Source organism: Micromonospora sp. NPDC047527 (genome assembly GCF_040643015.1).
GTDB lineage: Bacteria > Actinomycetota > Actinomycetes > Mycobacteriales > Micromonosporaceae > Micromonospora.
Window position 1 is genome coordinate 172052 of record NZ_JBEYTK010000008.1, and the last position, 57671, is coordinate 229722.

Here is a 57671-nt window from a genome sequence, read left to right on the forward strand (position 1 = left end):
CCTTGTGGGCGAGCACCGCGCCGAGCGCGGAGACGCCGATCGCGCCGCCGAGGCTGCGGAAGAACGCCACCACCGAGCTGGCCACGCCGAGCTCTCGCGGGTCGACGGTGTTCTGCACGGCGAGGACCAGGTTCTGCATGGACATGCCCAGGCCGATGCCGATCAGCGCCATGTAGATGCTGAGCAGGGTGAAGCTGGTGTCGGCCCGCAGGGTGCCCATCAGCGCGAAGCCGATGGTGAGCAGCGCCGTACCGATCACCAGGAACCGCTTCCAGCGGCCGGTACGGGTGATGATCCGGCCGCTGAGGGTCGAGGAGACCAGCAGGCCGAGGATCATGGGCAGGGTCATCAGGCCGGACATGGTCGGGCTCTGGCCGCGGCTGATCTGGAAGTACTGGCCCAGGAAGACCGAGGCGCCGAACATGCCCACGCCGACCGCGATGCTGGCGACGACGGCGAGGACGATGGTGCGGTTGCGGAACAGCCGTGGCGGGATCATCGGCTCGGCGGCCCGGGTCTCCACCCGGATCGCCAGCGCGGCGAGCACCAGCGCGCCGATCACCATGACGATGCTCTGCCAGGAGCCCCACGCGAACTGGTTGCCGGCGAGCGAGACCCAGATCAGCAGTACCGAGACGGCCGCCGTGATCAGCGTGGCGCCCCACCAGTCGATCTCGGCCTTGCGCTTGACCACTGGCAGGCGCAGGGTCTTCTGGAGCACGACCAGCGCGGCGATGGCGAAGGGCACGCCGACGTAGAAGCACCAGCGCCAGCCGAGCCACGAGGTGTCGACGATCACGCCACCGATGAGCGGGCCGCCGATGGTGCCGACCGCCATCACCGCGCCGAGGTATCCGCTGTAGCGGCCACGCTCACGCGGCGCGATCATCGTTGCCATGATCACCTGGGCCAGCGCGGTGAGGCCGCCGGCGCCGATGCCCTGCAACACCCGGGTGGCGATCAACTCGCCGGTGCCCTGCGCCGCTCCGGCCAGTACCGAGCCGAGCACGTAGATCACCAGCGACAACTGGACCAATGTCTTCTTGCTGACCAGATCGGCAAGTTTGCCCCAGATTGGGGTGGTTGCGGTGGTCGCGAGCAAAGCCGAGGTGACCACCCAGGTGTACGCGGACTGGCCGCCGTGCAGTTCGGTGATGATCCGCGGTAGCGCGTTCGAGACGACCGTGGAGGAGAGAATCGCGACGAACATGCCCAGCAGCAGGCCGGAGAGGGCTCTCAGGATCTGCCGGTGGGTCATGTCGACGGCGGGCGCCGGGGCCGACGCTGTCGCCTGGCTCATCGTTGCTGCCTCCGTGCGGAGAGTAGAGGGGGTGTCTTGGTTGCCTGAAGCAACAACTTGTCGGATGGCCGCGACATTCCCCCACCACCGGAGTCACTTCCAGGAGTCGTTGAACCGGCCGAGCAGCCGTGCGAACTCCTCGACGTCCCGGGCCGGCCAGTCGTCCAGCGTGCGCAGGAACTCTCCCACCCGGGCGGCCCGAGCGGCGTCGAACCGGCGCTGGCCCTCCTCGGTGAACCTGATCTGCGCGGCCCGCCGGTCACTCGGGTCGGGGTCGCGGTGGACCAGGCCCAGCGCCTCCAGCCCGTTGATCTGCCGGCTCAACGTGCCCTTGCCCACACCGAGCCGCGCCGCCAGTTCGGTCAACCGGATCGACCCGCTGCGCCGAAGCCAGAGCAGCAGTCCGTACGTGTTCGGTTCGAGATTCGGGTGTACCTCCCGGGCGATCTCCCAGGAAACTGCCCGACCCCGACGCAGCAGTGCGGTCAACTCGTGCTCGACTGCCCGGATCGGCTCCGGAAGGTGCTCGCTCACGCGCTAGAGACTACGGCGGGGCCGCATCAGCCGTCGCTGGAGAGGCGGCGGTTCATCACCGGGCGTAGGTGCCCCTCGCCCGTGGTGCCCTCGATGGTCACCTCGGCCCGGCGACCCTGATGCGTCAGGGTGCCGACGGCGTTGCCGAAGTACGGCCCGGCCAGCTTGCGCCAGCGCACCCCCGGTCGTCGGACGCCGGCCGAGCGGGCCAGCGCCCGGGTGGCCCCCGCCGGACCGGACGACCAGCCCAGACGCATCAGCGGACGGATTCCGGCCGGCACCTGGTTGTGGATCGGCGAGCAGGTGAGCTGGTGCACCGGAGTGACCACCGAGGGGTCGGCGAACCGGGCCCCGGCCACGTACGAGTGGTGCACGTCCCCGGAGAGCACGCTGATCGACGCCGGTGGGGCGTACGCCGGCCCGGCGCCGACCCGCGCGCCGGACTGCTTCGGCGTGCCGGTGCCGATCCGCGCGAAGGTCTCCGCGAGCGCCTCGAAGGAGCGCCGGAAGGCCGCCCAGTGCTCCAGATCCAGTGCCCGGCGCAGCTTCTCGGCACCGCGCGCCACCCACGGCCGGCGCGAGTCGGTCAGCTTCTCGTTCCACGACTCGATGTGGTGGATGCCCTGCGGCAGCAGCCAGGGCAGCGAACTGCCGACCACCAGGTGGTCGTAGACCCCGTGCGCCTGGTCGAGGAACCAGGACCACTCACCCGGCGGCAGCATCGCCCGGTTGCCCGGTTCGAGCACCCGGCTGCACCGGTTGTCCAGCATGACCAGCCGGGTCCGGCCCAGGTCGAGGGCGTAGCTCCACTGGTACTGCACCGCGCGCCAGCGCTCGGTGTCGTGCGCCAGGTCGGACTCCTTGTCGACCCGGTGCCCGAACTCGCGGAGCACGCCGGTGGCGTCCTCGGCGGTCGAGACCTTGGCGAAGACCGGGTCGGCGGCGATCTCGTCGGGGGAGAGGTTGCCCAGGTGCTGGTAGACCCAGTAGGAGGCGAGCCCACTGCCGATCCGCTCGGCCCACCACGGCTGCTCGCGCACCTCGGCCCGCCACGACGCGGAGGTGTTCCAGTCGTCGATGATCTCGTGGTCGTCGAAGATCATCACGCTCGGCACGGTGGAGAGCAGCCAGCGGATCTCCGGATCGCGCCAGGACTCCAGGTAGAGCTTGGTGTACTCGTCGAAGCTCACCACCTGGTCGGCCGGGGCGCCCTTCGGCCGCCGCCGGCGCCGACGCAGCAGCCGGCGCACCGTCGGCGAGGTCACATCGGCGTAGACCTGGTCACCGAGCAGCACCAACAGGTCGGGCGGCGGGTTCGACTCCGGATCGGCCATCAACCGCCGGGCGTACGCGTCCAGCGCGTCCGGGGGCAGCTTGCGGGTGGTGGCGTGCTGGGTGGTCTCCCGGCACGAACCGAAGATCAGGTTGACCGGCTGGTCCAGGTCGTCGGCGGCCCGGGTGCGGATCACGCTCGGCGGGAAGCCACTGCTCGGCACCGGCCAGACCACCTCGTCGTCGACCAGCACCTCGTAGGTGGTCGTGCTGTCCGGGGTGAGCCCCTCCACGACCACGAGCGCGTAGTGGTGGTCGTACGCCGAGAAGGTGGGTGCGGTGCCGGTGGCGCCGTCGGCGGTGCGGACGGTGACCACGGCGGGCGCCGCCGTCTCCACCCAGACCGTCGCCCGGGTGTCCACCACGCGCCGCAGCAGAGGGCCGATCAGGAGGTGTGCGGCGGGCATGCGGCCGAGCCTACCGCCGGTTCGTGAGACCGGGCGGGTGCGGTGGCTGGGACGCCGCCGCCGGCATCTGACAGGATTCCGGCATGGCCGAATATCTCGTCCTCGCTCTGGTCCTGCTCGGTGTGCTGATCGCCGGCACAGTCGGGCTGGTCGTGCCCCGGTTGCGGCGGCGGCCCGAGCCCCCGCTGCCGCGCACCGAGGTCGACACCCGCGCCGAGGAGGATCTCGCCGGCCCGCCGGTCGAGGCACCGGAGTCCGATCTGTCCACCGGCGTCCTGGTCGAGCCGCCGCCGGTGATCGAGGCGCCCGCGCCCACCGTGGAGGTGCCCGAGCCGACCGCCGGACGGCTGGTCCGGCTCCGCTCGCGGCTGTCCCGGTCGCAGAACGTCTTCGGCAAGGGCCTGCTCGGCCTGCTCGCCCGCGACCACCTCGACGAGGACGTCTGGGAGGAGATCGAGGACAGCCTGATCACCGCCGACGTCGGCGTCGACGCGACCCGCGACATCGTCGACCGGCTGCGTGAGCGGACCCGGGTGCTGGGCACCCGTTCGGCCTCCGAGCTGCGCGCACTGCTCGCCGCCGAGCTGGTCAACGCCCTCGACCCGGAGATGGACAGGTCGCTGCGGACCGCCCCGAAGGACGGCGTGCCGGCGGTCGTGCTGGTCGTCGGCGTCAACGGCGCCGGCAAGACCACCACCTGCGGCAAGATCGCCCGGGTGCTGGTCGCCGACGGCCGAACCGTGCTGCTCGGCGCGGCCGACACCTTCCGAGCCGCCGCGGCCGACCAGTTGCAGACCTGGGGCGAGCGGGTCGGCGCGGAGACCGTCCGCGGCCCGGAGGCCGCCGACCCGGCCAGCGTCGCCTTCGACGCGGTCCGCCGGGGCGCCGACACCGGCGTGGACACCGTGCTCATCGACACCGCCGGCCGGCTACAGAACAAGGTCGGCCTCATGGACGAGCTGGGCAAGGTCAAGCGGGTGGTCGAGAAGCAGGGCCCGATCGACGAGACACTGCTCATCCTCGACGCCACAACCGGCCAGAACGGCCTGGAACAGGCCCGGGTCTTCACCGAGGTGGTCAACGTGACAGGCGTGGTGCTGACCAAGCTCGACGGCACCGCGAAGGGCGGCATCGTGATCGCCGTGCAACGCAAACTCGGCATCCCGGTGAAGCTCGTCGGGCTCGGCGAAGGCAAGGACGATCTCGCGCCGTTCGACCCGGCGCAGTTCGTCGACGCGTTGCTGGGGACCGAGCCGGCCGGACGGGACGCGTAGTCTCGGGTGACCACTGACGATCGCGCGTACGCGGGCTGGCGTGATCCCGGCCACCCCTCGCAGCGCCTCGGGAGACCGTACGTGACTTCGCAGGAGATCCCGCTGCACGGCGGGAACGTGAGCACCGTGGTCCGGGTCGGGGACACGGTCCGCCGCAATGCCGGGCCGTGGACCCCGTCCGTGCACGCCCTGCTGCGGCACCTGGAGTACGTCGGGTTCACCGGCGCGCCCCGGGCGCTCGGCATGGACGAACGCAACCGCGAGGTGCTGTCGTACCTGGAGGGGGAGTGCGGAGAGTATCCGCTGGCCCCGCACTGGGTCACCGACGAGGCGCTGGTCACGGTCGCCACCATGCTGCGGATGTTCCACGACGCGCAGTACGGCTTCACCCCGCCACCGACGGCGGTCTGGCGCTCGTTCGGCCCCCCACCGCCGGACACCGAGGTGATCTGTCACCACGACGCCGCGCCGCACAACGTGATCTGGCGACCGGACGGCACGCTCGGGCTGATCGACTTCGACCTCGCCTCACCCGGCGCCCGGATCTACGACGTGGCGTACGCGGCGTGGACCTGGGTTCCGATCTTCGCGGACCGGGACTCGATCACGCTGGGCTGGAAGCGTCCGGACCGGCCGCGCCGGCTGCGGCTCTTCGCCGACGCGTACGGGCTGATCCCCCGCGACCGGCACCGGCTGATCCGGACCATCCGCAAGCGGATCGTGGACCACGTCGAGGGCATCCGCCGGATGGCCGCCGCCGGTGAGCCGGCGTTCGTGCGGATCGTGCACAAGGGGCACCTGCGCCGGCCGATGCGCGACCTGCGGCTGCTCGACTACGAGCGGCACGCCCTGGAGAACGCGCTCCGCTGAACGCCTGCCGGTCGATGCCCGGACGGCCCCGGTGGGTGTGCCGGTCGATGTGTATGGGCCGGTCAGTCATCGACGTGCGTCGTCCGGATGATCCACCACCGTCCATCCAGCCGACTGTGCGGACTTCGTGACACGTACGAAACAACCCGTCACGAAACGGAAACCCGCACGGGACCTTGGGCGAAACAGCCGGCCGCGAAGCTTCCGCGCAACCGGCCTACGGGCGACGCTGCCCCGGAAAGCCGCGAAGGAGGACTTCACCCTTTAGGAGGCCAGCGTGCCTGAAGCACCGACGATCGACGGCGCCAATACTGTTTGGCTGCTGGTTTCGACCGCGCTCGTGCTGCTCATGACCCCCGGACTGGCGCTGTTCTATGGCGGCCTCAACCGGGCCAAGGGCGTACTCAACATGATGATGATGAGCTTCTCCGCCATCGGGCTCATCTCTATTCTGTGGTGGTTCTACGGTTTCAGCGTCGCCTTCGGGGCCGACGTGAACGGTTTCTGGGGCGACCCGAGCGCGTACCTCGGCACCAAGACCTTCCTCGCCGAGACCGACCTGTGGGGTGCCACGGCCGACAACCCCAGCGGCATCGGGGTTCCGCTCTACGTGTTCATGGCCTTCCAGATGGTCTTCGCGGTGATCACCGTCGCGCTGATCAGCGGTGCCATCGCCGACCGGGCCAAGTTCGCCGGCTGGCTGCTGTTCGCCTTCGGCTGGGCCACCCTGGTCTACTTCCCGGTCGCCCACTGGGTGTGGGGCGGCGGGATCATCGGCGGTGACATCCACGCGCTGGACTTCGCGGGTGGCACCGCGGTGCACATCAACGCCGGTGCGGCAGCCCTGGCCGTGGCGCTGGTGCTCGGCAAGCGGCTCGGCTGGCCGCGTGAGGGCATGAAGCCGCACAACATCCCGCTGGTCGCGCTCGGCGCGGGTCTGCTGTGGTTCGGGTGGTTCGGGTTCAACGCCGGCTCCGAGCTGACCGTCGACTCGGTCGCCGCGCTCGCCTTCATCAACACCCAGCTCGCCACGGCGGCGGCGGTGCTCGGCTGGATCGTGGTCGAGTGGATCAAGGACCGGAAGCCGACCATGGTCGGTGCCTCCTCGGGTGCGGTGGCCGGCCTGGTCGCCATCACCCCGGCCTGTGGTTTCATCGCCCCCTGGGCGGCCGTCCTGCTCGGCATCGTCGCCGGAGCGGTGTGCGCGGTCGCCGTCAGCCTCAAGTACAAGCTCGGCTACGACGACTCCCTCGACGTGGTCGGCGTGCACTTCGTCGGCGGCTGGATCGGCTCGCTCTGGCTGGGCCTGTTCGCCACCAACTCGGTCAACTCCGCGATCACCGACGTGGTGGGTGCCTCCGACGGCCTGTTCTACGGCGGCGGCGTGACCCAGCTCGGACGGCAGGCCCTCGCCGGTCTGATCGTCACCGTCTGGTCGTTCGCCGTCGCCTGGGTGCTGGCCTTCGCCATCGAGAAGACGATCGGCTTCCGCGTCACGGGTGAGGCCGAGGTCGACGGCATCGACATCGCCGAGCACGCCGAGAGCGGTTACGACCTGTCTCCGAGCGGTGGCGGCACGGGCAGCGCGTTCGCGATGGCCGGCATCGGTACCCCTGGTGGCGGCGCGACGAGCGGTGCCACGCCGGAGGCGGACTCCGCCGAGCCGGTCAGCGCGAAGGTCGCCGGTTAACGTTCCTGGGATGGAGGGGTTGGACATGAAGCTGGTGACCGCGGTCATCAAGCCGTACCAACTGGACGCGGTGAAGGAAGCTCTGCACGCCCTCGGGGTGGCCGGGCTGACCGTCAGCGAGGTGCAGGGGTACGGACGGCAGAAGGGGCACACCGAGGTCTACCGGGGTGCCGAGTACACGGTCGAGTTCCTGCCCAAGATCCGGGTCGAGGTGCTCACCGACGAGATCGACGTGGAAAAGATCGTGGACGCGATCGTCGGGGCGGCCCGTACGGGCAAGATCGGCGATGGCAAGGTCTGGGTCACCGGTGTCGAGGAGGTCGTCCGGGTGCGTACCGGCGAGCGCGGCCTCGACGCCCTCTGATCCGGAAGCGACCGACATGACCTCGTTGATCAAGGGGAACGCGTCAGCAGGGCACACCGGCGACGCGAACCTCTTGATCAACGAGGTCGTCGGCGTGCCGGGGGGAATCGGCGAGCCGGCGCGGCAGGCGCGGGCAGCGGCCTACGACGACTTCCTGCGCGGGTTGCTGCCCGCGCGGGAGGGGGTCGCGTTGATCGCCGTGGGTGGGCTGGGCCGGCGGCAGTGCGCCCCGTTCGGCGACCTCGACCTGGTTCTGCTGCACGCCGGTGTGCCCGGCACGGACGAGTTGGCCGCCTCGGTCTGGTACCCGATCTGGGACGCCGGCCTGCGGCTGGACCACTCGGTGCGTACCGTCTCCGAAGCTCTCTCGGTGGCCCAGGACGACGTCAAGGTCGCCCTCGGGCTGCTCGACGCCCGGCTGGTGGCCGGCGACCCGACGCTGGCCGACGCGCTGATCCGCACCGCCGCCGACCACTGGCGGCGCACCGCCGTCCGCCAACTGGCGGGCCTGCGGGAGGTCACCGCCGCCCGCTGGCAGGCCCACGGCGAGTTGGCCTTCCTCCTTGAGGGTGACCTCAAGGAGGCCGCCGGGGGTCTGCGCGACGTGGGGCTGCTGCGGGCCATCTCGGCCGCCGGCATCACCGACGCGCTGCGCCCGGCCGTACGCGCCGCCCACCTGCGCCTGCTGGACACCCGGGACGCCCTGCACCAGCAGGTCGGCCGCCGGGTCGACCGGCTGGTCGCCCAGGAACGCGACGGCGTTGCCGCACTTCTCGCACTCGACGACGGCGACGCCCTCCTGCGGCGCGTCGCCGGGGACGCCCGCACGGTCAGTCACGCCCTGGACGACGCGTTCCGTGCCGCCGACCGGCTGCGCTCCGGCCGGTCCCGAAGCGGGAACGGTCGGCCCGTCCGCCGCCCGGTGGCCCGCGACGTGGTCGAGCACGACGGCGAGTTGGTGCTGGCCCGCACGGCGATCGGCGCACGCCCCGACCCGAGCCTGTCACTGCGGGTGGCCGCCGCGGCGGCCGCGACCCGGCTGCCGATCGCCCGGGCGACCTGCGAGTGGCTGGCCGCGTACTGCCCGCCGTTGCCCGCGCCGTGGCCGGCCGAGGCCCGGGCCGCGCTGACCACCCTGCTCGGCGCCGGCCCCGGCCTGGTGCCGGCCTGGGAGACCTGCGACCGGTACGGGTTGGTCGACGGCTGGCTGCCCGAGTGGACCCGCTTGCGCAGCCTGCCCCAGCACAACCCGGTGCACCGCTACACCCTCGACCGGCACCTCGTGCAGACCGCCCACGAGGCCAGCCGCCACGCCCGCGAGGTGGAGCGCCCCGACCTGCTGCTGCTGGGCGCCCTGCTGCACGACATCGGCAAGGGCCTACCCGGCGATCACAGCACCGTCGGCGTGCCGCTCGCCGAGGCGGTGGCGACCAGGATCGGTCTGCCCGCCCCGGAGGTCGAGCTGATCGGCAGGATGGTCCGGCTGCATCTGCTGCTGCCCGACGTGGCCACCCGCCGGGACCTCGCCGACCCGGTCACCATCGCGTCGGTGGTCGCGGCGGTGGGCGACACCGGCACACTCGACCTGCTGCACGCGCTGGTCCGCGCGGACGCGGCGGCCACCGGCCCGGCCGCCTGGTCGGACTGGAAGGGCAGGCTGGTCGCCGAACTGGTCGCCCGGGTCCGCACCGCACTGGACACCGGTGTGCTGCCCGAACCGCCCGCCCCGGACCCGGCGCTGCTGGCCGGGCCGCTGCCGGTCGTACACCTGACCGGTGACCGCGTGGCGGTGGCCGCGGCCGACCGGCGTGGCCTGCTCGCCACGGTGGCCGGTTGCCTGGCCCTGCACCGGCTGGAAGTGATCTCCGCGGACGCCTCCGTGGTCGACGGCCGGGCCCTTGTCGAGTGCCGGGTGCAACCCCGGTACGGACTGCCGGCCGATCCGGTCCCGCTGCGCGCCGACCTTCGCCGAGCGGTCGCCGGCGACGTGTCGGTCACCCAGCGGCTGCGCAGCCGTGCGCTCACCGCCCGGGGCGGCGGCGCGGCGCCCCGGGTCGTCTGGCACCGCGAGGCGGCCACCGACGCCGTGCTGCTCGAACTCCGCGCGGCCGACGCCGCCGGGCTGCTCTACCGGGTCACCTGCGCGCTCGACGAGGCGGGCGCCCTGGTCCGCGCCGCCCGCATCTCCACCCTCGGCGCCGACGTCGTGGACGCCTTCTACCTGGTCGGCGGCTGGCCGGACGACGCCACTCGCGCCCGCCTGGAGGCCGCGGTCCTGGCCGCCGTCTAGCTCCCGCACGCCCGTTGGGCAACTGGGAGCCCGGTAGTGGGCCAGGTCGTCATCCTCGCGTACCCGTTGGGTCTGATCTCTGGGTTGCGGCCCGAAACGCGGGCCGGGCCGGGCGACAGCGGCCCTGCGGTGGGCCGGTTACCCTAGCGGTGGCCGGACTCCGCAGTGCCGGCCGGGTTGTGCCCGCCGAAACACTGACAAACGGGATGTTCGCGTGTTTGACACCTTGAGTGACCGCCTGTCCGGGATCTTCACCAAGCTCCGCGGCAAGGGGCGGCTCACCGACGCCGACATCGACGCCACCGCCCGCGAGATCCGCCTCGCGCTGCTGGAGGCGGACGTCGCGCTGCCGGTGGTCAAGGGTTTCATCGCGGCCGTCAAGGAGCGTGCCCGCAGCTCCGAGGTCTCCCAGGCGCTGAACCCGGCCCAGCAGATCATCAAGATCGTCAACGAAGAGCTGATCAACGTGCTCGGCGGCGAGGGGCGACGGCTCCAGTTCGCCAAGCAGCCACCGACGGTGATCATGCTGGCCGGCCTCCAGGGTTCCGGTAAGACCACCCTGGCCGGCAAGCTGGCCCGCTGGCTCAAGAGCCAGGGGCACCAGCCGCTGCTCGTCGCCGCCGACCTCCAGCGTCCCAACGCCGTCGGGCAGCTCCAGGTGCTCGGTGGCCGGGCCGGCGTCGAGGTGTACGCCCCGGAGCCCGGCAACGGCACCGGTGACCCCGTGCAGGTGGCCCGCGCCTCGATCGAGCACGCGAAGCGGGCGGCCCGCGACATCGTCATCGTCGACACCGCCGGCCGACTCGGCATCGACGCCGAGATGATGCAGCAGGCCGCCGACATCCGTGACGCGGTCCAGCCGGACGAGGTCATCTTCGTCATCGACGCGATGGTCGGTCAGGATGCCGTCCGCACCGCCGAGGCCTTCCGCGACGGCGTCGGCATCACCGGCGTGGTGCTGTCCAAGCTCGACGGTGACGCCCGTGGTGGTGCCGCGCTGTCCGTGCGCGAGGTCACCGGGCAGCCGATCCTCTTCGCCTCCACCGGCGAGAAGTTGGAGGACTTCGACGTCTTCCACCCCGACCGGATGGCCAGCCGGATCCTTGGCATGGGCGACGTCCTCACTCTGATCGAGCAGGCCGAGCAGGCCTTCGACTCCGATCAGAAGGAGAAGATGACCGCCAAGCTGATGGGCGGTGAGCAGTTCACCCTGGACGACTTCCTCGACCAGCTCATCGCGGTGCGGCGGATGGGGCCGATCGCCAACGTGCTGGCCATGATGCCGGGCATGGGGCAGATGAAGGACCAGCTCGCCGAGCTGGACGACAGCCACTTCGACCGGGTCACCGCGATCATCCGGTCGATGACCCCGGGCGAGCGGACCAACCCGAAGATCATCAACGGCTCCCGCCGGGCGCGCATCGCCAACGGCTCCGGGGTCACCGTGATGGACGTCAACCAGCTGCTCAACCGCTTCGCCGACGCGCAGAAGATGATGAAGCAGATGGGCGGCATGATGGGCCTGCCCGGCGGCGGCCGGCGCAAGGCGACCAAGTCGCCGAAGAACAAGCGCAAGGGCACGAAGGGCGGCGGTCGTCCGCGCACCGGGGCCGGCGCCGGGATGCCGGGCGGCTTCCCGGGTGGCATGCCGCAGCTCCCGCCGGGGATGGACCCGAACGATCTCGCTGGTGGCCAGGGCCTGCCGCCCGGTTTCAAGCTGCCGAAGATCGACTTCAACAAGCTCGGCAAGGGTGGCGACAAGGGCCCACGCTGACGCGTGTCGGTGACGGCGCGACGTTGCTGGTCTCCGTGGATCTGCCGGCCCTGACCTTGCGCAAGAACGACCTGCTCGCCCCCGACGGCGAGTGATCGGGTAGGACTGTGCACATGGCTCTCCATGTGCGCGGTGTCCTGCTCCCCGACGACGAGGTTCGCGATCTCTGGCTGGTCGACGACCGGGTGACCTTCACCCCGGTGCCGGGGGCAGAGACGGTCGTCGACGGCGGCTTCGTCCTGCCGGGCCTGGTCGACGCGCACTGTCACCTCGGCATCGCCCGTGGCGGCACCCCGATCACCTCCCTCGACCAGGCCCGCACACTGGCCCGTACCGACCGGGACGCCGGCGTGCTGGCGATCCGCGACGCCGGTTCGCCGTACCCGTACGCCGAGTTGGACGACGAGCCGGACCTGCCGCGACTGGCCCGCGCGGGCCGGCACGTCGCGCCCCCCAAGCGCTACCTGCGCGACATCGGCGTGGAGGTCGGCGCGGCCGAGGTGGCCGCGACGGTGGCCGCGCAGGCGCGGGCCGGCAACGGCTGGGTCAAGCTGGTCGGCGACTGGATCGACCGTGGCGTGGGTGACCTGGCGCCGGCCTGGGACGCCGACGCCCTCACCGCCGCCGTGCGGGCCGCGCACGACGCCGGGGTACGCGCCGCGGTGCACACCTTCTCCGAGTCCGCTGTGGAGATCATGGTGCGGGCCGGGGTGGACTCGGTCGAGCACGGCACCGGGCTGAGCCTCGACCTGATCGACGAGATGGCCCGCCAGGGCACCGCCCTGGTCCCGACGATGATCAACATTGCCACCTTCGGGGGCATCGCCGAACAGGCGCAGGCCAAGTTCCCCCGGTACGCCGAGCACATGCTCGCGTTGCGCGACCGCTTTCCCGAGGTGGTGCGGGCGGCACACGAGGCGGGCGTGCCGATCTACGTGGGCACCGACGCCGGCGGCGGCATCGACCACGGGCTCGCCGCAGAGGAGATGCTGCTGCTGCACGAGCAGGCCGGAATGTCGGCGACCGATGTGCTCGCCGCCGCCTCCTGGGGCGCCCGGGAGTGGCTCGGCTTCCCCGGCCTGGTCGAGGGCGGCCTCGCCGACCTGACCGTCTACCCCGAGGACCCCCGCCGCGACCTGCGCGTCGTCCGGGCACCGTCCCGCACGATCCTGCGCGGACGCGTCATCCGCTGACGCCACGCGGACGCGCGCCCACCACCGCAAGATCGTGCTCGATCCTGGATGTAGTGGCTTCGCTGTTGTTGGGATGCCACTACATCCACGAAGAAGCGCGATCTTGGGGCGCGCGGACGCGGGCGGGGCGTCGGTCAGCGGGTCGGGCGGATCGCGGCGCTGAAGAGGCGTACGGCCAGGTCGGTCAGGGCCGAGGCGGTCTGGTCGATCGGGGAGCGGGGAAGCACGATGTGGCTCACCACGAGCCGGACGATCGTGTCGGCGGCGAAGGTCAGCGCCGCCCGGTCCGCGCCGGGCAGTTGGACGTCGGCCCACTCGATCAGCGCGCCGGACGCCTCGCTGAGCACCACCTCGGCCCGGGTGGTCAGGTAGGGCAGCAGCTCGTCCGAGCCGCCCCGGGCACTGGTCAGGATCGCCTTGACCAGCGGGTTGTCCGCCGCCGTGGCGAGGGTGTGCGCGATCGCCGCGTACGCGCCGGCCTGGACGTCGGAGCCGTGCGCCACCAGCGCGGCCCGCACATCGCCGACGAACCGGTCCACCTCACGCCGGGCGAGCGCCTCGGCCAGCCCGGCCTTGCTGCCGAACTCGTTGTAGACGGTCTGCCGGCTCACCCCGGCCGCGGTGGCCACGCCGCCCATCCGTACCGCGTCCCAGCCGGAGGCGATGGTCCGCGAGCGGGCCGCGTCCACGATCGTGTCCCGCAGTCGCTGCCGCGGCGGGTGCGTCGATTCAGTCATGGTGATCGAAGTCTACGATCGCGCCCTCCCATCAGCCCAGGGCCGCCGTCGCGGCGGTGGCGGGCGGGCGCGCGGCGCTGATCGGCGCGGCGGAGTGCCTCCCGGGCGCGGTGGTGCCCCGCACGGCGCATAGGATCTGTGGTCATGGCACGCGTGCTCACTCCCCGTGCGGAGGACTTCCCCCGCTGGTACCAGGACCTGATCGCCAAGGCGAAGCTGGCCGACAACGGCCCGGTTCGGGGCACCATGGTCATCCGACCGGCCGGCTACGCCATCTGGGAGCGTATGCAGGCCGAGATGGACGCCCGGATCAAGGCGGCCGGCGCGGAGAACGCGTACTTCCCGCTCTTCATCCCCGAGAGCTACCTCAAGCGTGAGGCCGAGCACGTCGAGGGCTTCTCGCCGGAGCTGGCCGTGGTCACCCACGGTGGCGGCAAGCAGCTCGCCGAGCCGGTGGTGGTGCGCCCCACCAGCGAGACGGTGATCGGCGAGTTCATGGCCAAGTGGATCGACTCGTACCGGGACCTGCCGCTGCTGCTCAACCAGTGGGCGAACGTGGTCCGGTGGGAGCTGCGCCCGCGGATCTTCCTGCGTACCAGCGAGTTCCTGTGGCAGGAGGGGCACACCGCGCACGCCACCCGCGAGGACGCTCGGGCGTACGCGCGGCGGATCCTGCACGAGGCGTACGAGGACCTGATGGTCAACGTGCTCGCCATCCCGGTGGTGGTGGGTCTGAAGACCACCCGGGAGCGGTTTGCCGGCGCGACGGCGACGTACACCTGCGAAGGCATGATGGGCGACGGCAAGGCGCTTCAGTTGGGCACCAGCCACGAGCTGGGCCAGAACTTCGCCAAGGCGTTCGACATCAGCTACTCCGCCAAGGAGGGTGGCCGCGAGCACGTCTGGACGACCTCGTGGGGCACGTCGACGCGGATGCTCGGCGGCCTGATCATGGCCCACGGCGACGACAACGGTCTGCGGGTGCCTCCGAGGCTGGCCCCGATCCAGGCGTACGTCATGATCGTCAAGGATGGCGAGGGTGTCGGCGAGGCGGCGGCCAAGCTGCGCGACGCCCTGCGCGACGCCGGTGTCCGGGTCGCGCTCGACGACCGGACCGACACCGCGTTCGGCCGCCGGGCCGTCGACGCCGAGCTGCGGGGCTATCCGGTACGCGTCGAGGTCGGCCCTCGTGACCTGGCGGTGGGCAACGCGACGGTGGTGCGCCGTACCGACGGGTCGAAGTCGCCGACGCCGGTGGCCGATGTGGTCGGCGCGGTGCTGGCCGCGCTGGAGGCCGACCAGCAGGTGCTGCACGACCAGGCGCTGGCCAACCGCGAGTCGCGCACCGTCGAGGTGGCCACTCTGGCCGAGGCGATCGAGGCCGCCGCGAACGGCTGGGCCCGGGTGCCGTGGTCGGCGGTCGGTGTGGCCGGCGAGGCCGAGGCCAACGGGCAGGGCGTCACGGTGCGCTGTCTGGTGCGCGCCGACGGCTCGGTACCGGACTCGGAGGACGAGCCCGACCTGGTCGCGATCCTCGCCCGCGCCTACTGAGGTGCGCCCGGGCGGCCCAGCCGACCGGTTCGCGCCGGGCCGGCTGATCATGCATCGCAACGTGCGGCACGGCCGGATCGGATGGGTCCGGCCGGGCCGGGTGGTCAGCGACGACGAGCGGGGCCTGCTGGTCTGGATCGCCCGGGACTCCCCGGTGGCCCACGAGGTCACCGAGGCGGGGCTCAACATGCGGGCGGTGCCGTTCGCCCAGTGGATCTCGTCGACGTACCGGTTGGCGCACGGCCGCTGGAACGGCCCGCCGCTGCTGAAGTTCCTGCCCACCGGGGCGGCGCACTCCGTCTGGTGGTTCCGGGACACCCACGGCCGGTTCGTCAACTGGTACGTCAACCTGGAGGAGCCCGGCGTGCGCTGGGACGACGGCTCGGTGGCCGGCGTCGACGTGGTGGACCAGGACCTCGACGTGGTGGTGCGCCCGGACCTCAGCTGGGAGTGGAAGGACGAGGACGAGTTCGTCGAGCGGCTCGCCTTCGGCGACGACTACTGGGTACGCGACGAGAAGGCGGTCCGCGCCGAGGGGGAACGGGTGATCGCGCTCGCCGAGGCTGGCGCGTTCCCGTTCGACGGCACCTGGTGCGACTTCGAACCCCCGCCAGACTGGGGCGTACCGGACGAACTTCCGCCGGGGTGGGATCGCCCGCCGGTGCGCTGAGTGGTGTTCCTGGTCACCGGTCGGGCGACCCGGGGCGGTGTGTCCGGGTCCGGTGTGAGAGATCGGCGACGGATCTGGCAGAATAGGTCGCTGGTATCCGGCGCGCGTCCGGCGCCCTCTAACCCGGGCACGTCGCTAGTCCACCGAGTAGTCTCCGGCCCAACCCCACGGGTCCGGTCGGCGCTCACCCATGCACACCGCCCGTACGGGCTGGTGAGATCGCAACAGGAGCGAAACAACTGTGGCCGTAAAGATCCGGCTCCTGCGGATGGGCAAGATCCGCAACCCGCAGTACCGCATCGTCGTCGCCGACTCGCGCACCAAGCGTGACGGTCGGGCGATCGAGTTCGTCGGGGTTTACCAGCCCAAGGAAGACCCTTCGATCATCGAGGTCAAGTCGGAGCGGGTCCAGTACTGGCTGTCCGTCGGCGCCCAGCCGAGCGAGGCGGTGCAGCGGCTGCTGGAGCTGACCGGTGACTGGCAGAAGTACAAGGGTCTGCCGGCCCCGCCGCCGCTCCTGGTCGCCCCCGAGAAGGCCGACCGCAAGGCGGCGTACGAGGCTGAGGCCAAGGCCGCCGCCGGGCTGGCCCCGGAGACCCCGGCCAAGCCGGCCAAGAAGGCCGCCAAGGCTGCTGAGGCCCCGAAGGCCGAGGCTCCGGCTGCTGCCGAGGCTCCGGCAACCGAGGCTCCGGCAACCGAGGCTCCGGCGACCGAGGCTCCGGCCGAGGCCCCGGCTGCCACTGCCGACGCCGGTGAGCAGGCCTGACATGCCTCTGCGTCCGGCGTTGGAGCACCTGGTCAAGGGCATCGTCGAGCACCCGGACGACGTCCGGGTGCGGATGGTCGATTCCCGTCGGGGCAAGCGGCTCGAAGTCCGCGTCCACCCCGAGGACCTCGGCACGGTGATCGGGCGGTCCGGCCGGACCGCCAAGGCGCTGCGCCAGGTGATCGGCTCCATCGGCGGGCGCGGGGTACGCGTCGACATCGTCGACTCGTACTGATGCAGCTCGTCGTCGGAAGGATCGGCAAGCCGCACGGCGTCCGCGGTGAGGTCACCGTGGAAGTGCGGACCGACGAGCCCGAAGCACGGTTCGCCCCCGGCACAGTTATGAACACTGAGCCGGGGGCGACACCCCCGACCGAGTCGGCGGACGGGCTCGGGGTGCCGTTCCGGGTTCCCGCCAAGTTGACCATCGAGGCCGCGCGCTTCCACCAGGGTCGGATGCTTGTCGCGTTCGACGGCGTCCTGGACCGCGACGGCGCCGAGGCGCTGCGTGGCACCCTGCTCGTGGTGGACAGCGCCGACGTGGCCCCGCCGGAGGATCCGGAGGAGTTCCACGACCACCAGCTCGTCGGGCTGGCGGCGGTCACTCCGGCCGGTGAACGGCTGGGCGAGGTGGTCCGCATCGACCACGCGCCGTCCTCCGACCTTCTGGTGCTGCGGCGCCCCGACGGGCGTACCGCGCTGATCCCGTTCGTCCTGGCGATCGTGCCGGAGGTCGACCTGACCGGTGGACGCGTCATCGTCGACCCGCCAGCCGGCCTGCTCGACCTCTAGAGGCCACCCCGCATGCGCGTCGACGTCGTGTCGATCTTCCCCGAGTATTTCGCCCCGCTGGACCTGTCCCTGATCGGGCGGGCCCGCGCCAACGGCGTACTCCAGCTCGCCGTGCACGACCTGCGGACCTGGACCCACGACGTGCACCGCACGGTGGACGACACCCCCTACGGCGGCGGGCCGGGAATGGTGATGCGTCCCGAGCCGTGGGGTGAGGCGCTGGACACCCTCGCGCCGGCCGAGGCCCCGCAGCCCCGGCTGCTGGTGCCGTCGCCGGCCGGTGTCCCGTTCACCCAGGCCATGGCGTACGAGTTGGCCGCCGAGTCGCACCTGCTCTTCGCCTGCGGCCGGTACGAGGGGATCGACCAGCGGGTGTTGGCGCACGCCGCGACCCGCATGCCGGTCACCGAGGTCTCGCTCGGCGACTACGTGCTCTTCGGTGGCGAGGTCGCGGTCCTGGTGATGCTGGAGGCGGTCACCCGGCTGCTGCCCGGGGTGCTGGGCAACGCCGGCTCGCTGGATGAGGAGTCGCACGCCCACGGGCTGCTGGAAGCGCCGATCTACACCAAGCCGCCGAGCTGGCGGGGGCACGACGTGCCCGAGGTCCTCCGCTCCGGTGACCACGGCAAGATCGCGCGCTGGCGGCGCGAGGAGGGGCTGCTGCGGACCGCCGCCCAGCGCCCGGACCTGCTCGCCGCGCTGCCCGCCGATCGTCTCGACAAACGGGACATCGCGGCCCTGGACCGGGCCGGATTTCAGCCCCCGCCAGGAGATGTGGCAAAGTAGGGGGGTTGCCGTAGCCGTCCGCGCCCGCGGGTGGCTACGAGGATCACCGACCGGGGTCGGCCCGCCGACCACCATCCGGGGATCAGAATCACCCACCCGCGCACCGAGTGACGGTGCGCCGTGAGCCTTACGAGGACGCAGCGATGAACATCCTGGACGCCCTTGACGCCCAGTCGAAGCGGACCGACCTTCCCGACTTCCGGGCCGGTGACACCGTCAAGGTGCACGCCCGCGTCGTCGAGGGCAACCGGTCCCGTGTCCAGATCTTCCAGGGCGTCGTGATCCGCCGCCAGGGTGACGGTCTGCGCGAGACCTTCTCGGTCCGCAAGATCAGCTTCGGTGTCGGCGTGGAGCGGACCTACCCGATCAACGGCCCGGGCATCGACCGGATCGAGATCGTGACCCGCGGTGCCGTGCGTCGCGCCAAGCTCTACTACCTGCGCGAGCTGCGCGGCAAGAAGGCCAAGATCAAGGAGAAGCGGGAGAAGCAGCCCAGCTGACTTCCCGCTCACCACGCCGCCTGAACTGCGCGTATGCCGTACCGACCGGACAGCACTACCCTGGTCATACGGGCGCAGTCAGGCGGCGGCCCCGCCCACGTGGCGGGCAGCCGTCCACAACCGCCCGTGGAGCCTCGACGAGGCTCCCGGGCGGTGGTGTTTCTGCGGACCGGGGAGTGGCGTGGTGCAGACGCTTGACGAGGACGGCGCCGTCGATCCGTGGCGTCGGCGAGCCCGCCGCAGCCGCCGGCAGATGCCCCTCTGGCAGGAGCTTCCGCTGCTGCTGGTCGTCGCGTTCTGCCTCGCGGTGCTGATCCGTACCTTCCTGCTCCAGGCGTTCTTCATCCCGTCCGGCTCGATGGAGGACACCCTCCTGATCGGCGACCGGGTGTTGGTCAACAAGGTCGTCTACGACACGCGTGACCCGGTGCGCGGCGAGGTGGTCGTGTTCCGGGGCACCGACCGCTGGGCGCCGCAGGTCGACGAGCAGCCGGCGCCGGGCGTCGTCGGAAAGATCAGCCGGACGGTCGGCGACCTGGTCGGGGTGAGCCGCCCCGGCGAGAAGGACTTCATCAAGCGCGTCATCGGCCTGCCCGGCGACCGGGTCGCGTGCTGCGACAGCCAGGGCCGGGTCACCGTCAACGGCACCCCGCTGAACGAGCCGTACGTGCTGCGGGACTCCCCACTGGATCTGCCACCCAACCCGGGGGAGTGCCGCTCGCGGCGCTTCGACGAGGTGGTCGTACCACCCGGCCAGATCTTCGTGCTGGGTGACCACCGGCTGGTCTCCCAGGACGCGCGCTGCCAGGGCCCGGTGCCGATCGACAACGTCGTCGGCCGTGCCTTCATGGTGGTCTGGCCGTCCTCCCGTTGGAGTGCGCTGTCGGTGCCGTCGACCTTCGACGACGTGTCCGTGCCCTCCGCCGCCTCCACCGGGGCGCCTCCGGTCCGGCCTACGCCGCAGGGCGGTGTGCTGCTGATCCTCCCGCTGGCGGCCGCGCTGGGGCGATCCCGCGCGTTCCGGACGATGACGTCCAGTCGGGCAACGTAGGCTTCCTGGCGTGATTGACGAGCAGACCGACAAGCCCCGCAGCTCCTTCTGGAAGGAGCTGCCGATCCTGCTGGGTGTGGCGATCCTGGTCGCGGTGCTGGTCCGCGCCTTCGTGCTGCAGACCTTCTTCATCCCCTCCCCGTCCATGGAGAACACTCTCAAGATCGATGACCGGGTGCTGGTCAACAAGCTGGTCTACGACTTCCGGTCACCGCACCGCGGCGAGGTTGTCGTGTTCAAGGCCCCCACCGCGTGGAGCGGCAACCCCGACGGTGAGGACTTCATCAAGCGGGTGATCGGCGTCGGCGGCGACCACGTGGTCTGCTGCGACCCGCAGGAACGGCTGATCATCAACGGCAAGGCGCTCGACGAGCCGTACATTTTCTCGATCGACGGGGTCCGCGACAAGCCGGCCGACCAGGAGTTCGACATCACCGTGCCGGAGGGGCGGCTGTGGGTGATGGGCGACCACCGCTCGGCCTCGGGCGACTCGCTGGAGCACTGGCAGCAGTCCGGGCAGGACATCACCGAGGCCACCATCCCCGAGGACGACGTGGTCGGGCGGGCGTTCACCGTGTTCTGGCCGGTCAACCGGGCCACCTGGTTGACGGTGCCGGACCAGTACGACGGCATCCCCAAGCCGTAGACCGCACCGGGCGTGGGCGATCGGCCGCCCGTCTGGCAGGCTGAGGCGGTGACCGTCTACACCCCTCGACGCGCGGCCCGCGTGCTGCTCGTCGACGCGGCCGGCCGGGTGCTGCTCTTTCACGGCTTCGACCCGGCCCGCCCCGGGCACCGCTACTGGTTCACCCCGGGCGGCGGGTTGGCCCCACAGGAGTCCCCGGCGGCCGGCGCGGCCCGGGAGTTGGCCGAGGAGACCGGGTTGCGGCTCGCCCCGGCAGACCTGGGCGAGCCGGTCTGGTCCGACACGACCGAGTTCCCGTTCGACGGCACCTGGTACCGCCAGCAGCAGGACTTCTTCCTGCACCGGGTGCCGTCCTGGCAGGTGGACACCGCGGGCTTCGACGACATCGAGCAGCGCAGCATCTCCGATCACCGCTGGTGGCTTCCCGACGAACTCGCGGCCAGCGGCGAGCGCTTCTACCCCTCCGAGCTGCCCGCGTTGCTGACCCGGGTCCTGCCCTCCACCTCCGGGGCGGAGACGCCGTGCTGACCCCGCCGCGTACCGTCGTGCGCCGCGAGGCCGGCCTCTACGCCCTGGAGCGGGCGCTGCAACGGCGCGGCTTCCGGCAGGTGGCCGGCGCCGACGAGGCCGGGCGGGGGGCCTGCGCCGGCCCGCTGGTGGCCGCCGCGGCGGTGCTGCCCGAGGGGCGACGCGGCGAGATCGACGGACTGGCCGATTCCAAGCTGCTCACCCCGGCCAGCCGGGAGCGGGTGTACGCCGAGGTCGTGGACCGAGCCCTGGCGTACGCCGTGGTGATCATTCCGGCCGAGGAGGTCGACGCCCGAGGGCTGCACGTGTGCAACCTGGCGGCGATGCGCCGGGCGCTGGCCTTGCTCACGACCCGCCCCGACTACGTGCTGACCGACGGCTTCGGCGTGGACGGTCTGGGCGTGCCGGGGCTGGCCGTGTGGAAGGGCGACCGGGTGGCGGCGTGTGTGGCGGCGGCCAGCGTGCTCGCCAAGGTCACCCGGGACCGGATCATGGTGGAGATGGACGAGGTGTTCCCGGCGTACGGCTTCGCCGAGCACAAGGGCTACATCACCCCGGAGCACAGCGCGGCGCTGCGGGAGCACGGACCATGCCGTGAGCACCGGTTCTCGTACGTCAATGTCGCCGCCGTCTCCGGCCGCGACGGCCGGCCGCCGCGCGCCCGGCGGCCCGTCGGCCCGGCCTCGGACGAGCCGATGGGGCGCTCCTGGGCGTCAGGGGGTACCGTCGGCGTGGCGTTGGGCGAGCAGCCTCGGCCTCCGGCGCCGGTGGGGGAAGATGTGGCCATGGAAGGCGGAGTGCGATGAGCGCGGAAGATCTCGAAAAGTACGAGACCGAGATGGAGCTGCAGCTCTACCGGGAGTACCGCGACATTGTCCGCCAATTCTCCTACGTGGTGGAGACGGAACGCCGGTTCTACCTGGCCAACCAGGTCGACCTGCACGTGCGTAACTCCGACGGCGAGGTCTACTTCGAGGTCGAGATGCACGACGCCTGGGTGTGGGACATGTACCGTCCTGCCCGCTTCGTGAAGAACGTCCGAGTGATGACTTTCAAGGACGTCAACGTCGAAGAGCTGGAGAAGCCCGACATCTCGCTGCCGGCCGACTCCGGCTTCGGGGGCTGACCCGCCCGGGGTTCCGGCCGCGCCACAGGCCCCCACCCGTGGCGCAGCCGTAGCCGGTCACTCGGCCGGCACCACGACCTCGACGCGCTGCACCAGGTTGTTGGCGAAACCGCCACGGTTCCACGGCTGCTCGACCGGCTGGGTACGCCCCGACGCGTCGGTCGCCCGCGCGCTGAGCACGTACCGGCCGGGCGTCGCCGTCCACTCGTGCCGCCACCGCCGCCAGGCGAAGTCCCCGCCCGCCGCCGGGTCCAGCTCGGCCGGCACCCAGCTCGCCCCGCCGTCGACGGTCACCTCCACCGACACCACCGGCGCGTGCCCCGACCAGGCCCGACCGTCCACGGTGCACAGTCCCGGCCGCACCACCCGACGGCGCGACATGAAGTCGGGGAAACCGGGCGGGCGGACCAGCGCGCGAGGCTCGATCCGGGTGACCGGCACGCCCGGGTCGTCGGCGTCGCGGCGGACCCGGTAGGCCACCGCGTTCTGGTAGCCCTCGAACGGCTCGGTCCGGACCTCGATCGAGCGGAGCCACTTCACGTGCGCCATGCCGTACCAACCCGGCACGATCAGCCGTAGCGGCGCGCCGTGCTGCGGCAGCAGGGGAGAGCCGTTCATCTCGTACGCCAGCAGCACCTCCTCGCGCAGCGCGTCGGCGACCGGCAGCGCCCGCTGGAAGTCCTGCTCCACCCCGCGCTCGACCCCGTGATCGGCGCCGGTGAAGACCACGTCGACCGCATCCGGCCCGAGGCCCGCCTCGCGCAGCAGGGGCGCCAGCGGCGTCCCGGTCCACTCGGCGTTGCCGACCGCCTCGACCAGCCAGGGCTGGCTCACCGGCCGGGGATGCAGCAGGGCCCGACCGTTGCCGGCGCACTCCATGGCGACCTGGTGGGTGACCCGGGGCCGCTCGCGCAGCTCCGCCAGGCTGACGGTCAGCGGCCGGTCGACCGCGCCACCGACGGTCAACGCGTGTGTCGCCGGGTCCACGTCCGGGATGTCGTAGTGGATCAGCAGGTAGTGCAACCCGGCCGGCGTGACGTCGTAACGCAGCGCCTCCAGCGGGATGCCGTGGTTGCGCGTGGCGAGCTGCAACTCCTCGGCGCTGATCGCCTCATCCGGCTCGGCGAGCCGGGACGGCCCGCTCACGTCGGCCACCGCCGGCGTCCGGTCATCGACAGTGGTCATGCGGCCTCCCCGGTCCGTACGGCGACGCCCCGCCGTACCCGGCCCAGCCTAGGCCCTTCGGGACGCTCGCCCGGTTGGGGCTGGTGTAGCAGATCATTCGTCGCTTCGGGTGGTCGTCCACAGGACCGTCGGTTGTCCACAGCTTCGTCTCGCGGGGTGGCGGACGAACCCGGCCCGGCCCGAGGCTGCCGCCATGCGACTGCCACCGCCTACCCGCGCGATCCACCACACCGTGCTGCTCTGCGCCGCGTTTCCGCTCGCCCTGGCCGTCCAGCTCAGCGGCTTGGCGGTGCTGCTCGCGGCGGTGCCCGGCAGCCCGCCGACACTGACCGTCCCGGTCGCGGTGCTGGCGTCCGCCGACGCCGGGCCGGGGCGGTCGATGCCGGCCGTTCCGGTCGGGGTGCTGGCGTCCGCCGACGCTGGGCCGGGGCGGTCGATGCCGGCCGTTCCGGTCGGGGTGCTGGCGTCCGCCGACCCCGGGTCGGGGCGGTTCCGGTGGCCGGTCGACGGGCCGCCCCACCCGGTCCGTCCCTTCGACCCGCCACCCCGACCCTGGCTGGCCGGGCACCGGGGCGTCGACCTCGCGGCCCTGCCCGGCGCGGTGATCCGCAGTGCCGGGGCGGGCACCGTGCTCTTCGCCGGCGTGGTGGCCGGCCGACCGGTGGTCACCGTGGGCCACGCCGGCGGGCTGCGGACCACCCACGAGCCGGTCCAACCGGCGGTACGCCCCGGCCAGCCGGTCACCGCTGGCACGCCGCTGGGCGAGTTGCTGCCCGGCCATCCGGGCTGCCCGGCCGACGCCTGCCTGCACTGGGGGCTGCGGCGAGGCGACGAGTACCTCGACCCCCTGGCACTGCTCGGCCTGGGTCCGGTGCGCCTGCTCCCGGTCGACGGGTGAGCGGGGTCAGCGCTGGGCGAGCAGGGCCGGCAGCCGCACGGCCAACCGCTCGTACTCGTCGGCGGTGTTGTAGACCTGACCGGTCAGCCGCAGCCAACCCCGTCCGCTCCAGTTCATCACCGCCACCTCGGTGGCGAGGCGTTCGCCGATCCGCGTCTGTAGCGCCCGCGCCGCGTCGATGGTGGTGGCCGTGCCGGCCGGCAGCGGAATGAGACGCAGGGCCACCCCCGGCCCGCCCGGGTCGGGCAGTTGGGCGGGGGGCACCCCGAGCGCGTCCCCCACCACCCGCTGCCCGTACGCGGCGAGCGCGGCATTGTGCTCACGGACCCGGTCGACGCCGAGGCTTCGCAGTGTGAACAACCCCGCCGGGGCGGCCAGCCAGGCCGTGTAGTCGAGGGTGGCCTGCCACTCCACGCGGGCCGGGAAGCCGGCCTCCTGCTCCCAGGAGACCACCAGCGGTTCGATCCGGTCCCGCCACTGCGGCGCCACCGCCAGCACGGCGGTGCCCCTCGGGGCGTACCCCCACTTGTGCAGGTTGCCCGCCCAGAAGTCGGCGCCGACGCTCGCCACCGGGGTCGACAGCATGCCCGGCGCGTGCGCGGCGTCCACCAGGACCGGCACGCCGTGTTCCCGGGCCACCCCGACGATGGCGGCGGTCGGGAAGAGCTTGGCGGTGGCCGAGGTGAGCTGGTCGACGACGAGCAGCCGGGTCCGCCCCGGCCGCAGACCGGCGCGGATGGTCTGCACGATTTGCTCGTCGGTGGCGGCCAGCGGGATCGGCAGGACCCGGCTGACCGCTCCGGTCCGCCGGCACTCCCGCTGGATGGCCAGGCTCACCGCGCCGTACCCGTGATCGGTGCTCAGCACCTCGTCGCCGGCTTGCAGGCCGAGCGACTGGAGCACCACGGCGACTCCGGTGGTGGTGTTGCCGACCAGGGCGCTGCCGTCCGGGTCGGCACCCAGGAACCCGGCGAGGTGCCGGCGGGTGTGCGCGATCCGGTCGACGAGACCCTGCGTGAAGAAGCGCAGCGGGTTGGACTCCATCTCGTCGCGCAGCCGCTGCTGGACCCGCTGTACGCCGATCGGCACCGCGCCGAACGAGCCGTGGTTGAGGTGACTGACCGCCGCGTCGAGGGAGAAGAGCAGGCGGGCGCCCGGGATCGGCTCGGGAGGCTGCGGGACGCTCACCCGATGATCGTAACCGCCGAGGTCCCTCGCCCTCCGCTCCTTGATCAGGCGCGGGGATGTGCCTGCCGGTACGCGGCCCGCAGCCGCTCCACCGAGACGTGCGTGTAGATCTGGGTGCTGGCCAGCGACGAGTGACCGAGCAACTCCTGCACGGCCCGGAGGTCCGCCCCGCCCTCCAACAGGTGGGTGGCGGCGGAGTGACGCAGCCCGTGCGGGCTGGTCCGGGGGAGGCCGGCGGCTTCGGCGTACGCGCCGACGATCTGCCGCGCGGTGGTGGGGTTGAGCCGCCCACCCCGGGCGCCGAGCAGCAGCGCGTCGCCCGAGTGGTCGCCGACCAGTGCCGGGCGACCCCGGCGCAGCCAGTCGTCCAGGGCCCGCTGCGCGGGAACCCCGTACGGCACCGAGCGCTCCCGCCCGCCCTTGCCGAACACCCGGATCACCCGACGTCCGTGGTCGACATCCCCGACATCCAGGCCGCAGGCCTCGCTGATCCGCACGCCGGTGGCGTAGAGCAGTTCCAGCAGCACCCGGTCGCGCAGCGGCACCGCCTCGGCCGCCGTTGTCGCGGCGGGGTCGGGTGGCATCCGTCGGGCCGGTGCCTCGACCAGGGCCGCGGCCTGGTCGGCGCGCAGGACGGCGGGTAGCTCCCGGTGCGCGCGAGGGCTGGCCAACCCGGCGCCGACGTCGGAGTTCAGCAACCCGGCCCGGTGCGCCCAGGAGCTGAACGCCCGCGCCGACGCCGCCCGACGGGCCAGCGAGGTGCGGGCGGCGCCGGTGGTGCGCTGGCGGGCCAACCAGCTGCGCAACACCGACAGGTCCAGCTCGGCCAGGTCGACGCACCCCATCCGTACGGCGTGGTCGAGCAGTGAGACCAGGTCGGTGACGTACGCGCGGACGGTGTGCGTCGATCGGTTGCGGACCCGGGACAGGTGGTCGGCGAAGTCGTCGACCGCGTCGCGCAGCGCCGGCGGCAGCTCCTGGTGGGTTACCCGGGTGCCCCGGGCGGACCGGCTCATCGCCGCCACGCCAACGGCGTCGCAGAGCGGGCCGGTTGGTCGTCTCGTGCACCGGGGTTGGCAGCTGGCACGCCATCAGCCTACGGGCGAGGGTCTCCTGCCGCCGGTGTCGCAACGGCGTCCGCTCACTCTGCTCCGGATGCTTCTGCCGTGTTCGCCGCAGCTTGACGCCCGGGCTGGGCGGACGGTACGAGGGCATAGCCGCCGTCGCGACGGACCACCATGGACAACTCCTCCAACAGGGACAGTTTGCGCAGCGCGGTCCGCAGGTCGACACCGGCGCGTGCGGCGAGCGCGTCCACATCCCGTACGCCCCGGCGGGGCAGCGCCTCCAGTAGCGCTCGGGCGTCGTCGTCGAGGGTGTCGGCGGGTCGCTGCGGGCCTCGGGCGAGCGGGGCGAGATCCGCGCCGATCCGGCCCACCTCCTCGAGTACGTGTGCCACACCGGTGACCAGCCGTGCCTTCGACTGCTCGCGGAGCAACTCGTGCGCGCCGACGGACATCGCCGAGGTCACCGGCCCGGGGACCACCATCGCGACCCGGCCGGTGTAGATGGCCCGTCGGGCGGTCTGCGTCGCGCCGCTGCGCGCCGACGCCTCCACCACCACGGTGCCGACGGTGCCCCCGGCGATGACCCGATTGCGGATCAGGAACCGGGGCCGTAGCGGCTCGGCGCCGGGCGGCCACTCGCTGACCAGCAGCCCGGTGTCGGCGATCCGGTCGAAGAGCGCGGTGTTGCCGACCGGGTACGGCCGATCCAATCCGCAGGCCAGCACCGCGACGGTCAGCCCGCCGGCGTTGAGAGCGCCCCGGTGGGCGGCCGCGTCGATGCCGAACGCGCCGCCGGAGACGACCGTCCAGTCCCGCTCCGCCAGCCCGTACCCCAGTTCGGTGGCGACGTGCTGGCCGTAACCGGTGGCGGCGCGTGCTCCGACCACGGCCACCGAGCGGTCCAGGGCCTCGCCCAACGGCCAGCTTCCGCGTACCCAGAAGGAGAGTGGTGGGGCGGTCTCGGCATCCACCCGGCGGCTGGCCTCCGGCAGGCGCAGGTTGGCCAGGTCGGCCACCCTGGCCGGCCACTCCTCGTCGTCCGGGGTGACCAGCCGGGCGCCGAGGCGGTCCGCCCGGTCCAGGGCCTCGGCCGCCACCGCCCGCGCGTCGCCTGCCGCCGACCGGGCCGCCACCGTGCTGTGCAACCAGCCGTCGGGGCTGCCGCCGTCGAGCAGCAGATCCAGGGTCGCCACCGGGCCGAGCCGTTCGACCAGCTGGTACACCACGCGGGTGCCCGGTTCGGCCAACCAGGTCAGTGCGACCCGGGCCAGCCTGCCCTCATCGTCGGCGCTCACGCCGCCTCCCCCGTCCGTAGTTGGATCGCCTCCCGCACGTCATCGCGGTCCGGCCGGTCCCTGCCATCCAGATCGGCGATGGTCCAGGCCATCCGGATCACCCGATCGAAGCCGCGCGCCGACAGCGAGCCGGAGTCGAGTCGGCCACGCAGTTCGGCGGTGACCCGGGCGGGTAGCCGCCACGGCGGTCGGCGCAGATGCGGACCGTCCACCTCGGCGTTGAGGCGCCGCCCGATATCTGCCCAGCGTTTGGCCGCCGCCTGCCGGGCCGCCGCCACCCGGGCGGCGACCGTCGCCGAGGACTCGGCGTCACTCTCGGACGCCATCAGCTGCGCGGCCCGCAGCGGCATGAGCCGGACCTGCACGTCGATGCGGTCGAGCAGCGGCCCGGACAGCCGGCCCAGGTAGCGGCGGCGGACCAGCGGGCTGCACTCGCAGTGCGCGTCGCCGGCCGGCTGGGCACACGGGCACGGGTTGGCGGCCAGCACCAACTGCGTCCGGGCCGGGTAGACCGTGCCGCCCCCGCTGCGGCTCAGTTGGATGCGGCCCTGCTCCAAGGGCTGACGCAACGCCTCCAGCGCGCCCTTGCTGAACTCGGGAGCCTCATCCAGAAAGAGCACGCCCCGGTGTGCCAGTGACACCGCGCCGGGTCGGGCCAGCCCCGAGCCGCCACCGACCAGCGCCGGGATGGTCGCGGTGTGGTGCGGTGCCTGGAACGGCGGGCGGCGCAGCAGCCGGCCGCCCGGTGGCAGCAGCCCGGCGACCGAGTGCAGCGCCGTGACCTCCAGCGCCGCGTCGTCGTCCAACTCGGGCAGGATCGACGGCAGCCGTTCGGCGAGCATGGTCTTGCCGGCGCCCGGAGGGCCGAGCAGTGCCACGTGGTGCCCGCCCGCGGCGGCGACCTCCAACGCGCGCCGGCCCATCTGCTGCCCGGCGACGTCGGCGAGGTCCGGCCCGTCGACCGCCGGTGCCGGGGTGGCCGCTGGCGGTTCGATCAGCGGACTGCCGTCGCGAACGAAGGCGACCAGCCGGTGCAGGGTGTCCACCGCCCGCACCCGTACGCCGGGGATGACCGAAGCCTCGGCGGCGTTGCCGGCCGGCACGATCACCCGCCCGACACCGGCCTGGGCTGCGGCGGCGACCATCGGCAGGACCCCGCGCACCGGCCGGACCGTCCCGTCCAGCCCCAACTCCCCGAGGACCACCACCCCCTCGAGGGGCAGCAGTGGCAGCTCACCCGAGCCGCCCAGCAGAGCGGCGGCGATGGCCAGGTCGAACGCCGAGCCGAACTTCGGCAGCGTGGCCGGCAGTAGGTTCAGCGTGATCCGCCGGTTCGGCCAGCGCTGGCCGGAGTTGACCACAGCGGCGCGAACCCGGTCGCGGGCTTCGTGCAGGGCGGTGTCCGGCAGCCCGGAGATCACCACAGCCGGCAGGCCGGCGGCCAGGTCGACCTCGACCTCGACGAGGTGGCCGGTGACCCCGACCAGCCCCACGCAGAGCACCTTCGCGTAGCTCACGGCACGTCACCGCCGGCCTGGTCCCGCGCGGCGCGCATCTCAGAACGCACCCTTCAGGTGGTCGACCCGGGCCGGGCCGGCGTCGGGCAACCGCACCGAGAGCACGTCGAACCGCACCTCGTCTGCGGTCGTCCCGGTCTCGGCCAGCCAGCGCGCGGCGAGCCCGCGCAGCCGGCGGGCCTTGGCCGGTACGACGGCCTCCGCCGGGGTGCCGAAGGCGTCGCCCCGACGGGTCTTCACCTCGCAGAAGGCGAGCACCGGCCCGTCCCAGGCGATGATGTCGATCTCCCCCTCCGGGCAGCGCCAGTTCCGGGCGATGGGGCGCAGCCCCGCCTCGGTCAGGTGCTGGGCGGCGCAACGCTCGCCGTACGCGCCGACTGCCTGGTTCCGCTTCGTCATGGCCGGCACGGTGCCCGCCGAGACACGAACGCCGCGACCCCGAAGACTGTCGCCTGTGGACGACGGGTGTCCTGTGGACAACCGGACGATCATGCCGTCGCGTGCTACGGGAGCATCGTCGAGGACGTGTCCGGGCTGGTGGGCGACCACTCAACGGGTGGGCCTGAAATGGCGTCGGCGCAGCCTGTCGCATACGGTGCCGGACGTGGACGGACGACGGAGTTTCCCCGAAGACCAGGAGCCGCGCTGGTATTCCGACGAGCGGGGGCGCGGCTACGGCGAGTCGGAGTGGCGTGGCGCGGGCGAACCGCGATACCGCGACAACGAGGTTCCCGAGCAGCGGGGCAGCGAGACGGATCGCTCCGGCGAGAGCGAGTCCGGCCGGTTCGCGGCGGTGCCCGACCGGCTCGGCGAGCCGAGCTCCGGGCGCTTGGGCGCGGTGGACGGCGCTCGCTTCGGCACCGCGGAGGCTGACTCCGGTCGCTTCGGGGCTGTCGAGGCGCAGGCCGGGCGGTTCGGCGCGGCCGAGGCCGACTCGGGTCGCTTCGGGGCCGTAGATGCCGCTCGCTTCGCCCCGGCGGAACCTGACTCCGGTCGCTTCGAGGCCCAGGCCGGGCGGTTCGGTACGCCCGAGGCCGACTCCGGACGCTTTGGAGCCGTGGATGCGCAGGCTGGGCGGTTCGGCACACCCGAGGGGGAGTCCGGGCGCTTCGCAGCGGTCGACCCGCTCGGTGACGCCCGGCCGGACGCGGATGGTTACCGGGCCACCCGATCACGGCGGGCGGACCGGGACCCCTCGGAGGTCTCCGGCGAGCTGCCCGGACGCCGGGCTGCTCGGGAGTCGACCGCGACTGGCGCGCCGCTTACCGCCGGTCGCGACGAGGCCGCACGCGAGGTGCCGCCGGCGGGTGACCCGGCGGTGGGTGTGCTCGCCGACCAGGCTCGTCCGGCCCCCCTTGGCGGGTACCCGATCGTCGAGCCGACCCGGGGCGGCGACTCGCCGCACCCGCTGGAGATGCCGACCGGCCCGATGACTCCGATCAGCCCTCGGGGTGGGCTGCCGGCGGGCGAGCCGTCGGTGTATCCGCCGGCCGCCGACGGCGTCTATCGGACCCGCCGGCCGGTGTTGGCCGTACTCTTCGCTCTGCTGGTGTTGATCTTCGAAGTCCCCGCGCTGCGGGTGCTGCTGGCGGGCGTGACAGGTGATCCGGTGGACTCCGGGAACGTGGTGGTGGGCATTGCCCTGGTCGCCGGGCTGCCGATCTTCGCGATCGGGCTGTACGGGCTGCGTACCGGAGGTTTGGCGCTTTCCGACGGCGGACGGGGCTGGCTGCGCCCCCCGACTGCCTATCTGACGGTCGGCCTGGGCCTCTTCCTCGCCGCGGCGCTCGCCGCCGGCTGACCCGCAGCCCGCCCGTCGCGGCCGATGATGCACGCGACAACCAGGAAATAGTGGCCTCCGGTGACCCGGAGGCCACTATTTCCATGAACTAGCGCGATCTTCCCCGTGACTGGCGCAATCAGGCGGGGAGTGGCGGTGCAGCACCCGAGGGCCGCAGAGCGGGTGAGGGGCGTACACTGGCCAACTGGCGACCGCCTCGTGCGGTCGACCTCGCGCGCCCTCTCCACGAATCGTCGTGGGGCGACGGCCTCCCTGGTCCCGATCTTGATCGGGTCCACCATGGGCCGGCGACCAGGCGCCAGGACGCCCGGCCACCGGCCGGGCGTGACAACCAGGGACCTTGAGGAGTACCCCAACCATGGCCGTCGTGACCATGCGCCAGCTGCTGGAGAGCGGTGTCCACTTCGGGCACCAGACCCGGCGCTGGAACCCGAAGATGAAGCGCTTCATCATGACCGAGCGCAACGGCATCTACATCATCGACCTGCGCCAGACCCTCGAGTACATCGAGAAGGCGTACGAGTTCGTGCGTGGAACCGTCGCCGAGGGTGGCAGCATCCTCTTCGTCGGCACCAAGAAGCAGGCCCAGGAGGCCATCGCCGAGCAGGCGACCCGGGTCGGTCAGCCGTACGTCAACCACCGCTGGCTCGGTGGCATGCTGACCAACTTCCAGACGGTGTACAAGCGGCTCCAGCGGATGAAGGAGCTGGAGGCTCTGGGTGACCTCAGCGGCACCGCCGCCGGTTACACCAAGAAGGAGACCCTGCAGCTCTCCCGCGAGAAGATCAAGCTGACCCGCACCCTCGGTGGTCTGCGGGACATGCAGAAGCTGCCGGCCGCGGTCTGGATCGTCGACACCAAGAAGGAGCACATCGCCGTCGACGAGGCCCGCAAGCTGGGCATCCCGGTGATCGCGGTGCTGGACACCAACTGTGACCCGGACGAGGTCGACTTCCCGATCCCGGGTAACGACGACGCGATCCGCTCGGCCGAGCTGCTGACCAAGGTCGTCGCCGCCGCCGTCGCGGACGGTCTGATCGCCCGTTCCGGCCGTCGCCGGGGCGCCGACGAGAAGCCCGAGGGTGTCGCGACCGACGAGCCGCTGACCGAGTGGGAGCGCGAGCTTCTCGAGCCGAAGAAGGCCGACGAGTCGGCCGCCCCGGCCGAGCAGCCCGCCGCTGCCGCCGCCGAGCAGCCCGCCGCCCCGGCCGAGCAGCCGGCGCAGGCCGCCACCGAGCAGCCGGCGGCCGCGACCGCGGAGTGACCGCACCGTCGCTGCCCCGCCGTCCGTTTTCCGAAACGGCGGGGCAGCGGCGGTACGCCGGGCACGAACCGCCCGGATCCGGGTAACCGGCACCTCTGACCATCCACACGCCGCCTCAACATCGAAGAGAGAGCCATGTCCCAAATCACCGCCGCGGACGTCAAGAAGCTCCGCGACCTCACCGGCGCCGGCATGATGGACAGCAAGAAGGCGCTGACCGAGGCCGAGGGCGACTTCGACAAGGCCATCGAGATCCTGCGCGTCAAGGGCGCCAAGGACGTCGGCAAGCGGGCCGGCCGTACGGCCGCCAACGGCCTGGTCGCCCACTCCGGCAAGGCGCTGCTCGAGCTCAACTGCGAGACCGACTTCGTCGCCAAGACCGAGTCGTTCATCGCGCTGGCCCAGCAGTTGGTCGAGCACGGTGAGCGCGCCGGTGTGAACACCGCCGAGGAGCTGCTCGCCACCGAGCTCGACGGCAAGGTCGTCGCGGACCTGATCCAGGAGCAGTCCGCCAAGATCGGCGAGAAGCTGGTGCTCAACCGGTTCGCCCGGGTCGAGGGCACCATCGCCGTCTACCTGCACCGCAAGGCCCAGGACCTGCCGCCGGCCGTTGGTGTGCTGGTGTCGTACACCGGCAAGACCGATGAGGCGGGCGACGCTGACGCCCGTGGTGTGGCCATGCAGATCGCCGCGATGCGGCCGAAGTACCTCACCCGGGACGAGGTTCCGGCCGAGGTCGTCGAGTCCGAGCGGCGCATCGCCGAGCAGACCGCCCGCGAGGAGAACAAGCCCGAGGCGGCCCTGCCGAAGATCATCGAGGGTCGGGTGAACTCCTTCTTCAAGGACTACGTCCTGATCGATCAGGCGTCGGTGGCCGACAACAAGAAGTCGGTGAAGCAGATGCTGGCCGAGGCTGGCATCGAGGTCACCAGCTTCGTGCGGTTCGAGGTCGGCCAGGCCTGAGCCGCCACCGGGCGCCGTGGGCGCCCGTGGGCAGGAGACGTCGACGAGGAGGCCGCCGGTGTACGTGACAGGCACCGCGGCCTCCTCGTCACATAGGGTCGTCAGCGGCAGGTTCGCGGTAACGCACGCACGGGGCGTGCGGTGGGGAAGGCGGGGCGGATGACGCAGGTTGTGAGTGACCGGACGCTGGCGATGGACGATCCGACGGCGCCGCCGCCCGGTCGTGCCCGCCGGGTGGTGCTGAAGCTTTCCGGTGAGGTGTTCGGCGGTGGCGCGATCGGCGTCGACCCGGACGTCGTCCAGGCGATCGCCCGGCAGATCGCCACCGTGGTCCGCCGTGGTGTGCAGGTCTCCGTGGTGGTTGGCGGCGGCAACTTCTTCCGCGGCGCGGAGTTGCAGAAGCGTGGGATGGACCGGGCCCGCGCCGACTACATGGGCATGCTCGGCACCGTGATGAACTGCCTCGCCCTCCAGGACTTCCTGGAGAAGGAGGGCATCGAGACCCGGGTGCAGAGTGCCATCACGATGGCCCAGGTCGCCGAGCCGTACATCCCGCTGCGGGCGATCCGGCACCTGGAGAAGGGCCGTGTGGTCATCTTCGGCGCCGGCGCCGGCATGCCGTACTTCTCCACCGACACCGTGGCCGCCCAGCGGGCGCTGGAGATCCGGGCCGACGTGGTGCTGATGAGCAAGAACGGCGTGGACGGCGTCTACACCGCCGACCCGCGGATCGACCCCACCGCCAGCAAGCTCGACTCGATCACCTTCTCCGAGGTGCTGCGCCGCAACCTGCGGGTGGCCGACGCGGCGGCGTTCAGCCTCTGCATGGAGAACGGCCTGCCGATGCTGGTCTTCGGTGCGCAGGGTGACGACACCATCATCCGCGCGGTGGGTGGCGACAAGATCGGCACCCTGATCACCGCCTGATCCTCGCCCCACCCGGGGCGCCGGCAACGGCGGTCTGACGACTTTCAGCAGCCCACGACGAGCACAGAAGGAGGCGAGGAGACCGGTGATCGACGACACCCTCCTCGAGGCCGAGGAGAAAATGGAGCGTGCGGTCGAGCACGCCAAGGAGGAGTTCGGCGCCATCCGTACCGGTCGCGCCAACGCCGCCATGTTCTCCAAGGTCATCATCGACTACTACGGCACGCCCACTCCGCTGACGCAGATGGCGTCCATCGCGGTCCCCGAGCCGCGGATGGCCATCATCAAGCCGTACGACAACTCGCAGATCAACGCGATGGAGAAGGCGATCCGTGACTCGGACCTCGGGGTGAACCCGAACAACGAGGGCAACCAGCTGCGCATCCTGCTCCCGCAGATGACCGAGGAACGCCGCCGCGACATGATCAAGGTGGCTCGGCACAAGGGCGAGGAGGCCAAGGTGGCGATCCGCAACGTCCGCCGCCGTGGCAAGGAGGAGCTGGACCGGATCGTCAAGGACGGCGAGGCCGGCGAGGACGACGGCCGCCGCGCCGAGAAGGAACTGGACGACCTGACCCAGCGCTACGTCGCCAGCGTCGACGACCTGGTCAAGCACAAGGAGACCGAGCTGCTGGAGGTCTGAGGACCCACCGCCGCTGCGCAGTCGACGCGAGGCCCGACCCCTGATCCGGGGCCGGGCCTCGTGCCGTCCAGCGACATGTGGGGAGAGGCCCTGGCCCCGACCTTCCGGTCGGATCGGCGCCGGTGGATCGATGGCCGGCGTGGATCGGCCGCCGGCCGCCGGACAGCCGAGCCTGGGCTGGTGTCGCACCGCTCGCCGAGCGTGGTGAAATGGCCGAGGCCCTCGTCCGCCTCGCCCCGGCGGCGTGTGCAGTAGGCTCGTCAGGATTCCCGGCCACCGGGCGGTGAACACCGGGGATCGACCGACCGTCGGGGCGGTCAATCAGAGGAACATCGCGCTTGTAGGGGATGCTTGTGGTCTTGCGTCATGTGGTGGTTCTCGTGCCGCGTCGCGGTGCGTGATGTCCCACCCCGACCCCTACACAGGCGAGCCTCGCGGCTGGGACCGACCGGACCGCCGGGTGGCCCTGCCCTGGCCCGAGCAGGAGCTTGAGGCGGGCCAGTGGAGCCGCGGTCCGGCCGCCGGCCCCGAGCTGTACGCCGAGCCCCGCACCCGCCCCGACGTCGAGCCGCACCCGGCAGGCCCGTACGACGAGCGCGGGCGGGCAGCCCGCGCGGACGACCGGGGCCGCTTCGACGACCGGGACCGGCACGAGGGCGACCGGAACCAGGCCGACCGGTTCGACGACCGGAGCCGCTCCGGCCGGTACGACGACCGCCCGCCAACGGCCGACGGCCCGGTCCGCTACGACGAACCCGACGGTCCGGTTCGCTACGACGACCGTGACGGCCCGGTTCGCTACGACGACCGTGACGGCCCGGTCCGCTTCGACGACCGTGACGGCCCGGTCCGCTTCGACGACCGTGACGGCCCGGTCCGCTTCGACGATGACGCCGATTATCCGACCGCCCAGCTCGCGCCGATCGGAGCCGAACTCGGGCCGGACCTGGACCCGGACCCGGAGCCGCCGGCCGGTCGACGGTCGAAGGGCCGACGGCGGGCCAGCGCCGACCGACCGGCCACCCAGCAGGTGGGCACCGGGCGTGCCGGCCGGAATTTGCCGGCGGCCATCGGGGTCGGGCTCAGCCTCGGCGCGTTGATCGTGGTGCCGCTGGTCTTCTACCCCCTGGCGTTCCTCGTGGTGGTCGCCGCCGCCGTCGCTGTCGGCATCTGGGAGATGACCCGGGCGGTCCGGCGCAGTGGCGCGCACCCGCCGCTGGTGCCGTTGGTCGCCGGCGGCGTGCTGACCATCGGCCTGGCGTGGTTCGCCGGCCCCGATGCGCTCAGCCTGGGTCTGCTGGTCACCGTCCTGGGCACGATGATCTGGCGGTTGGGTGACGGTCCGGCCGGCTTCCAACGGGATCTGACCGCGGCGACCCTGATCGCGGTCTACGTGCCGTTCCTCGGTGGGTTCGCGGCGCTGCTGGCGGCGTCCCCCGACGACGGGCCGCTGCGCATCCTGGCGACGCTGGTCGCGGTGGTCCTGTCCGACACGGGTGGGTACGCGGCCGGTGTCTCCTTCGGCCGCCACCCGATGGCGCCGTCGATCAGCCCGAAGAAGTCCTGGGAGGGGTTCGCCGGCTCGGTCACGGCGGCGGCGCTGGGCAGCGCCCTGCTGCTGTGGCTGCTGCTCGACGTGGCGCCCTGGTGGGGTGCCCTGTTCGGGGTGGCTGTCTCCGGTGCGGCGGTCCTCGGTGACCTCGCCGAGTCGATGATCAAGCGGGACCTCGGCGTCAAGGACATGAGCAACCTGCTGCCCGGGCACGGTGGCCTGATGGACCGGCTGGACTCGATCCTGTTCGCGCTGCCCACCGCGTACCTGTTGCTGGTGGTCTTCGTGCCGGTGGTGGGGTGAGGCATGGATCACGGCGGTCCGACCCTCTCGATCCGTCGGCCGGGTCGGCTTCGGGACCTCCGGACGGGTGTCCGCGGCCGATGGCGTGACACACTGGACCAGCCATGACGAGCCTGCCGTTGATCCCCGCCCTCTCGGACGCCTCCGCCGCACGCCGAGCCTCCATGCCGCCCCAGCACCTTGCCGACCTGGACCTGGCCGGCCGCCAGGCGCTGGTCACCGAGCTGGGTGAGCCCGCGTTCCGCGCCCGGCAGGTCTCCAACCACTACTTCGGGCGGCTGGTCCGCGACCCGCAGGAGATGACCGACCTGCCGGCGGCGAGCCGGGAACGGCTGGCCGGCCAGCTGCTCCCCACGCTGCTCAACCCGGTGCGCGAGCTGGCCTGTGACGACGGCGCGACCCGCAAGGCGCTCTGGCGGCTGCACGACGGCGCGCTGGTGGAGAGCGTGCTGATGGGCTACCCGGACCGGGTCACGGTCTGTATCTCCAGCCAGGCGGGTTGCGGCATGGCCTGCCCGTTCTGCGCCACCGGGCAGGCTGGGCTCACCCGCAACCTGTCCACGGCCGAGATCGTCGACCAGGCGGTCTACCTGGCCGGTGTGGCGGCCTCCGGTGCGGTCGCCGGCTCACCGTCGCGGCTGTCGCACGTCGTCTTCATGGGCATGGGCGAGCCACTGGCCAACTACAACCGGGTGATCGCGGCGATCCGCCGGCTGGTCAGCCCCGCCCCGGAGGGTCTGGGCCTGTCGCAGCGGCACATCACCGTTTCCACGGTCGGCCTGGTCCCGGCCATCCGCCGACTGGCCAGCGAAGACCTCTCTGTGACCCTTGCGTTGTCGTTGCACGCCCCCGATGATGATCTGCGCGACGAACTCGTGCCGGTAAACCAGCGCTGGAAGGTTGCCGAGGTGCTGGACGCAGCGTGGGACTACGCCGCGCGGACGGGCCGCCGCGTGTCGATCGAGTACGCAATGATCAAGGACGTGAACGACCAGCCGTGGCGAGCCGATCTGCTCGGGCGGCTGCTGGCCGGCAAGTTGGCGCACGTGAACCTCATTCCGCTCAATCCGACGCCGGGCAGCCGCTGGGACGCGAGCTCGAAGCCGGTCGAGCGGGAGTTCGTCCGGCGGTTGCGCGATGCCGGGGTGTCCACCACCGTGCGGGACACCCGAGGTCGTGAGATCGACGGCGCGTGTGGCCAGCTCGCCGCCGCCGAGGACACCGACACCAACACCGACCGCGCCGGAGAGGCACCGGCGTGACCGGGCGTGGCGAACGAGACCAGGAGACATAGTGGCGAGTCAGGGTCAGCGTTTCCGGCGCAAGGCGCTCCGCCGGGGATACAAGGTCGACGAGGTGGATGCCTTCCTCGACCGGGTCGAGGCGACGCTCGACGGCCGTCAGGTCGGCGCGCCGGTGGCCTCCCAGGAGGTCCACGACGTCGTCTTCCGGGTCCGTTTCAACGGCTATGACGAGTGGCAGGTCGACCTGCACCTGGACCGGGTCGAGCGGCAGTTGGCCGAGTTGGAGGAGCGCACCAGCGCCGGGCGCGGTGGCGACCCCCGGATGGCTGACCGGTTGGGCCCGCCGGACCGGATGGGTCCGCCGATGCGCGACGACCGTGGCATGCAGCCCCTGCCTCCCCGGCCGATGCCGGCGCAGTCCGGGCCGCCCGCCGATCGCTACGGCCGCTACGACGAGCCGACGGGCGCCTTCGCTGGCGGTTACGACAACCCCCGCGGTGGGTACGACGCGCCGCGCGGCCCGGGTGGCCCCGGCCAGATGGGTCCTGGCGGTCCGATGGGTGGGCATGGTGGTGTCCCGCCGCGTGGCCTGCCCGCCGGCCCCGGTGGCTACGGCCCTCCCGATGACCAGCGGATGCCCGGTGGCTACGGCCCGCCGGACGACCAGCGGATGCCGGGTGGCTACGGCCCTCCCGATGACCAGCGGATGCCGGGTGGCTACGGCCCGCCGGACGACCAGCGCACGCCCGGCGGCTACCCGCCGGAGGAGCCGCGCTTCGACGGCTTCGAGGCCGGTCGGCACGGTCGCGCCGACATGACCGCCGAGATCCGGATGCCCGAGCGGGAGTTGCGCGACATGCGTCGTGGCCCGGCCGGCCCGCCCCCGATGCCGCAGCAGGGCATGGGTGGCCCGCCGATGGCCGGTCCGCCCGCCGTCGCCGGCCCGCCGATGGGTGGCCCGCCGATGGCCGGCCCGCCCGGCAGCGACCTGTACCGGGTCGACCAGATCCGCCGCAGCTTCCAGGTGCGCCGCTTCGGCAGCGGGTACGACCCGGACCAGGTGGACCGGTTCTTCGACAGCCTGCTCGGTGGGATGCAGGGCCGCAACCCGATGCCGGTCAACCCGAAGGACCTCGACACGCTCCGGTTCGGCCTGGTGCCCGGCGGCTACTTCGAGGCCGAGGTCGACGCCGCGCTCAAGGACGTCCAGGACATCCTCTTCGGGCGCTGACGCCGACGACGCGTACGGACGAGGGCCCGTCCCCCGGGTGGGGGCGGGCCCTCGGCGTCGTCAGCCGGTCGTCCGGCGGCCGGTCGGGTCAGGAGCGCAGGCCGTTGCGCCGCAGTACGGCGTCGCCGATCACGATGATCAGCAGCAGCGCGGCCAGGCCGACCAGCCAGATGTCCTCGACCCTGCCCTCGTGGTTGCCGCAGATCATCGCCAGCAGCACCAGCGCGGTCAGCACCGCGCCGATTCGCCCGGACTTCCGGTGCCCGGGCTTGTGCTGGTCTGGCGACGTTACCGGCTCGCTTCCTGCCACTGTCGGTCCTTCCCTCGCGATCGGATCTTTGGTTAGTCTGGCACGCCTCCTGCCCGGGGCGACGCGGTGGGGGTTTCCTGGTCGCCCGGCCCGGTCGATCAGGGACTGATGGCACTACGGGCGTCACTGGGCGGGCGTCAGACTTGCTCCGGTAGCGTTTGGCGTACACCTGATTGTCTGTTTGAGGGGGACTGTGCGGTGCGAGTGACCGGAACTGGGCACGCCAGCATGCGGATCGACACGGCTGCGGGCAGCATCCTGTGCGACCCGTGGGTCAATCCTGCGTACTTCGCCTCCTGGTTCCCCTTCCCGGACAACTCGCTGCTCGACTGGGAGACTCTGGGCCAGGTCGACTACCTCTACGTCTCCCACCTGCACCGGGACCACTTCGACGCCAAGCACCTGCGGGACTTCATCTCAAAGGACGCCACGGTCCTGCTCCCCGAGTTCCCCACCTCCGAGATGGAGGACGAGTTCCGGGAGTTGGGCTTCACGAAGTTTCTCAAGGCGCCGAACGAGCAGGTCGTCGAGCTGCCCGGCGGCCTCAAGATCATGATTCAGGCGCTCACCAGCCCCACCGACGGCCCGATCGGCGACTCGTCGCTCTGGGTGGAGTACGACGGGGTGCGGCTGCTCAACCAGAACGACGCCCGGCCGACCGACCTGAGCGTCTTCGCCGAGCTGGGGCACGTGCACGCGCACATGCTCCAGTTCTCCGGTGCGATCTGGTACCCGATGGTCTACGAACTGCCGCAGGCGGCGAAGACCGCGTTCGGCAAGCAGAAGCGCGACCGGCAGTTCGACCGGACCTGGCGCTACATCGACGACCTGAAGGCCGACCACGTCTTCCCGATCGCCGGCCCGCCGTGCTTCCTCGATGACGCGCTGTGGCAGTTCAACGACATCCACGACGACGAGGGCAACATCTTCCCCGACCAGTCGGTCTTCCTGACCGAGTACGCCAAGGTCGGCGGTACCAACGGCATCGTGCTGCTGCCCGGCAGCGTCACCGAGGTCACCACCGAGGGCGCGACCACCACCCACCCGGTGCCGGTCGACGAGTTCTTCGCGAACAAGGTCGCCCACCTGGAGGAGATGCGGGAGCGCAAGCGGCCCGTCATCGAGGCGGAGAAAGCGTCCTGGCGGCACCCCGAGGTGGATGTCCTCGGCCAGATGAAGAGCCGGATCGAGCCGCTGCTCGAAGAGTCGATCTACCTGGCCAAGGGTGTCGGCGGTCCGGTGCGCTTCGACCTCGTCGGCTACGACGGGGAGAGCGTCGAGTCGATCGTGGTGGACTTCCCGGGCAAGGAGGTCCGGCCGTACGCGGATGAGAAGGTCCGCTACCGGTTCCGTACCGAGCGGTCGCTGATCGAGCACCTGCTGTTCATCGACGAGGTGGACTGGGTCAACTCGCTCTTCCTCTCCTGCCGGTTCTCGGCGGCCCGGATCGGCCAGTACAACGAGTTCGTCTACGCGTTCTTCAAGTGCCTCTCCGAGGAGCGGCTCCAGTACGCGGAAGGCTGGTACGACGAGCACGAGCGCAGCACCGACGCCGAGGACATCACGTTGGGCGACTGGGTGGTGCAGCGCCGCTGCCCGCACCTGAAGGCCGACCTGACCCGGTTCGGCATCGTCGAGGGTGACCAGCTCACCTGCCAGCTGCACGGCTGGCGCTTCGACCTGCCCAGCGGCCGTTGCCTGACCAGCGTCGGCCACAAGGTGCGAGCACACCGAGTAGACGCAGAAACCCCAGCCCCAGCCGCCAAAACCCAGAGCTAACCCCGCACCCCACCCCCGGCGATCTTGCACTTCCTGCCGGGGCGAAAAGGGTATATGCCCCAGAAGTGCGACCGAAAGTGCAAGATCGCGCGGGGAGTGGGGCGGGGCTGTTAGCGGGGTAGGTCGGCCAGGATGCGGCGGGCGGCGTTGTGGCCGGCGGCGCCGATGACGCTGCCGGCGGGGTGGCAGCCGGCGCTGCCGGCGTACAGGCCGTCGATGCCGGTGGCGTAGGGCATCCGGTCGGCGAACGAGACGGTGTTGTCGACGTGGTGGATGTGCCCGCCGGTGATGCCGAAGTGCGCCTCGATGCCGGGCGGGGTCAGTGGCACCGCGTCGGCGATCAGGTCGCCGGTGCCGGGGGCGTACCGCTCGACGATCTCGATGAGACGGTCCACGTAACCGGGCAGCTCCGCGTCCCAGGTGGTGCCGGCCAGCTCGTAGGGGACCGACTGCACGAAGAGCGCCGACGAGTGGTGCCCGGCGGCGTCGGAGAGCGACGGGTCGACGGTGGTGTGCAGGTACCACTCGATGGTGGGCTCCGCCGGCAGCCGGCCGGCCTGCACGTCCGCCCACATGGCCCGCAGCGCGGTCATCGGTGAGGCGGCCTCCCCGCCGACCAGCGACGCGGAGCCGGGCAGCAGGTGGATGGTCGAGCCGAACGGGCTCGGCGCGTCGGGCGGCAGGCAGGAGAACCGGGGCAGCCCGGCCAGCGCCAGGTTGAGCTTCAACGTGGTGCCGGGGCGGCGGACCGCCGCCATCCGTTCGCCGAGTGCCGCCGGCAGCGCGCCGTCGGGCACCAGGTCCATCAGCCGGTACGGGTCACACGCGCCGAGCACCACGCTGGCCGCCACCTCCCGACCGTCGGCCAGCACGACCCCGCTCACCGCGCCGCCGTCAACTGTCACGGCGCTCACCGGCGTACCCGTCAGGATTGTTGCCCCGGCGGCGCGTGCGGCCCCGGCGAACGTCGCGGAGACGGTGCCCATTCCGCCTTCGGCGATCATCCAGGTGCCGCCGGAGCCGGGGAGCCTGCACATGTTGTGCACCAGGAAGTTGTGGCCCGTGCCGGGGTCGTCCGGGCCGGCGTTGAGGCCGGAGAGCCCGTCGGTGACGGCGTACATGCTGATCAGCAGTTCGGAGCGGAACTCGAACCGGGCCAGGTAGTCCGCGACCGAGCCCCGGACCAGGTCGACGAAGACCTGCCGCAGCGCCGGGCGGATGTGCCGCTCGGCGGTCTCCTCGGCGGTCAGCGGCTCGGCGAGCCACGCCGGGGCGAGATCCTCGCGCAGCGCGGCCAATTCGGCCTGCATGGCGTCGTCGGCGGCCACGTCGGCCGGGGAGAAGAACTCGGCGAGCTGCGCCCGGGTCGCGGCGGTGTCGCTGCCGGACAGCAGGTACGGCGAGCCGAGGCCGCCCGGTGTGGGCAGGAAGTAGTGCGGGTCGCGGCGCAGCACCGGGATCCGCACGTCGAGCGTGGCGAGCAGTTCCGGGGGCATCAACCCGAGCAGGTACGACCCGGTGGAGTGACGCAGCCCCGGCACCTTCGGGAACGGGTTCTCGGTGCGGGCCGCGCCGCCGATCACGTCGGACGCCTCCAGCACCAGCACGTCCAGGCCGGCGCGGGCCAACAGGATGGCGGAGACCAGGCCGTTGTGCCCGGCACCGACGATCACGACGTCGGCGCGTCCGGGAAGTTCGCTGCTCATGCTGCGGGAGCCTAGTCGGAGCCGCCCGGCCTGATCAGCTCGTGCGCTTGGCTCGCCAGTGCGAGAGGGCCAGGGTGGCGGAGTAACCGGCCAGGACGATCACGTGGAACAGGTAGAGCCAGAGGAGGACGGCGACGCCCGCGCCGATCTCGTCGAAGCCGCCGAACGGCACGCCCAGGTCCAGCGGGAGCGAGGCGAAGAGCACGAAGCCGTGCATGAAGCCGGACAGGTTCGCCGCCGTGAACGATCCGATCCCGAGCGTGGAGAGCCAGTCCGGCGAGGCCGGCCCGACCACCCGGAACACCCACACCACCACCGGCGTGAGCACCAGCCAGACCGCCAGGAACGACAGCACCACACCCAGCGCGCCGGCCCAGCCGCCCTGCCGGACGAGGCGGGTGGTGAGCGGCAGCGCCAGCAGGATCGACAGCAGCAGCGCGGGGGCCGGCGCGAGCAGCGGCAGCAACAGCAACCGGCCCCGCCAGCCGACGAGGTTCTCGTCGGTGTGGGGCGCTGCCACCGAGACGAACGCCCGACGGAGCCCCTCGCCGTACAGCGATGCGGGCAGCAGTGAGGCCAGCGCCAGCAGCGGGGTCAATTCCACCCCGGCGTTGACGAGCGCCTCCACCGCCCGGGGTGCGCCGATCGCGGTGGGCAGGGCCTCCACGGCGTACGAGGTGAGCCGGCGTACCCGGTCGGCTCCGGCGATCAGCGAGGTGAGCCAGATGGCGAGCAACGCCACGGGCACCACGGCGATCGCACCGTAGAAGGTGATCGCGGCGGCGTGCAGCGACAGGTCCCGTCCGCGCAGGGGACGGAACGCGGCGCTGGTGATCCGCTTCGCCCGCTGCCATCCGCTACCCATCGCGATCTCTTTCCCTGCCGGGGCGTACGTCACTCATTAAGATCGCCCGCCATGACGATTGTCACCACCGAACGCCTGATCCTGCGCGACTGGACCGCCGACCCGGCCGACCTGGCCCGCATCTACGACATCTACTCCCGTCCCGAGATCGCCCGCTGGCTGGGCGTGGCGTCCGGGCTGCCGATGACCGACCCGGCTCAGGCCGCCGAACGGCTGCGGTCGTGGCAGGACCGGCACGCCGCCGACCACGGCCGGTACGGCACCTGGGCGATCGAGGCGCGCGACACCGGCCTGGTGGCGGGCACGATACTGCTCAAGCCACTGCCGGGGCGGGACGAGGCGGTGCGTACCGACGACATCGAGGTGGGCTGGCACCTGCACCCGGATTCGTGGGGCCACGGGTACGCCACCGAGGCGGCACGCGCGGTCGTGGCACGGGAGTTCGCCACCGGCACGCAGCGGGTCTACGCGGTCGTGTCGCCGGGCAACGAGCCGTCGATGGCGGTGTGCCGACGACTCGGCATGACGCACGTGGGCCGGCGCACCGACTGGTACGGCGGTGAGGAGGTGGAGACCTTCGTCCTGGCGGCGCCGGGCGTCTGAGCACTCCGGCGGGTCGGTGCCCGCACGGCCGCGCGAGGGGCCCAACGCACCGAGGAACGTGATGCCGGTGAGTCGTGATGACTCACCGGCATCACCCTTTGGCGACCAGCCCCGACCGGGCTGAGGTTGCCGTGACGCCCGGCGGCGGCAGCAACAGGGCGCGCATGGCCATCAATAGTCAAGGCGGTCGAAGTGTTGACGCTCTCGTAGCACGTCAGTAACCTTTGGCCAAAGTCGCGCAAGATTTCGACAAACACATGCGCGATTCCGCGCACTACCCCGGAAGATTCAACGGACCCCTGAGAGGGGTCCGTTGATGGTCGTACCCACCTGGTGTCCCAGGGCGGGTGGCGCCCCCGCGCCACCCGTACCCCGTCTTCCTCGCATCCCTCGGCGCCGGCCCCCCTCACCGCACCCGTCCCCGACGACAAGGACAGTGATGAGACGAACGAATCTGTTCCGGATGGTGGCGGCGACAGCCGCGGCCACGCTGATCGCCACCGCAGGGGTCACCGCCCTCGCGAACCCGGCCAGTGCCGCCCGCCCCGCCGACGTGGCGGCCGCACCGGGCGCCAGCTTCGCCCTGGCGGCCACCAACCTCGCCCAGGGCCGCCCCACCCAGGAGAGCGGCCACGCCGACGTCTACGACTCGTCGAGGGTCGTCGACGGCAACGCGGGCAGCTACTGGGAGAGCGTCAACAACTCCTTCCCCCAGTGGGTGCAGGTCGATCTCGGCTCGTCGCAGACCGTCAACCAGGTCGTGCTGAAGCTGCCGACCGCCGGTTGGGCGACCCGGACGCAGACGTTGAGCGTGCGGGGCAGCGCCAACGGGTCGTCGTTCACCGACCTGGTCGCGTCGCAGACGTACACGTTCAACCCGGCGAGCGGCAGCACGGTCACGATCAACGTCAACCAGGCCGCCACCCGCTATGTGCGGATCACCATCACCGCCAACAGCGGCTGGCCGGCCGGGCAACTCTCCGAGCTGGAGGTGTACGGCGGCGCCACCAGCGGTGACACCACCGCGCCGAGTGTCCCGGGGACGCTGTCGCAGAGCACGTCGGGCAGCACGATCACCCTCAACTGGGGCGCCTCGACCGACTCCGGTGGCAGCGGGCTGGCCGGCTACGACGTCTACCGCAACGGCAGCCTGATCGCGACGCTGGGCACGGTGCTCACCTACCAGGACACCCAGCCGGCGACGGCCACCGTGTCGTACTACGTCCGTGCCCGCGACGGCGCGGGCAACCTGTCCGGTAACAGCAATACGGTGACCCGGACCGGTAGCAACCCGCCGCCCTGCACCAACGTGGCGCAGGGCAAGAGCATGACGGCGAGCGGCTCCACCTTCACCTTCACCCCCGAGAAGGCGAACGACGGGCAGCTCGGCACGTACTGGGAGGGCGCGGCCAGCTACCCGCAGAACCTGACCGTGGCGCTGGGCGCGAACCATGCCATCTCCGGCGTCACCGTCAAACTCAACCCGGACCCGGCCTGGGGCACCCGTACCCAGACCATCCAGGTCCTCGGCCGCGACCAGGCCTCGTCCGCGTACACCAACCTGGTGTCGGCGGCGAGTTACCAGTTCGTCCAGGGCGTCAACGTGGTGAGCATCCCGGTCACCGCGACCACCGCGGACGTGCAGTTGCGGTTCACCGGCAACACCGGCGCCCCATCCGGCCAGGTGGCCGAGCTTGAGGTGTGTGGCACCCCGGCACCCAACCCGGACCTGGTCATCAGCTCGCTGACCTGGTCGCCGACGTCACCCAGCGAGGTCAGCCCGGTCACGCTCTCGGCCGTCGTGCAGAACGTCGGGTCCGCCGCTGCCGGAGCGACCACGGTGAACTTCAGCCTGGCCGGCACGGTCGTCGGCAGCGCCACGGTGGGCGCGCTCGGCGCGGGCGCGTCGACCACCGTGTCGTTCAACGCCGGTACGCGACCGATGGGCAGCTACGCCGTTGCGGCGGTGGTCGACCCGGCGAACACGATCGTCGAGCAGAACAACGGCAACAACAGCTTCACCGCGCCGTCGCCGCTGGTGGTCGCGCAGGCTCCCGGCCCGGACCTACAGGTGCTGAGCATCGCCTCCAACCCGCCGAACCCGGCCGTCGGGGCGTCCGTCACCTTCACCGTGTCGGTCCGCAACCGCGGCACCACCGCGACCGGCGCGACCACTGTCACCCGGCTGGTGGTGGGCGGCACCACCCTCAACACCACCACCGCCTCGATCGCGGCCGGCGCGACGGTCACCGTCGCCGTCACCGGCAGCTGGACCGCCACCAGCGGCGGCGCCACCATCACCGCCACCGCCGACGCCACCAACGCGGTGACCGAGACCAACGAGACCAACAACACCCTCAGCCAGTCGATCGTGGTCGGGCGGGGGGCCGCGGTCCCGTACGTCTCCTACGAGGCGGAGGCCGCCCGCTACCAGGGCACGCTGTTGGAGACCGACCCGCTGCGCACCTTCGGGCACACCAACTTCGCCACCGAGTCCTCGGGTCGCAAGTCGGTACGCCTGAACAGCACCGGCCAGTTCGTCGAGTTCACCTCCACCAACCAGGCCAACTCGATCGTGGTGCGCAACTCCATCCCGGACGCTCCCGGTGGCGGCGGCATCGAGGCGACAATCAGCCTCTACGTCAACGACGTCTTCTCCCGGAAGCTGACCCTGTCGTCGCGCCACAGTTGGCTCTACGGCAACAGCGACCAGCCGGAGTCGTTGACCAACACGCCACAGGCCGACGCCCGGCGGTTGTTCGACGAGTCGAACGCGCTGCTGGCGCAGTTGTACCCCGCCGGCACCCGGTTCAAGTTGCAGCGCGACTCGGGTGACACCGCCTCGTTCTACGTCATCGACATGATCGACCTGGAGCAGGTGGCACCGGCGGCGAGCCAGCCGGCCGGCTGCACGTCGATCACCGCGTACGGCGCGGTCCCGAACGACGGGCTCGACGACACCGCCGCCATCCAGCGGGCCGTGACCGACGACCAGAACGGCGTCATCAGCTGCGTCTGGATCCCCGCCGGGCAGTGGCGGCAGGAGCAGAAGATCCTGACCGACGACCCGCTGAACCGGGGTACGCACAACCAGGTCGGCATCAGCAACGTCACCATCCGGGGCGCCGGGATGTGGCACTCGCAGCTCTACACGCTCACCGAGCCGCAGAACGCGGGCGGCATCAACCACCCGCACGAGGGCAACTTCGGCTTCGACATCGACAAGAACACCCAGATCTCCGACATCGCCATCTTCGGCTCGGGTCGGATCCGTGGCGGTGACGGCAACGCCGAGGGCGGCGTCGGTCTGAACGGCCGGTTCGGCACCGGCACCCGGATCAGCAACGTCTGGATCGAGCACGCCAACGTGGGTGTCTGGGTCGGTCGCGACTACGACAACATCCCCGACCTGTGGGGGCCGGCCGACGGGCTGGAGTTCAACGGCATGCGGATCCGCAACACGTACGCCGACGGCATCAACTTCAGCAACGGCACGCGCAACTCGCGGGTGTTCAACTCGTCCTTCCGGACCACCGGTGACGACGCGCTTGCCGTCTGGGCCAACCCGTACGTCAAGGACCGCAGCGTCGACATCGCGCACGACAACCACTTCGTCAACAACACCATCCAGTTGCCCTGGCGGGCGAACGGCATCGCCATCTACGGCGGCTACGACAACTCGATCGAGAACAACCTGATCTACGACACCGCGAACTACCCGGGCATCATGCTGGCGACCGACCACGACCCGCTGCCCTTCTCCGGGACGACGCTGATCGCCAACAACGGGCTCTACCGCACCGGCGGCGCGTTCTGGAACGAGGACCAGGAGTTCGGTGCCATCACCCTCTTCCCCGCGACCAGGGACATCGTCGGCGTCACCATCCGGGACACCGAGATCGTCGACTCGACGTACGACGGGATCCAGTTCAAGAACGGTGGTGGCAACATGCCGAACGTCGCCATCACCAACGTACGGATCGACAGGTCGAACAACGGTGCCGGCATCCTCGCGATGGGCGGTGCGCGCGGCAACGCCAACCTCACGAACGTGACCATCACCAACTCGGCCGACGGCAACATCGTCGTCCAGCCCGGCTCGCAGTTCGTCATCAACGGCGGCTAGTCCGGACCGAGGGCCGCTCCGGCGGCCCTCGGTCACCCGCTTTTCCCTTGATCAACACCGTTTCGCCGATATCGGGGTGTCCCAGCGCCGGGGATACCCCGATATCGGCGATCTGGAGTCGACCATCGTCGGGCGTCGCCGCGCAGGAGTCGACGACGGCGAGGTGACCGAGCGAATCGCGTAGCGCCACGGCCACGGCGCTGACCTTCACCCCCTCGCCCTGGACCGCCTTCGTCGAGTTCACGGTGTCAGCCAGCCTCGCGATGACGGAAACTGTCCAGGATCTGCGCGAGCCGCGCGAGCATTTCTGTTGTCGCAGTCCATTCGTCTTCGGTGGCGGACTCGGTGTGCGGTGACGCGTCGTGCGGGCTGCGGTGGCTAGGCTGAGCTGAGCAGAATGTCCCGCTGAGGGGGTGAGCCCGGATGGCCCAGGCAGCGTTCGAGCCGGCGCCGCAGCACACCGAGCCGTCATTCGACGTGCTGCGGTGGCGCGACGAGCCGTGGACCGCGCAGCTCGCCCTCGACCTGTTGCCGGAGACCAACGGCCCCAAGGTTGAGGTCCTGAGCGGAAGCGTGATCGTGACACCACATGCCGGGTATGACCATCAGGACGCGGAGCTTGATCTCGCCTATCTCCTCAAGCAGGCAGCCCGCCGCGCCAAGCTGTGGCTCTACCTGGAGGCGAACGTCGTCTCGGGCGAGGATCTCTTCATCCCGGACATCGTCATTCTCGATGCTCCGGGCGGCGGCAGAACAACGATGGACATCAGGCATGCCGTGCTTCTCGGTGAAATCGTCTCTCCCGGAAATCGACGCAAGGACATCATTGACCGACCGCGTGAGTACGCCGCCGCGGGCGTGCCCTATTTCCTCCGTGTCGACCTGCGGAATCGGGTGCCAACCCTCGCGTTGTACGAGCTGACCGAGGGGGAATACCGGCCGGTGGCTGCTGCTGCGGCCGGGACCCGGTTCGTCATGCGCGAGCCGTTCGAGTTCTCCCTCGATCCGGCCGACCTGCTCGGCGAGGAAGCGTTGCCGGAGGAGCCGGCCGCCGAGGGTTGATCCCCCAGCGAGAGGGCTGAGGGCGACCGCTTGATCGACACCGTTTCGGCGATGTGGGGGTGTCCACGACCGGGGATGCCCCCATGTCGGCGATCTGGAGTCGATCATCGGCCGGAGGTGGCCGTCGATCCGCAGGTGGGCGGGGAGGGCTGAGGCTCCCAGCGGGCGTGCAGCGGGGGTGGGGAAGAATGGCCGGGTGACTTCCCCCCGCGACCTCGTCCTGCTCGGGTCCACCGGTTCGATCGGCACGCAGGCCATCGACATCGTTCGGCGTAACCCGGACCGGTTCCGGGTGGTCGCGGTCGGTGCGGGCGGCGGCAACGTCGAACTGCTCGCCGCGCAGGCCCTGGAGTTGGGTGTCGAGGCGGTCGGGGTGGCGAAGGCGTCCGCCGCGCAGGATCTCCAGCTCGCGTTCTATGCCGAGGCGAGCCGGCGCGGGTGGGCCACCGGCGACTTCAAGCTTCCCAAGATCGTGGCCGGCCCCGACGCGATGACCGAGCTGGCCCAGTGGCCGTGCGACATCGTGCTCAACGGGGTGGTCGGCTCGCTGGGCCTCGCTCCTACGCTGGCCGCGCTGCGCTGTGGCCGTACTCTCGCGTTGGCCAACAAGGAGTCGCTCGTGGCCGGCGGCCCGCTGGTCAAGGCCGCGGTGACGCGGCCGGGGCAGGTCGTCCCGGTCGACTCGGAGCATTCGGCGTTGGCCCAGTGCCTGCGGTCCGGGACGCGCGGTGAGGTGCGGCGGTTGATCGTCACGGCCAGCGGCGGCCCGTTCCGGGGTCGGGGCCGCGACGAGTTGATGCAGGTCACACCCGAGCAGGCCCTCGCGCACCCGACCTGGAACATGGGTCCGGTCGTCACGATCAACTCCGCGACCATGGTCAACAAGGCCCTGGAGGTGATCGAGGCGCACGAGCTGTTCGACGTGCCGTATGCCGACATTACCGTCATGGTGCACCCCCAGTCGGTGATCCACTCGATGGTCGAGTTCGTCGACGGCTCGACGATCGCCCAGGCCAGCCCACCGGACATGCGGCTGCCGATCGCCCTCGGCATCGGCTGGCCGGACCGGGTGCCCGAGGCCGCCGCCGCGGTCGACTGGACGGCCGCGCACACCTGGGAGTTCGCGCCGCTGGACGACGAGGCGTTCCCGGCCGTCGCCCTCGCGAAGGCCGCGGGGGAGGCCGGGCGCAGCCGCCCGGCGATCTACAACGCGGCGAACGAGGAGTGCGTGGCGGCGTTCGTGGCGGGCCGGCTGCCGTTCCTCGGCATCGTCGACACCCTGCAACGCGTGTTGGAGGACGCTCCGGACTTCGCCGAACCAGGTACCGTCGAGGACGTGCTCGCGGCTGAGTCGTGGGCACGCGCGCACGCGCAGGAGATCATCGCGGGTTCGGTGGAAGGAGCTTGATGTCGTACCTGCTCGGGGTGGTTCTCTTCGCCCTGGCCATCCTCATCTCGGTGAGTCTGCACGAGGCGGGGCACCTGCTCACCGCCAAGGCATTCGGGATGAAGGTCACCAAGTACTTCGTCGGCTTCGGCCCCACCATCTGGTCGTTCAAGCGAGGTGAGACCGAGTACGGCCTCAAGGGCATCCCCCTCGGCGGCTTCTGCAAGATCGTCGGGATGACCCCGCAGGACGACGACGTCGAGCCGGGCGACGAGTCGCGGGTGATGTGGCGCTACCCGGTCTGGAAGCGGACGATCGTGATGGCCGCCGGGTCGATCACGCACTTCGCGCTCGCCCTGATCACCATCTGGATCCTCGCCGTCTCCGCCGGCCTGCCCAACCCGGACTTCCCGACCACCGACGCGCAGGCCCGCCAGGAGCCCGCGGTCATCCAGCTCAGCGAGTGCGTGGTGCCGGAGAACGCCGCGCGGGCGTGCACCCCCGCCGACGCCGCGAGCCCCGCCGCCCAGGCGCAACTGCGCGACGGCGACCGGATCACCGCGATCAACGGGACGCCGATCGCCAACTACGGCGACCTGCTCACCACCCTGCGCAACCTCAAGCCGGGTGACACCGCGCAGATCCAGTACGTCCGCGACGGGCAGCCGGGCAACACCAGCACGGTGCTCGCGCAGACCCAGCGCCCGCCGCTGGACAACCCGACCGGCGCCGCCGCGCCGGTGGCCGCACTCGGCGTCGGCCTCGTCCCCAGCACCCCGACCCGCGTGACGTACGGGCCGGTCGGCGCCTTCGGAGCCACCGCCGACTTCACCGGCCAGCTGGCCGTCGGCACCGCCCAGGCACTGCAACGCCTCCCGCAGAAGGTCCCCGCCCTGTGGACCGCCCTCACCGGTGGCGAGCGGGACATCGACACCCCGATCAGCGTGGTCGGCGCCAGCCGGCTCGGCGGCGAGGCTGTGGAGAACAACGCCTGGCTGGTCTTCTTCATGCTCTTCGTGTCGCTGAACTTCTTCATCGGTGTGTTCAACCTGCTGCCGCTGCTCCCGGTGGACGGCGGCCACATCGCCGTCGCCTGGTTCGAACGGGTCCGCTCGTGGGTCTACGCTCGGATCGGCCGGGCCGATCCGGGCCGGGTCGACTACCTCAAACTGATGCCCTTCACGTACGTGGTGATCCTGATCGGTGGCGCGTTCACGCTGCTGACCATCGCCGCGGATGTCGTCAACCCGATCACGCTCTTCTCAAGGTGAGTGCCTGAAGTGACCGCAATCAGTCTCGGTATGCCCGCCGCGCCGCCCCCGCCGCTCGCTCCCCGCCGGGCCAGCCGCCAGATCATGGTCGGTTCGGTCCCCGTGGGCGGCGGTGCGCCGGTGTCCGTGCAGTCGATGACCACGACCCTCACCTCCGACGTCAACGCGACCCTCCAGCAGATCGCCGAGCTGACCGCGTCCGGCTGCCAGATCGTCCGGGTGGCGGTGCCGTCCCAGGACGACGTCGAGGCGCTGCCCGCGATCGCCAAGAAGTCGCAGATCCCGGTGATCGCCGACATCCACTTCCAGCCGAAGTACGTCTTCGCCGCCATCGACGCCGGCTGCGCGGCGGTCCGGGTCAACCCGGGCAACATCCGCCAGTTCGACGACAAGGTCAAGGAGATCGCGGCAGCGGCCTCCGCCGCCGGTACGCCGATCCGGATCGGCGTCAACGCGGGCTCACTGGACAAGCGGCTGCTGGCCAAGTACGGCAAGGCCACCGCCGAGGCGCTCGTCGAGTCGGCGCTGTGGGAGTGCTCGCTGTTCGAGGAGCACGGGTTCCGCGACATCAAGATCTCGGTCAAGCACAACGACCCGGTCGTGATGATCCGCGCGTACCGGCAGCTGGCCGAGCAGTGCGACTACCCGCTGCACCTGGGTGTCACCGAGGCCGGCCCGGCCTTCCAGGGCACCATCAAGTCGGCGGTCGCCTTCGGCGCGCTGCTCGCCGAGGGCATCGGCGACACCATCCGGGTGTCGCTCTCCGCCCCGCCGGTGGAGGAGATCAAGGTCGGCAACCAGATCCTGGAGTCGCTGGGCCTGCGCGAACGCGGCCTGGAGATCGTCTCCTGCCCGTCCTGCGGGCGGGCCCAGGTGGACGTCTACAAGCTCGCCGAGGAGGTCACCGCCGGCCTGGAAGGGCTGCCGGTGCCGCTGCGGGTCGCCGTCATGGGCTGCGTCGTCAACGGCCCGGGCGAAGCCCGTGAGGCCGACCTCGGCGTCGCCTCCGGCAACGGCAAGGGCCAGATCTTCGTCAAGGGCAAGGTCGTCAAGACGGTGCCCGAGGCGCAGATCGTGGAGACGCTGATCGAGGAGGCGCTGCGGATCGCCGACGAGATGGGCGCCGAGCTTCCCGAGGAGCTGCGCGGGCTGGTCACCGGCCCGACCGTCACCGTGCACTGATTTTCCATTTGGAAAAAGCGGCCGTCTTCCCCGAGGGGGAGACGGCCGCTTTCCTGTGCGGTGCTGCCGCGCGTCACTCGGATTCGGCGAGGATCGCGTACAGCTTGCGCCGGGTCTCGTCGAGCACCTGGGCGGCCCGCTCACGCTGGTCGTCGGTGCCGTTCATCATCACCTGACGCAGGGCGTTCATCGCCTGGGCGCCGGAGTCGCGGATGTCGTGCCAACTGCTCACCGTGCCCTGGGCGACGTCCGCCCACGGCGGGGTCTGCGCGGCCGCGGTGGCCTCCGCCTGACCCGCCTCGGTGACCGTGAACCGCTTCCGCCCGCCGCCGGACTCCTCGGTGCTGGCGACGATCACGCCCTCGTCCTCCAGGAGTTGGAGGGTGGGGTAGATCGAGCCGGGGCTCGGGCGCCACGCACCGCCGGTGCGGGAGTCGATCTCCTGGATCATCTCGTAGCCGTGCATCGGCCGCTCAGTGAGCAGGGCCAGCACGGCGCCCCGAACGTTGGGACGGCGGCCTCGACCCCGTCCACGGCCGCGGCCGCCCCACGGGCCGCCGTGGCCGTGGCCGGGCGGACCGGGCGGGACCGGCGGGAAACCGAAGCCCCGCATCCGGGCCTCGTGCATCGGGTGGTGCTGTCGATGGAATCTCATGTCCGATCCTTCCTGTAACTATCGCTGATGCATCAACGATATATCGGCAATGCATCGCCGACAGGGGAGGGACTGCAAACCGTACGTACGTCTTGTTAAAGTCCGGGCATGCGACTGCTTCCCCCACCCGGCCCGGCCCGGACCCTCACCCTCGGCACCCTGGTCAAGACCGTCGGGCGGGGCCTCTGGCTGGTCGCAAGCGCGCTCTTCCTCACCCGGTCGGTCGGCCTATCGCCAACCCAGGTGGGTGTCGGGCTGACCATCTCGGCGCTCGTCGGCGTACTCGCCAGCGCGCCCAGCGGCTACCTGGCCGACCGCATCGGGCCGCGCGGCGCGCAGGTCGGCGGGCTGATCGCCGCCGGCACCCTGACCGCCGGCCTGATCACCGTCCGCTCGTTCGCCGCTTTCCTGGTGGTGGGCGCCGCCACGGCACTCGCCGACGCGATCGAGCGCGGCGCCCGGGGCGCGCTGATCGCCGGCGCGATCCCCGCCGACCAGCGGGTGCACACCCGCGCCTACCTGCGGGCAACCACCAACGTCGGCATCTCCGTCGGCGCCGTCCTCGGCGGCTTCGCCATCGCCGCCGACACCCGCACCGGGTACGTCGCGCTGATCCTGACCGCGGCGGCCGCGTCGCTGGGCGCGGCACTGGTCTTCCTCCGACTGCCCACCGTCGCGCCGGTCGCCGCCCCCACCCAGGGCCCCCGCCTGATCGCCCTGCGGGACCGCCCGTTCCTCGCCTTCACCCTGCTCGACGGGCTGATGTCCATGCACTTCAGCCTGCTCACCATCGCCCTGCCGCTGTGGATCGCCGGGCACACCCGGGCACCCGCCTGGATGATCTCCGGGTTGACGCTGGTCAACACCCTGCTGGTGGTGCTCCTGCAGGTACGCGCCGCCCGCAGCGCCGTCACCCTGCCGGGAGCCGCCCGCGCCTCCCGCCGAGCCGGGGTCGCCATCGCGCTGGCCTGCGTACTCTTCGCCGCCAGCGGGACGCTGCCCACAGTGGCCGCCGTCGCCCTGCTCTGCTGCGGGTCACTGGCGCACGTCATCGGGGAGTTGTGGCATTCGGCAGCCGGGTGGGGAATCTCCTTCGGGCTGGCACCCGCCGACGCGCAGGGGCAGTACCAGGGGGCCTACGGCATGGGCTACGAGCTGGGCAAGATGCTCGCTCCAGTCGTCGTGACCAGCCTCGCACTCGGTTGGGGTGTACCGGGCTGGTTGCTGCTCGGTGGGCTGTTCCTCCTGCTCGGGGCCCTGGTGCCCCCGGTCGTCCGGTGGGCCGACCGTACCCGGCCGACCAGCCTTTCTGCCGAGCCCGTGCCCGTCTGAGGCCGGGCTCGCCACTCGGCCGGCGGGGCGGGGTTCCGATCTGGCAGGCTGGTACACGTGCTGACGGTGCCGGTACGGCAACTGGGAGAATCAGAGCGACGCGCGGTCGAGCGCCTGCTTGACCGTGACCCGTTCGCGAGCGCGCAGGTCGCTGAGCGGATCACCGCGCGCGGGCTGTCCTGGTGGCGGGCCGAGGGCAGAATCCTGGGGTACGGTGCGCGGCGCAACCTCGAATCACTCTGCTGGCTCGGCGGCAACCTGACCCCGGTGCTCGCCAACGACGCCGCCGTTGCGGCCTTCGCCGACCTGCTCGCGGGGGAGGAGCGGCTCTGCTCCTCGATCGTCGGCCGGGCTGACGCCGTCCTCGGTCTCTGGGACCGGCTCTCCGACACGTGGGGGCCAGCGCGAGACGTCCGCCCCAACCAGCCGCTGCTGGCCACCGAGACACTGCCGGCCATCCCCGCCGACCCGGAGGTACGTCAGGTCCGCTCCGGCGAGGTCGACCGACTCTTTCCAGCAGCCGTGGCGATGTACACCGAGGAGGTCGGCGTCTCCCCGCTGGCCGAGGACGCCGGACGCAGCTACCGCCGCAGGGTCAACGACCTGGTCCGCTCCGGCCGCGCGTACGCCCGGTTCGTCGACGGCAAGGTCGTGTTCAAGGCCGAACTGGCCGTCGTGACCAAGCGGACCGCGCAGGTCCAGGGAGTCTGGGTGGCGCCCGAGTGGCGGGGCCGGGGCATCGCCGCCGCCGCCATGGCGGCCGTGGTCCGCGACGCGCTGCTGCGGGTCGCCCCCACGGTCAGCCTGTACGTCAACGACTTCAACCTGCCAGCCCGCCGGGTCTACGAGCGCTGCGGTTTCCAGCCGATCGGCACCCTCGCCACAATCCTCTTCTAACCGCCGACCTCTCTCGTAGGCGGGTCAGCCCTCCGGGCGCGGGTTGCCTTCGGCCTGGCCTGGCCCTTGGCCTGGCCTGGCCGCCGTGGCTGGGCTCTATCAGCAGATCTTGGACAGTTTCCGTTATCCGGGCGGGCCCTGCTAACGGAAACTGTCCAAGATCTGGAGGTGACATGCCGCTGGCCGGCGCCCCGTGTTCGGGGGCGCCGGCCAGCGGTCGGTGTCGTGCGGGGGGTCAGCTGTTCCAGTACTGGCCGACGAGGTCGGCGGCCTGCTGCTCCCACTGGGCGTAGGCGTCCGGGTAGGCCGAGACCTGCACGGTCTGCGCGGCGTCGGTCAGCGGCATGTCCTGCCAACCGTCAACCTGCTTCAAACCCTTGAGGAACGCGGTGGTGGAGTAGTCGGGGTCGGTGATCTGCTCCGGCGTACCCCAACCCGAGCTCGGGCGCTGCTGGAACAGGCCCAGCGAGTCGTGGTCGTTACGGTCACCGAGGTGGCCCAGGTTCTCCAGCTTCGACTCCTGCAGGCTCGTCGCGATCGAGATGACCGCGGCGCGCTCGGGCAGGCCGGCCTTCTTGGTGGCGGCGATGATCGCCTTCACGTTGGCGGTCTGCTCGTCGTTGAGGGTGATGTGCGACTGGGCGCCCTGCACGCCGTGCGGGATCAGCTTGGCGGTGTCGGGCTTGTCAGCCTGCACGGCGACCGCGACCGGCTTGGCATCCACCGGGGTGGCGGCGTGGGCGATCGGGCCGGCGAAGACGCCACCGGCGAACGCGAGACCAGCAACAGACAGCACACTCTTACGAATGATCGTGTTCATGAGGGTTAGCTCCTTCGGGGGTAAGGACACCCACCCACCAGGGGGACGGTGGCGCGGGTGTGAGCACCTCGTCCGGCGCTGCACAAACGGGGGAAAGTCTTAACGTCGGCGGCCTACGGGCGGGGCCTCGTGGCGCCGGGTCCAGATGTAACGACCGGCGGGCCGGGGTCATTCCGGGGGCGGCCCATCCACACGTCGAACCTCGATCGTGGGGGCTGTAACGACCGAGGGGCCGGGGCCATTCCGGGGGCCCGTCGAACCGGTGCGGTCGTCCGTGGGGATGTAACGACCGGGCGGGGCCCAGCATTCCAACCCCGAGCGGCTTGCCAACCCCCGGCGAGCGGGGGCGCAGGGCCGTGGTCCTGCGATCGTCAGGGTATGTAACGACCCCGGGCCGGCCCCCATTCCACCAACCCT

The 57671-nt window shown here is 71.5% G+C and carries 53 protein-coding genes (1 of these 53 cut by a window edge); 37 read left to right on the forward strand and 16 right to left on the reverse strand.

Annotated features, from left to right (window positions below; all coding sequences use genetic code 11):
• From ABZ808_RS26505 to ABZ808_RS26515, 3 genes are all read right to left on the reverse strand, one after another.
• A protein-coding gene (locus tag ABZ808_RS26505; RefSeq protein ID WP_357011511.1) for an MDR family MFS transporter crosses the window boundary here: on the reverse strand, positions 1-1300 show its 5' portion. Its footprint begins 305 nt before the window's first position; 1300 of the gene's 1605 nt are visible here — the first part of the coding sequence; the start codon lies at positions 1298-1300; its stop codon lies off the left edge, out of view.
• Between the two features lie 93 nt (positions 1301-1393).
• A complete protein-coding gene (locus ABZ808_RS26510; RefSeq protein ID WP_357011513.1) occupies positions 1394-1834 on the reverse strand; it encodes a MarR family transcriptional regulator in 441 nt (146 codons plus the stop codon).
• A 26-nt stretch (positions 1835-1860) separates the two neighbouring features.
• Positions 1861-3573, reverse strand: a complete 1713-nt coding sequence (locus ABZ808_RS26515) for an alkaline phosphatase D family protein (RefSeq protein WP_357011515.1) — start codon at positions 3571-3573, stop codon at positions 1861-1863.
• Positions 3574-3656: 83 nt separating this feature from the next.
• Here ABZ808_RS26515 and ftsY point away from each other — a divergent pair, with 83 nt between their 5' ends.
• The 7 genes from ftsY to ABZ808_RS26550 all read left to right on the forward strand — a co-directional run bounded on the left by ftsY (position 3657) and on the right by ABZ808_RS26550 (position 13028).
• Positions 3657-4847, forward strand: a complete 1191-nt coding sequence (gene ftsY, locus ABZ808_RS26520) for a signal recognition particle-docking protein FtsY (RefSeq protein ID WP_357011517.1) — start codon at positions 3657-3659, stop codon at positions 4845-4847.
• 6 nt (positions 4848-4853) lie between these two features.
• Positions 4854-5717, forward strand: coding sequence for an aminoglycoside phosphotransferase family protein (locus tag ABZ808_RS26525; RefSeq protein ID WP_357011519.1), 864 nt, complete (start codon positions 4854-4856; stop codon positions 5715-5717).
• Positions 5718-5994: 277 nt separating this feature from the next.
• On the forward strand, positions 5995-7407 hold the full coding sequence (locus ABZ808_RS26530) for an ammonium transporter (RefSeq protein WP_357011521.1): 1413 nt from the start codon (positions 5995-5997) through the stop codon (positions 7405-7407).
• A 25-nt stretch (positions 7408-7432) separates the two neighbouring features.
• The gene (locus tag ABZ808_RS26535; protein WP_007456507.1) at positions 7433-7771 is read left to right on the forward strand and encodes a P-II family nitrogen regulator; all 339 of its coding nucleotides are present in this window, start codon (positions 7433-7435) and stop codon (positions 7769-7771) included.
• 16 nt (positions 7772-7787) lie between these two features.
• Positions 7788-10061 carry a [protein-PII] uridylyltransferase gene (locus tag ABZ808_RS26540; RefSeq protein ID WP_357011523.1) on the forward strand — a complete coding sequence of 758 codons (2274 nt, stop codon included), beginning with the start codon at positions 7788-7790 and terminating at the stop codon, positions 10059-10061.
• 214 nt (positions 10062-10275) lie between these two features.
• Complete coding sequence (ffh, locus tag ABZ808_RS26545; RefSeq protein WP_357011525.1) at positions 10276-11835, forward strand: signal recognition particle protein; 1560 nt, start codon at positions 10276-10278, stop codon at positions 11833-11835.
• A gap of 113 nt (positions 11836-11948) precedes the next feature.
• On the forward strand, positions 11949-13028 hold the full coding sequence (locus tag ABZ808_RS26550; protein WP_357011527.1) for an amidohydrolase family protein: 1080 nt from the start codon (positions 11949-11951) through the stop codon (positions 13026-13028).
• Between the two features lie 134 nt (positions 13029-13162).
• Here the strand turns inward: ABZ808_RS26550 and ABZ808_RS26555 are convergent, their stop codons facing one another.
• The gene (locus ABZ808_RS26555) at positions 13163-13765 is read right to left on the reverse strand and encodes a TetR family transcriptional regulator (protein WP_357011529.1); all 603 of its coding nucleotides are present in this window, start codon (positions 13763-13765) and stop codon (positions 13163-13165) included.
• Between the two features lie 144 nt (positions 13766-13909).
• Here ABZ808_RS26555 and proS point away from each other — a divergent pair, with 144 nt between their 5' ends.
• The 12 genes from proS (at position 13910) to ABZ808_RS26615 (ending at position 22181) form a co-directional block, all read left to right on the forward strand.
• Complete coding sequence (gene proS / locus ABZ808_RS26560) at positions 13910-15316, forward strand: proline--tRNA ligase (RefSeq protein ID WP_357011531.1); 1407 nt, start codon at positions 13910-13912, stop codon at positions 15314-15316.
• 49 nt (positions 15317-15365) lie between these two features.
• Complete coding sequence (locus tag ABZ808_RS26565; RefSeq protein WP_357011533.1) at positions 15366-15986, forward strand: DUF402 domain-containing protein; 621 nt, start codon at positions 15366-15368, stop codon at positions 15984-15986.
• A gap of 241 nt (positions 15987-16227) precedes the next feature.
• A complete protein-coding gene (rpsP, locus tag ABZ808_RS26570; protein ID WP_357011535.1) occupies positions 16228-16752 on the forward strand; it encodes a 30S ribosomal protein S16 in 525 nt (174 codons plus the stop codon).
• Entirely contained in the window at positions 16727-16987 is a 261-nt protein-coding gene (locus ABZ808_RS26575; RefSeq protein ID WP_200212006.1) for an RNA-binding protein, read from the forward strand. The genes rpsP and ABZ808_RS26575 overlap by 26 nt, the downstream gene beginning before the upstream one ends.
• On the forward strand, positions 16987-17544 hold the full coding sequence (gene rimM / locus ABZ808_RS26580) for a ribosome maturation factor RimM (RefSeq protein ID WP_357011537.1): 558 nt from the start codon (positions 16987-16989) through the stop codon (positions 17542-17544). Before ABZ808_RS26575 ends, rimM begins: the two co-directional genes overlap by 1 nt.
• A gap of 12 nt (positions 17545-17556) precedes the next feature.
• Entirely contained in the window at positions 17557-18330 is a 774-nt protein-coding gene (gene trmD, locus ABZ808_RS26585; protein ID WP_357011539.1) for a tRNA (guanosine(37)-N1)-methyltransferase TrmD, read from the forward strand.
• Positions 18331-18473: 143 nt separating this feature from the next.
• Complete coding sequence (rplS, locus tag ABZ808_RS26590) at positions 18474-18830, forward strand: 50S ribosomal protein L19 (protein WP_238648843.1); 357 nt, start codon at positions 18474-18476, stop codon at positions 18828-18830.
• 181 nt (positions 18831-19011) lie between these two features.
• Positions 19012-19881, forward strand: coding sequence for a signal peptidase I (gene lepB / locus ABZ808_RS26595; protein WP_357011541.1), 870 nt, complete (start codon positions 19012-19014; stop codon positions 19879-19881).
• A 10-nt stretch (positions 19882-19891) separates the two neighbouring features.
• On the forward strand, positions 19892-20527 hold the full coding sequence (lepB, locus tag ABZ808_RS26600) for a signal peptidase I (RefSeq protein WP_357011543.1): 636 nt from the start codon (positions 19892-19894) through the stop codon (positions 20525-20527).
• Between the two features lie 48 nt (positions 20528-20575).
• Entirely contained in the window at positions 20576-21055 is a 480-nt protein-coding gene (locus ABZ808_RS26605) for an NUDIX domain-containing protein (protein ID WP_357011545.1), read from the forward strand.
• Positions 21049-21861: a ribonuclease HII gene (locus tag ABZ808_RS26610; RefSeq protein ID WP_357011547.1), complete on the forward strand. Its 813-nt coding sequence runs from the start codon at positions 21049-21051 to the stop codon at positions 21859-21861. Before ABZ808_RS26605 ends, ABZ808_RS26610 begins: the two co-directional genes overlap by 7 nt.
• On the forward strand, positions 21858-22181 hold the full coding sequence (locus tag ABZ808_RS26615; protein WP_007075222.1) for a DUF2469 domain-containing protein: 324 nt from the start codon (positions 21858-21860) through the stop codon (positions 22179-22181). Before ABZ808_RS26610 ends, ABZ808_RS26615 begins: the two co-directional genes overlap by 4 nt.
• Before the next feature lie 57 nt (positions 22182-22238).
• Here the strand turns inward: ABZ808_RS26615 and ABZ808_RS26620 are convergent, their stop codons facing one another.
• On the reverse strand, positions 22239-23366 hold the full coding sequence (locus ABZ808_RS26620; protein ID WP_357011549.1) for a sulfite oxidase: 1128 nt from the start codon (positions 23364-23366) through the stop codon (positions 22239-22241).
• 379 nt (positions 23367-23745) lie between these two features.
• Here ABZ808_RS26620 and ABZ808_RS26625 point away from each other — a divergent pair, with 379 nt between their 5' ends.
• Positions 23746-24264, forward strand: a complete 519-nt coding sequence (locus ABZ808_RS26625; protein ID WP_357011619.1) for a M23 family metallopeptidase — start codon at positions 23746-23748, stop codon at positions 24262-24264.
• 6 nt (positions 24265-24270) lie between these two features.
• Here the strand turns inward: ABZ808_RS26625 and ABZ808_RS26630 are convergent, their stop codons facing one another.
• The 5 genes from ABZ808_RS26630 to ABZ808_RS26650 form a co-directional block, all read right to left on the reverse strand.
• A complete protein-coding gene (locus ABZ808_RS26630; protein ID WP_357011551.1) occupies positions 24271-25452 on the reverse strand; it encodes an aminotransferase class V-fold PLP-dependent enzyme in 1182 nt (393 codons plus the stop codon).
• Positions 25453-25496: 44 nt separating this feature from the next.
• A complete protein-coding gene (locus ABZ808_RS26635) occupies positions 25497-26468 on the reverse strand; it encodes a tyrosine recombinase XerC (RefSeq protein ID WP_357011553.1) in 972 nt (323 codons plus the stop codon).
• 125 nt (positions 26469-26593) lie between these two features.
• The gene (dprA, locus tag ABZ808_RS26640; RefSeq protein WP_357011555.1) at positions 26594-27814 is read right to left on the reverse strand and encodes a DNA-processing protein DprA; all 1221 of its coding nucleotides are present in this window, start codon (positions 27812-27814) and stop codon (positions 26594-26596) included.
• The gene (locus ABZ808_RS26645) at positions 27811-29331 is read right to left on the reverse strand and encodes a YifB family Mg chelatase-like AAA ATPase (RefSeq protein ID WP_357011557.1); all 1521 of its coding nucleotides are present in this window, start codon (positions 29329-29331) and stop codon (positions 27811-27813) included. Before ABZ808_RS26645 ends, dprA begins: the two co-directional genes overlap by 4 nt.
• A gap of 39 nt (positions 29332-29370) precedes the next feature.
• On the reverse strand, positions 29371-29730 hold the full coding sequence (locus ABZ808_RS26650) for a YraN family protein (RefSeq protein ID WP_357011559.1): 360 nt from the start codon (positions 29728-29730) through the stop codon (positions 29371-29373).
• 205 nt (positions 29731-29935) lie between these two features.
• Between ABZ808_RS26650 and ABZ808_RS26655 the strand changes: the two genes are divergently transcribed.
• The 8 genes from ABZ808_RS26655 (at position 29936) to ABZ808_RS26690 (ending at position 39259) form a co-directional block, all read left to right on the forward strand.
• Positions 29936-31132: a hypothetical protein gene (locus tag ABZ808_RS26655; protein WP_357011561.1), complete on the forward strand. Its 1197-nt coding sequence runs from the start codon at positions 29936-29938 to the stop codon at positions 31130-31132.
• A gap of 358 nt (positions 31133-31490) precedes the next feature.
• Positions 31491-32396, forward strand: coding sequence for a 30S ribosomal protein S2 (gene rpsB / locus ABZ808_RS26660; RefSeq protein WP_357011563.1), 906 nt, complete (start codon positions 31491-31493; stop codon positions 32394-32396).
• Between the two features lie 135 nt (positions 32397-32531).
• Positions 32532-33359 (forward strand): translation elongation factor Ts, encoded by an 828-nt coding sequence (gene tsf, locus ABZ808_RS26665; protein WP_357011565.1) that lies wholly within the window; start codon positions 32532-32534, stop codon positions 33357-33359.
• A gap of 159 nt (positions 33360-33518) precedes the next feature.
• Positions 33519-34286: a UMP kinase gene (gene pyrH / locus ABZ808_RS26670; RefSeq protein ID WP_110562390.1), complete on the forward strand. Its 768-nt coding sequence runs from the start codon at positions 33519-33521 to the stop codon at positions 34284-34286.
• Between the two features lie 85 nt (positions 34287-34371).
• On the forward strand, positions 34372-34929 hold the full coding sequence (gene frr, locus ABZ808_RS26675) for a ribosome recycling factor (RefSeq protein WP_203149044.1): 558 nt from the start codon (positions 34372-34374) through the stop codon (positions 34927-34929).
• A 400-nt stretch (positions 34930-35329) separates the two neighbouring features.
• Positions 35330-36784 carry a phosphatidate cytidylyltransferase gene (locus ABZ808_RS26680; RefSeq protein ID WP_357011567.1) on the forward strand — a complete coding sequence of 485 codons (1455 nt, stop codon included), beginning with the start codon at positions 35330-35332 and terminating at the stop codon, positions 36782-36784.
• Positions 36785-36888: 104 nt separating this feature from the next.
• Positions 36889-38046, forward strand: a complete 1158-nt coding sequence (rlmN, locus tag ABZ808_RS26685) for a 23S rRNA (adenine(2503)-C(2))-methyltransferase RlmN (RefSeq protein WP_357011569.1) — start codon at positions 36889-36891, stop codon at positions 38044-38046.
• A gap of 31 nt (positions 38047-38077) precedes the next feature.
• The gene (locus tag ABZ808_RS26690) at positions 38078-39259 is read left to right on the forward strand and encodes a DivIVA domain-containing protein (RefSeq protein ID WP_357011571.1); all 1182 of its coding nucleotides are present in this window, start codon (positions 38078-38080) and stop codon (positions 39257-39259) included.
• Between the two features lie 88 nt (positions 39260-39347).
• Here the strand turns inward: ABZ808_RS26690 and ABZ808_RS26695 are convergent, their stop codons facing one another.
• Positions 39348-39569, reverse strand: a complete 222-nt coding sequence (locus ABZ808_RS26695; protein WP_357011573.1) for a DUF2631 domain-containing protein — start codon at positions 39567-39569, stop codon at positions 39348-39350.
• A 198-nt stretch (positions 39570-39767) separates the two neighbouring features.
• Here ABZ808_RS26695 and ABZ808_RS26700 point away from each other — a divergent pair, with 198 nt between their 5' ends.
• Entirely contained in the window at positions 39768-41348 is a 1581-nt protein-coding gene (locus ABZ808_RS26700) for a Rieske 2Fe-2S domain-containing protein (protein ID WP_357011575.1), read from the forward strand.
• 110 nt (positions 41349-41458) lie between these two features.
• On the opposite strand, the gene ABZ808_RS26705 is transcribed toward ABZ808_RS26700, so the two are convergent.
• Both ABZ808_RS26705 and ABZ808_RS26710 read right to left on the reverse strand, forming a co-directional pair.
• Positions 41459-43054, reverse strand: coding sequence for an NAD(P)/FAD-dependent oxidoreductase (locus ABZ808_RS26705; RefSeq protein ID WP_357011577.1), 1596 nt, complete (start codon positions 43052-43054; stop codon positions 41459-41461).
• A 34-nt stretch (positions 43055-43088) separates the two neighbouring features.
• Positions 43089-43919 (reverse strand): YhjD/YihY/BrkB family envelope integrity protein, encoded by an 831-nt coding sequence (locus tag ABZ808_RS26710; RefSeq protein ID WP_357011579.1) that lies wholly within the window; start codon positions 43917-43919, stop codon positions 43089-43091.
• A 51-nt stretch (positions 43920-43970) separates the two neighbouring features.
• On the opposite strand from ABZ808_RS26710, the gene ABZ808_RS26715 reads away from it, so the two are divergent.
• Positions 43971-44522, forward strand: a complete 552-nt coding sequence (locus tag ABZ808_RS26715) for a GNAT family N-acetyltransferase (RefSeq protein WP_357011581.1) — start codon at positions 43971-43973, stop codon at positions 44520-44522.
• 439 nt (positions 44523-44961) lie between these two features.
• Positions 44962-48648: a CARDB domain-containing protein gene (locus ABZ808_RS26720; protein WP_357011583.1), complete on the forward strand. Its 3687-nt coding sequence runs from the start codon at positions 44962-44964 to the stop codon at positions 48646-48648.
• Here ABZ808_RS26720 and ABZ808_RS26725 read toward each other — a convergent pair.
• Complete coding sequence (locus tag ABZ808_RS26725) at positions 48635-48892, reverse strand: hypothetical protein (protein ID WP_357011585.1); 258 nt, start codon at positions 48890-48892, stop codon at positions 48635-48637. The genes ABZ808_RS26720 and ABZ808_RS26725 overlap by 14 nt on opposite strands.
• Positions 48893-49071: 179 nt before the next feature.
• Between ABZ808_RS26725 and ABZ808_RS26730 the strand changes: the two genes are divergently transcribed.
• The 4 genes from ABZ808_RS26730 (at position 49072) to ispG (ending at position 53550) form a co-directional block, all read left to right on the forward strand.
• Positions 49072-49710, forward strand: a complete 639-nt coding sequence (locus tag ABZ808_RS26730) for a Uma2 family endonuclease (RefSeq protein WP_357011587.1) — start codon at positions 49072-49074, stop codon at positions 49708-49710.
• A gap of 196 nt (positions 49711-49906) precedes the next feature.
• On the forward strand, positions 49907-51118 hold the full coding sequence (gene dxr / locus ABZ808_RS26735) for a 1-deoxy-D-xylulose-5-phosphate reductoisomerase (RefSeq protein WP_357011589.1): 1212 nt from the start codon (positions 49907-49909) through the stop codon (positions 51116-51118).
• Entirely contained in the window at positions 51118-52368 is a 1251-nt protein-coding gene (locus ABZ808_RS26740; protein WP_357011591.1) for a site-2 protease family protein, read from the forward strand. Before dxr ends, ABZ808_RS26740 begins: the two co-directional genes overlap by 1 nt.
• Positions 52369-52377: 9 nt before the next feature.
• Complete coding sequence (gene ispG, locus ABZ808_RS26745) at positions 52378-53550, forward strand: flavodoxin-dependent (E)-4-hydroxy-3-methylbut-2-enyl-diphosphate synthase (RefSeq protein ID WP_357011593.1); 1173 nt, start codon at positions 52378-52380, stop codon at positions 53548-53550.
• A 73-nt stretch (positions 53551-53623) separates the two neighbouring features.
• Here the strand turns inward: ispG and ABZ808_RS26750 are convergent, their stop codons facing one another.
• Positions 53624-54205, reverse strand: a complete 582-nt coding sequence (locus ABZ808_RS26750) for a PadR family transcriptional regulator (RefSeq protein WP_357011595.1) — start codon at positions 54203-54205, stop codon at positions 53624-53626.
• 108 nt (positions 54206-54313) lie between these two features.
• On the opposite strand from ABZ808_RS26750, the gene ABZ808_RS26755 reads away from it, so the two are divergent.
• Both ABZ808_RS26755 and ABZ808_RS26760 read left to right on the forward strand, forming a co-directional pair.
• A complete protein-coding gene (locus ABZ808_RS26755; protein WP_357011597.1) occupies positions 54314-55537 on the forward strand; it encodes an MFS transporter in 1224 nt (407 codons plus the stop codon).
• Between the two features lie 57 nt (positions 55538-55594).
• The gene (locus ABZ808_RS26760) at positions 55595-56434 is read left to right on the forward strand and encodes a GNAT family N-acetyltransferase (RefSeq protein WP_357011599.1); all 840 of its coding nucleotides are present in this window, start codon (positions 55595-55597) and stop codon (positions 56432-56434) included.
• A 235-nt stretch (positions 56435-56669) separates the two neighbouring features.
• Here ABZ808_RS26760 and ABZ808_RS26765 read toward each other — a convergent pair whose 3' ends face one another.
• Complete coding sequence (locus tag ABZ808_RS26765; protein ID WP_357011601.1) at positions 56670-57254, reverse strand: hypothetical protein; 585 nt, start codon at positions 57252-57254, stop codon at positions 56670-56672.
• Positions 57255-57671 lie beyond the last annotated feature (417 nt).

What these genes read in the sequence shown, in the direction of transcription:
- ABZ808_RS26765 (WP_357011601.1), bottom strand. Translation starts at nt 57,254, where the DNA reads ATGAACACGATCATTCGTAAGAGTGTGCTGTCTGTTGCTGGTCTCGCG.
- ABZ808_RS26635 (WP_357011553.1), bottom strand. Translation starts at nt 26,468, where the DNA reads ATGAGCCGGTCCGCCCGGGGCACCCGGGTAACCCACCAGGAGCTGCCG.
- ABZ808_RS26705 (WP_357011577.1), bottom strand. Translation starts at nt 43,054, where the DNA reads ATGAGCAGCGAACTTCCCGGACGCGCCGACGTCGTGATCGTCGGTGCC.
- ABZ808_RS26550 (WP_357011527.1), top strand. Translation starts at nt 11,949, where the DNA reads ATGGCTCTCCATGTGCGCGGTGTCCTGCTCCCCGACGACGAGGTTCGC.
- rpsB (WP_357011563.1), top strand. Translation starts at nt 31,491, where the DNA reads ATGGCCGTCGTGACCATGCGCCAGCTGCTGGAGAGCGGTGTCCACTTC.
- rimM (WP_357011537.1), top strand. Translation starts at nt 16,987, where the DNA reads ATGCAGCTCGTCGTCGGAAGGATCGGCAAGCCGCACGGCGTCCGCGGT.
- ABZ808_RS26625 (WP_357011619.1), top strand. Translation starts at nt 23,746, where the DNA reads ATGCCGGCCGTTCCGGTCGGGGTGCTGGCGTCCGCCGACGCTGGGCCG.
- ABZ808_RS26750 (WP_357011595.1), bottom strand. Translation starts at nt 54,205, where the DNA reads ATGAGATTCCATCGACAGCACCACCCGATGCACGAGGCCCGGATGCGG.
- tsf (WP_357011565.1), top strand. Translation starts at nt 32,532, where the DNA reads ATGTCCCAAATCACCGCCGCGGACGTCAAGAAGCTCCGCGACCTCACC.
- proS (WP_357011531.1), top strand. Translation starts at nt 13,910, where the DNA reads ATGGCACGCGTGCTCACTCCCCGTGCGGAGGACTTCCCCCGCTGGTAC.
- ABZ808_RS26535 (WP_007456507.1), top strand. Translation starts at nt 7,433, where the DNA reads ATGAAGCTGGTGACCGCGGTCATCAAGCCGTACCAACTGGACGCGGTG.
- ABZ808_RS26615 (WP_007075222.1), top strand. Translation starts at nt 21,858, where the DNA reads ATGAGCGCGGAAGATCTCGAAAAGTACGAGACCGAGATGGAGCTGCAG.
- trmD (WP_357011539.1), top strand. Translation starts at nt 17,557, where the DNA reads ATGCGCGTCGACGTCGTGTCGATCTTCCCCGAGTATTTCGCCCCGCTG.
- ABZ808_RS26515 (WP_357011515.1), bottom strand. Translation starts at nt 3,573, where the DNA reads ATGCCCGCCGCACACCTCCTGATCGGCCCTCTGCTGCGGCGCGTGGTG.
- ABZ808_RS26710 (WP_357011579.1), bottom strand. Translation starts at nt 43,919, where the DNA reads ATGGGTAGCGGATGGCAGCGGGCGAAGCGGATCACCAGCGCCGCGTTC.
- ABZ808_RS26650 (WP_357011559.1), bottom strand. Translation starts at nt 29,730, where the DNA reads ATGACGAAGCGGAACCAGGCAGTCGGCGCGTACGGCGAGCGTTGCGCC.
- ABZ808_RS26540 (WP_357011523.1), top strand. Translation starts at nt 7,788, where the DNA reads ATGACCTCGTTGATCAAGGGGAACGCGTCAGCAGGGCACACCGGCGAC.
- ftsY (WP_357011517.1), top strand. Translation starts at nt 3,657, where the DNA reads ATGGCCGAATATCTCGTCCTCGCTCTGGTCCTGCTCGGTGTGCTGATC.
- ABZ808_RS26720 (WP_357011583.1), top strand. Translation starts at nt 44,962, where the DNA reads ATGAGACGAACGAATCTGTTCCGGATGGTGGCGGCGACAGCCGCGGCC.
- rplS (WP_238648843.1), top strand. Translation starts at nt 18,474, where the DNA reads ATGAACATCCTGGACGCCCTTGACGCCCAGTCGAAGCGGACCGACCTT.
- ABZ808_RS26620 (WP_357011549.1), bottom strand. Translation starts at nt 23,366, where the DNA reads ATGACCACTGTCGATGACCGGACGCCGGCGGTGGCCGACGTGAGCGGG.
- ABZ808_RS26730 (WP_357011587.1), top strand. Translation starts at nt 49,072, where the DNA reads ATGGCCCAGGCAGCGTTCGAGCCGGCGCCGCAGCACACCGAGCCGTCA.
- ABZ808_RS26555 (WP_357011529.1), bottom strand. Translation starts at nt 13,765, where the DNA reads ATGACTGAATCGACGCACCCGCCGCGGCAGCGACTGCGGGACACGATC.
- ABZ808_RS26680 (WP_357011567.1), top strand. Translation starts at nt 35,330, where the DNA reads ATGTCCCACCCCGACCCCTACACAGGCGAGCCTCGCGGCTGGGACCGA.
- ABZ808_RS26755 (WP_357011597.1), top strand. Translation starts at nt 54,314, where the DNA reads ATGCGACTGCTTCCCCCACCCGGCCCGGCCCGGACCCTCACCCTCGGC.
- ABZ808_RS26715 (WP_357011581.1), top strand. Translation starts at nt 43,971, where the DNA reads ATGACGATTGTCACCACCGAACGCCTGATCCTGCGCGACTGGACCGCC.
- ABZ808_RS26565 (WP_357011533.1), top strand. Translation starts at nt 15,366, where the DNA reads ATGCATCGCAACGTGCGGCACGGCCGGATCGGATGGGTCCGGCCGGGC.
- rlmN (WP_357011569.1), top strand. Translation starts at nt 36,889, where the DNA reads ATGACGAGCCTGCCGTTGATCCCCGCCCTCTCGGACGCCTCCGCCGCA.
- ABZ808_RS26740 (WP_357011591.1), top strand. Translation starts at nt 51,118, where the DNA reads ATGTCGTACCTGCTCGGGGTGGTTCTCTTCGCCCTGGCCATCCTCATC.
- pyrH (WP_110562390.1), top strand. Translation starts at nt 33,519, where the DNA reads ATGACGCAGGTTGTGAGTGACCGGACGCTGGCGATGGACGATCCGACG.